This is a genomic window from Cellulomonas sp. (genome assembly GCF_036279715.1).
In the GTDB taxonomy this organism is placed as follows: Bacteria; Actinomycetota; Actinomycetes; order Actinomycetales; family Cellulomonadaceae; genus Cellulomonas_A.
In genome coordinates this window covers 1-49,051 of the sequence record NZ_DASUIR010000105.1, presented here as the reverse complement: position 1 = coordinate 49,051, position 49,051 = coordinate 1, and the positions used below count along the sequence as shown (strand labels likewise).

At 71.8% G+C, this 49,051-nt stretch carries 40 protein-coding genes and 2 tRNA genes; 11 read left to right on the top strand and 31 right to left on the bottom strand.

What is annotated here, in order from left to right; translation table 11 throughout:
- From VFW79_RS10370 to VFW79_RS10350, 5 genes are all read right to left on the bottom strand, one after another.
- Window positions 1-2,628 (bottom strand): transcription-repair coupling factor (locus VFW79_RS10370; RefSeq protein ID WP_329677228.1); only part of this gene is annotated, 2,628 nt, incomplete at its 3' end.
- A 155-nt stretch (window positions 2,629-2,783) separates the two neighbouring features.
- Complete coding sequence (locus VFW79_RS10365) at window positions 2,784-3,722, bottom strand: glycosyltransferase family 2 protein (RefSeq protein ID WP_329677227.1); 939 nt, start codon at window positions 3,720-3,722, stop codon at window positions 2,784-2,786.
- Between the two features lie 52 nt (window positions 3,723-3,774).
- A complete protein-coding gene (locus VFW79_RS10360; RefSeq protein WP_329677226.1) occupies window positions 3,775-4,638 on the bottom strand; it encodes a glycosyltransferase family A protein in 864 nt (287 codons plus the stop codon).
- Complete coding sequence (locus tag VFW79_RS10355) at window positions 4,631-6,022, bottom strand: O-antigen ligase family protein (RefSeq protein ID WP_329677225.1); 1,392 nt, start codon at window positions 6,020-6,022, stop codon at window positions 4,631-4,633. Before VFW79_RS10355 ends, VFW79_RS10360 begins: the two co-directional genes overlap by 8 nt.
- A 49-nt stretch (window positions 6,023-6,071) precedes the next feature.
- Window positions 6,072-6,923, bottom strand: coding sequence for a hypothetical protein (locus VFW79_RS10350; RefSeq protein ID WP_329677224.1), 852 nt, complete (start codon window positions 6,921-6,923; stop codon window positions 6,072-6,074).
- Between the two features lie 185 nt (window positions 6,924-7,108).
- On the opposite strand from VFW79_RS10350, the gene VFW79_RS10345 reads away from it, so the two are divergent.
- On the top strand, window positions 7,109-7,954 hold the full coding sequence (locus tag VFW79_RS10345; protein ID WP_329677223.1) for a glycosyltransferase family A protein: 846 nt from the start codon (window positions 7,109-7,111) through the stop codon (window positions 7,952-7,954).
- Window positions 7,955-8,009: 55 nt separating this feature from the next.
- Here VFW79_RS10345 and VFW79_RS10340 read toward each other — a convergent pair whose 3' ends face one another.
- Entirely contained in the window at window positions 8,010-9,857 is a 1,848-nt protein-coding gene (locus tag VFW79_RS10340; RefSeq protein ID WP_329677222.1) for an ABC transporter ATP-binding protein, read from the bottom strand.
- Window positions 9,858-10,029: 172 nt separating this feature from the next.
- Here VFW79_RS10340 and VFW79_RS10335 point away from each other — a divergent pair, with 172 nt between their 5' ends.
- Window positions 10,030-12,354 carry a hypothetical protein gene (locus VFW79_RS10335; RefSeq protein WP_329677221.1) on the top strand — a complete coding sequence of 775 codons (2,325 nt, stop codon included), beginning with the start codon at window positions 10,030-10,032 and terminating at the stop codon, window positions 12,352-12,354.
- The gene (locus VFW79_RS10330) at window positions 12,351-13,292 is read left to right on the top strand and encodes a glycosyltransferase family A protein (RefSeq protein ID WP_329677220.1); all 942 of its coding nucleotides are present in this window, start codon (window positions 12,351-12,353) and stop codon (window positions 13,290-13,292) included. Before VFW79_RS10335 ends, VFW79_RS10330 begins: the two co-directional genes overlap by 4 nt.
- Here VFW79_RS10330 and VFW79_RS10325 read toward each other — a convergent pair.
- The gene (locus VFW79_RS10325) at window positions 13,267-14,121 is read right to left on the bottom strand and encodes a glycosyltransferase family 2 protein (RefSeq protein ID WP_329677219.1); all 855 of its coding nucleotides are present in this window, start codon (window positions 14,119-14,121) and stop codon (window positions 13,267-13,269) included. The genes VFW79_RS10330 and VFW79_RS10325 overlap by 26 nt on opposite strands.
- A 568-nt stretch (window positions 14,122-14,689) precedes the next feature.
- On the opposite strand from VFW79_RS10325, the gene VFW79_RS10320 reads away from it, so the two are divergent.
- Together VFW79_RS10320 and VFW79_RS10315 are read left to right on the top strand one after the other, a co-directional pair.
- Window positions 14,690-15,427: a hypothetical protein gene (locus VFW79_RS10320; protein WP_329677218.1), complete on the top strand. Its 738-nt coding sequence runs from the start codon at window positions 14,690-14,692 to the stop codon at window positions 15,425-15,427.
- Between the two features lie 330 nt (window positions 15,428-15,757).
- Window positions 15,758-16,411 (top strand): right-handed parallel beta-helix repeat-containing protein, encoded by a 654-nt coding sequence (locus VFW79_RS10315; protein ID WP_329677217.1) that lies wholly within the window; start codon window positions 15,758-15,760, stop codon window positions 16,409-16,411.
- Window positions 16,412-16,471: 60 nt separating this feature from the next.
- On the opposite strand, the gene VFW79_RS10310 is transcribed toward VFW79_RS10315, so the two are convergent.
- The 7 genes from VFW79_RS10310 to VFW79_RS10280 all read right to left on the bottom strand — a co-directional run bounded on the left by VFW79_RS10310 (window position 16,472) and on the right by VFW79_RS10280 (window position 23,971).
- Window positions 16,472-17,617: a glycosyltransferase family 4 protein gene (locus VFW79_RS10310; RefSeq protein ID WP_329677230.1), complete on the bottom strand. Its 1,146-nt coding sequence runs from the start codon at window positions 17,615-17,617 to the stop codon at window positions 16,472-16,474.
- Window positions 17,618-17,730: 113 nt separating this feature from the next.
- Window positions 17,731-19,035, bottom strand: a complete 1,305-nt coding sequence (locus tag VFW79_RS10305) for a sugar transferase (RefSeq protein WP_329677216.1) — start codon at window positions 19,033-19,035, stop codon at window positions 17,731-17,733.
- Window positions 19,036-19,440: 405 nt separating this feature from the next.
- A complete protein-coding gene (gene pth / locus VFW79_RS10300; RefSeq protein WP_329677215.1) occupies window positions 19,441-20,058 on the bottom strand; it encodes an aminoacyl-tRNA hydrolase in 618 nt (205 codons plus the stop codon).
- A 121-nt stretch (window positions 20,059-20,179) separates the two neighbouring features.
- A complete protein-coding gene (locus VFW79_RS10295) occupies window positions 20,180-20,803 on the bottom strand; it encodes a 50S ribosomal protein L25/general stress protein Ctc (protein ID WP_329677214.1) in 624 nt (207 codons plus the stop codon).
- 283 nt (window positions 20,804-21,086) lie between these two features.
- Window positions 21,087-22,073: a ribose-phosphate diphosphokinase gene (locus tag VFW79_RS10290; protein ID WP_329677213.1), complete on the bottom strand. Its 987-nt coding sequence runs from the start codon at window positions 22,071-22,073 to the stop codon at window positions 21,087-21,089.
- A complete protein-coding gene (gene glmU, locus VFW79_RS10285; RefSeq protein ID WP_329677229.1) occupies window positions 22,070-23,725 on the bottom strand; it encodes a bifunctional UDP-N-acetylglucosamine diphosphorylase/glucosamine-1-phosphate N-acetyltransferase GlmU in 1,656 nt (551 codons plus the stop codon). The genes VFW79_RS10290 and glmU overlap by 4 nt, the downstream gene beginning before the upstream one ends.
- 171 nt (window positions 23,726-23,896) lie before the next feature.
- A tRNA-Gln gene (locus tag VFW79_RS10280) sits at window positions 23,897-23,971 on the bottom strand.
- A 117-nt stretch (window positions 23,972-24,088) separates the two neighbouring features.
- Here VFW79_RS10280 and VFW79_RS10275 point away from each other — a divergent pair.
- Window positions 24,089-24,694: a TetR/AcrR family transcriptional regulator gene (locus VFW79_RS10275; protein WP_329677212.1), complete on the top strand. Its 606-nt coding sequence runs from the start codon at window positions 24,089-24,091 to the stop codon at window positions 24,692-24,694.
- 35 nt (window positions 24,695-24,729) lie between these two features.
- Entirely contained in the window at window positions 24,730-25,275 is a 546-nt protein-coding gene (locus VFW79_RS10270) for a MarR family winged helix-turn-helix transcriptional regulator (protein WP_329677211.1), read from the top strand.
- A 52-nt stretch (window positions 25,276-25,327) separates the two neighbouring features.
- On the opposite strand, the gene VFW79_RS10265 is transcribed toward VFW79_RS10270, so the two are convergent.
- The 10 genes from VFW79_RS10265 to VFW79_RS10220 all read right to left on the bottom strand — a co-directional run bounded on the left by VFW79_RS10265 (window position 25,328) and on the right by VFW79_RS10220 (window position 38,748).
- Window positions 25,328-26,980, bottom strand: coding sequence for a hypothetical protein (locus VFW79_RS10265; protein WP_329677210.1), 1,653 nt, complete (start codon window positions 26,978-26,980; stop codon window positions 25,328-25,330).
- Complete coding sequence (locus tag VFW79_RS10260) at window positions 26,953-28,776, bottom strand: ABC-F family ATP-binding cassette domain-containing protein (RefSeq protein ID WP_329677209.1); 1,824 nt, start codon at window positions 28,774-28,776, stop codon at window positions 26,953-26,955. Before VFW79_RS10260 ends, VFW79_RS10265 begins: the two co-directional genes overlap by 28 nt.
- Before the next feature lie 53 nt (window positions 28,777-28,829).
- Window positions 28,830-29,768, bottom strand: a complete 939-nt coding sequence (locus tag VFW79_RS10255) for a 4-(cytidine 5'-diphospho)-2-C-methyl-D-erythritol kinase (protein ID WP_329677208.1) — start codon at window positions 29,766-29,768, stop codon at window positions 28,830-28,832.
- The gene (gene rsmA / locus VFW79_RS10250) at window positions 29,765-30,667 is read right to left on the bottom strand and encodes a 16S rRNA (adenine(1518)-N(6)/adenine(1519)-N(6))-dimethyltransferase RsmA (protein WP_329677207.1); all 903 of its coding nucleotides are present in this window, start codon (window positions 30,665-30,667) and stop codon (window positions 29,765-29,767) included. The genes VFW79_RS10255 and rsmA overlap by 4 nt, the downstream gene beginning before the upstream one ends.
- A gap of 36 nt (window positions 30,668-30,703) precedes the next feature.
- The gene (locus VFW79_RS10245; protein WP_329677206.1) at window positions 30,704-31,789 is read right to left on the bottom strand and encodes a transglycosylase family protein; all 1,086 of its coding nucleotides are present in this window, start codon (window positions 31,787-31,789) and stop codon (window positions 30,704-30,706) included.
- Window positions 31,790-32,295: 506 nt separating this feature from the next.
- Entirely contained in the window at window positions 32,296-33,528 is a 1,233-nt protein-coding gene (locus VFW79_RS10240; RefSeq protein WP_329677205.1) for a ubiquitin-like domain-containing protein, read from the bottom strand.
- A 152-nt stretch (window positions 33,529-33,680) separates the two neighbouring features.
- Window positions 33,681-34,646: a TatD family hydrolase gene (locus tag VFW79_RS10235; protein ID WP_329677204.1), complete on the bottom strand. Its 966-nt coding sequence runs from the start codon at window positions 34,644-34,646 to the stop codon at window positions 33,681-33,683.
- Entirely contained in the window at window positions 34,643-36,271 is a 1,629-nt protein-coding gene (gene metG / locus VFW79_RS10230) for a methionine--tRNA ligase (protein ID WP_329677203.1), read from the bottom strand. The genes VFW79_RS10235 and metG overlap by 4 nt, the downstream gene beginning before the upstream one ends.
- Before the next feature lie 48 nt (window positions 36,272-36,319).
- Window positions 36,320-37,522: a PQQ-dependent sugar dehydrogenase gene (locus VFW79_RS10225; protein ID WP_329677202.1), complete on the bottom strand. Its 1,203-nt coding sequence runs from the start codon at window positions 37,520-37,522 to the stop codon at window positions 36,320-36,322.
- A 44-nt stretch (window positions 37,523-37,566) separates the two neighbouring features.
- Window positions 37,567-38,748 carry an aminotransferase class I/II-fold pyridoxal phosphate-dependent enzyme gene (locus tag VFW79_RS10220; RefSeq protein WP_329677201.1) on the bottom strand — a complete coding sequence of 394 codons (1,182 nt, stop codon included), beginning with the start codon at window positions 38,746-38,748 and terminating at the stop codon, window positions 37,567-37,569.
- Window positions 38,749-38,837: 89 nt separating this feature from the next.
- Here VFW79_RS10220 and VFW79_RS10215 point away from each other — a divergent pair, with 89 nt between their 5' ends.
- Window positions 38,838-39,458: an isochorismatase family protein gene (locus VFW79_RS10215; RefSeq protein ID WP_329677200.1), complete on the top strand. Its 621-nt coding sequence runs from the start codon at window positions 38,838-38,840 to the stop codon at window positions 39,456-39,458.
- A gap of 99 nt (window positions 39,459-39,557) precedes the next feature.
- Here VFW79_RS10215 and rsmI read toward each other — a convergent pair whose 3' ends face one another.
- Window positions 39,558-40,430: a 16S rRNA (cytidine(1402)-2'-O)-methyltransferase gene (gene rsmI, locus VFW79_RS10210; protein WP_329677199.1), complete on the bottom strand. Its 873-nt coding sequence runs from the start codon at window positions 40,428-40,430 to the stop codon at window positions 39,558-39,560.
- A gap of 124 nt (window positions 40,431-40,554) precedes the next feature.
- Here rsmI and VFW79_RS10205 point away from each other — a divergent pair, with 124 nt between their 5' ends.
- The gene (locus VFW79_RS10205) at window positions 40,555-42,246 is read left to right on the top strand and encodes a dolichyl-phosphate-mannose--protein mannosyltransferase (protein ID WP_329677198.1); all 1,692 of its coding nucleotides are present in this window, start codon (window positions 40,555-40,557) and stop codon (window positions 42,244-42,246) included.
- Window positions 42,247-42,249: 3 nt separating this feature from the next.
- Here the strand turns inward: VFW79_RS10205 and VFW79_RS10200 are convergent, their stop codons facing one another.
- Window positions 42,250-43,737: a family 20 glycosylhydrolase gene (locus VFW79_RS10200; RefSeq protein WP_329677197.1), complete on the bottom strand. Its 1,488-nt coding sequence runs from the start codon at window positions 43,735-43,737 to the stop codon at window positions 42,250-42,252.
- 179 nt (window positions 43,738-43,916) lie between these two features.
- Between VFW79_RS10200 and VFW79_RS10195 the strand changes: the two genes are divergently transcribed.
- Complete coding sequence (locus tag VFW79_RS10195) at window positions 43,917-44,831, top strand: DUF4349 domain-containing protein (RefSeq protein WP_329677196.1); 915 nt, start codon at window positions 43,917-43,919, stop codon at window positions 44,829-44,831.
- Window positions 44,832-44,911: 80 nt separating this feature from the next.
- Here the strand turns inward: VFW79_RS10195 and VFW79_RS10190 are convergent.
- The 4 genes from VFW79_RS10190 to glp all read right to left on the bottom strand — a co-directional run bounded on the left by VFW79_RS10190 (window position 44,912) and on the right by glp (window position 48,001).
- Window positions 44,912-44,984: transfer RNA gene (locus VFW79_RS10190), tRNA-Ala, on the bottom strand.
- Window positions 44,985-45,038: 54 nt separating this feature from the next.
- A complete protein-coding gene (locus tag VFW79_RS10185; protein WP_329677195.1) occupies window positions 45,039-46,103 on the bottom strand; it encodes a hypothetical protein in 1,065 nt (354 codons plus the stop codon).
- Window positions 46,104-46,175: 72 nt separating this feature from the next.
- Window positions 46,176-46,772 carry a GNAT family protein gene (locus tag VFW79_RS10180; protein ID WP_329677194.1) on the bottom strand — a complete coding sequence of 199 codons (597 nt, stop codon included), beginning with the start codon at window positions 46,770-46,772 and terminating at the stop codon, window positions 46,176-46,178.
- Complete coding sequence (gene glp / locus VFW79_RS10175) at window positions 46,772-48,001, bottom strand: gephyrin-like molybdotransferase Glp (protein WP_329677193.1); 1,230 nt, start codon at window positions 47,999-48,001, stop codon at window positions 46,772-46,774. The genes VFW79_RS10180 and glp overlap by 1 nt, the downstream gene beginning before the upstream one ends.
- 75 nt (window positions 48,002-48,076) lie before the next feature.
- On the opposite strand from glp, the gene VFW79_RS10170 reads away from it, so the two are divergent.
- Window positions 48,077-48,730: a 5-formyltetrahydrofolate cyclo-ligase gene (locus VFW79_RS10170; protein WP_329677192.1), complete on the top strand. Its 654-nt coding sequence runs from the start codon at window positions 48,077-48,079 to the stop codon at window positions 48,728-48,730.
- Here VFW79_RS10170 and VFW79_RS10165 read toward each other — a convergent pair.
- Window positions 48,708-49,051: penicillin acylase family protein (locus VFW79_RS10165; protein WP_329677191.1), on the bottom strand; the 344-nt coding region annotated here is incomplete at its 5' end. The genes VFW79_RS10170 and VFW79_RS10165 overlap by 23 nt on opposite strands.

Sequence of the window (49,051 nt, the reverse complement as noted above, 5' to 3'; positions counted from 1 at the left end):
CATCAGGCGCGACGCGGTCCGCTCGATCGAGTCCACCTTGTTGTGCACGTAGAACACCTGGCCCTCGCGCAGCAGCTCGCGCCGGATGGCCGCGGTGATCTGCCGCTCCTCGTACGGCCCGACGAACGTCAGGACCGGGTGGCGCTCCTCGGGCGGCGTCGCGAGCGTCGACATCTCACGGATGCCCGTGACCGCCATCTCGAGCGTGCGCGGGATCGGCGTGGCGCTCATCGCGAGCACGTCGACGTTGGTCCGCAGCGCCTTGAGCGTCTCCTTGTGCTCGACGCCGAACCGCTGCTCCTCGTCGATCACCACGAGGCCGAGGTCCTTGAAGTGCACGTCACCGGTGATGAGCCGGTGCGTGCCGATGACGACGTCGATGCTGCCGTCCGCGAGGCCCGCTGCGACCTCCTTGCTCTCGGCCGTCGACTGGAACCGGGACAGCGCCTTGACCGTCACGGGGAACGCCGCGTAGCGGTCGCTGAACGTGTCGAGGTGCTGCTGCACGAGCAGCGTCGTGGGCACGAGCACCGCGACCTGCTTGCCGTCCTGGACGGCCTTGAACGCCGCGCGCACGGCGATCTCCGTCTTGCCGTAGCCGACGTCGCCGCAGATCAGGCGGTCCATCGGGACCGGCTTCTCCATGTCGGCCTTGACCTCGTCGATCGTGGCCAGCTGGTCGGGCGTCTCGACGTAGGCGAACGCGTCCTCGAGCTCGCGCTGCCATGGCGTGTCGGCCGAGAACGCGTAGCCCGGGGTCGCCATGCGCGCCGAGTACAGCCGGATGAGCTCGGCGGCGATCTCCTTGACGGCCTTCTGGGCGCGACCCTTCGTCTTCGCCCAGTCGCCGCCGCCCATGCGGTTGAGGCTCGGCGCTTCGCCGCCCACGTACTTGGTGACCTGGTCGAGCTGGTCGGTCGGCACGTAGAGCCGGTCCCCCGGCTGGCCGCGCTTGGACGACGCGTACTCGATGACGAGGTACTCGCGCGTCGCCGCGGACGCGCCCGAGCCGATGGTGCGGGACGCGAGCTCGACGAACCGGCCCACGCCGTGCTGCTCGTGCACGACGAAGTCGCCGGGCCGCAGCGCGAGGGGGTCGACGACGTTGCGCCGCCGGCTCGGCATCGTGCGCATGTCGCGCGTCGAGGAGCCGGCCCGTCCCGTGATGTCGGACTCCGAGAAGACCGCGAGGTGCAGGGGCTCGGCGACGAACCCGGGCCCGACCGTGCCGGGCACGACGAGGACGACGCCACCCTCGAGATCGCCGTGGAGCGACGTCACCAGGCGGGCCGGCACGTCGGCGGCCTTGAGCTGCTCGGTCATGCGCTGCGCGGGGCCGTGCCCCTCGGTCGCGAGCACGAGCCGCCACCCCGCCTGCTGGAGCCCTCGCACGTCGGAGATCGCCCGGGCGACCTCACCGCGGTACCGCTCGACGTCGCGCGCCGCGATCACGAGCGTCTCGACCGCACCCGACACATGCCCGACGACGTCGCCGGAGCCCGTCGCATCGCCGGCCTCGACGGCCTCCGCGTCGAGCGTGAACGGGCTCAGCGTCCACCAGCCGAGCCCCTGCACGGCCGCGAGCGCCCGCACCTCGGCGAACGGCGCGAACGACGCCGCGGACAGGTCGATGGGCGTCGACCCCCCGGCCGCGGCCGACGTCCAGGCCGCGGCGAGGAACTCCTCGGTCGTCGCGACCAGGTCGTGCGCGCGGCGCCGCACCCGTTCGGGGTCGACCAGGACGAGGACCGAGTCCGGTCGCACGAGGTCGAGCACCGGGACCATCTCGTCGACGAGCGCGGGGGCGAGCGACTCCATGCCCTCGACCGCGATGCCCACGCTCATCTTGTCGAGCATCTCGACGGCGCCCGGCAGCTGGGCGACGAGCTCGGCGGCCCGCTCGCGCACCGCGTCGGTCAGCAGCAGCTCACGGCACGGCGGCGCCCACAGCCCGTGGGTCGCGACCTCGAGGCTCCGCTGGTCCGCGACCGAGAACCACCGGATCTCCTCGACGTCCTCGCCCCAGAACTCGATCCGCAGCGGGTGGTCCTCGATGGGCGGGAACACGTCGAGGATGCCGCCGCGGACCGCGAACTCACCGCGCTTCTCGACCATGTCCACGCGCGAGTACGCAGCGGCGACCAGCCGGTCGGCGACCTCGGTCAGGTCGACGTGGTCGCCGACCGCGAGCGCGACCGGCTCGAGCTCGCCGAGCCCCCCGACGACCGGCTGCAGCAGCGCGCGCACGGGCATCACGAGGACGCGGATCTCCCCGGTCATGCCGGCGTCGGCCGTCGGGTGCGCGAGCCGGCGGAACACCGCGAGCCGTCTCGCGACCGTGTCGCTCCGCGGGGACAGCCGCTCGTGCGGGAGCGTCTCCCAGGACGGCAGCACCGCGACCGAGTCGTCGGGCACGTAGCCGCGCAGCGCGGCCGCGAGCTCGTCGGCGTCGCGCCCTGTTGCCGTGACGACCACGAGCGGGCGACGCGCCGAGAGCGCTGCGAGCAGGGGCGGCCGCACGCCGGCGGGCCCGACGACGTCGACCTCGCCGCCCGAGCGCACGAGCTCGACCGCGCGGGCCGCGGCCGGGTCGGCGAGCAGGGCGGGCAGGAGTCCAGTGAGGTCCATGGGGTCCTTCGGGGCGGCGACGGCAGCACGAGCGCCCCGAGTCCAGCACGGACCCGGGGTACGCCGAGAAGTCTACGAGCACCCGTTCGGAGGACGTCAGGCAGGGACGCCTCTAGCCTGGTGCAGCCGGTGTCCCGTCACGGTCAGAGCAGACGTCACGCCCGCGGGACGATGCTTGCGCTTCCCCAGCCGCGGGCCCAGCCTCGATCGGCCCACACCGGAAGCCAGACGGGCTCGCGCCGCCCGACGAGCCGCTCGGCGAGAGCCCGCAGGCCCACACCGGCGAGCAGCAGGAGCACTCCGGCACGTGCTCGCGCTGGGCTCCAGCGTTTGCGCGCCAACGTTGCCTTCGCTGTCATCAGCCTGCGGACCTTGTCGGAACCTTGACCGGAGGACGCACCGGCGGCGTGGATCGCCACCGCGTCCGGGGTGATCGCCGGGTGCATGCCCAGCTGAGCGGCGCGCAGCGACAGATCAGCGTCCTCGCCGTACATGAAGTAGTCCAGGTCGAACCCTCCGAGCCGGTCCCAGGTCGAACGACGCGTCATGAGCAGGCATCCCGTCACGATGTCCACGCGTCGTGGGCTGTCCCGCTCCCATCGACCCAGCGACTCGGGGTCGAAGACGCGCGAGCGACGGAACACCGAGCTGAGACCGGTGGCGAAGCAGAACCAGCTCCACAGGGTCGGCGCGCCCCAGCACGAGCTCGGGTCGACCGTCCCGTCGGGCCTCAAGGTCCTGCCGCCCACGATCCCGGCGCCCGGGTCCATCTCGAGGGCGCCGACCAACGCATCGACGCAGCCCGGGTGCACGACCGCGTCGGGGTTGAGCAGCAGCACGTCGGTTCCTGAGGTCAGCTGCACACCCCAGTTGCAGCCCGCCGCAAATCCGATGTTGTCCACCGAGAGGCGCAGGATCAGACGGTCCGCCCACCGCTGGAGCAGGTCGCGGGTGGTCTGCTCCGACCCGCTGTCAACTACGACGACCTCGAACGACGCGACCGGCCGCGCCTCGTCGAGCAGGGCTCGAAGGCATCGTTCGACCCACGCGGGGCTGTTGTGGGTCACGATGACGACGGAGACCTCGGGGTTCACGGTGTTCAACTCTCTGCTGACCCGGCGAGCGGGGAGGGGTGCGCCGCGCGCGTCACTCGATCTCCCTCGACGTCTGGTCGGTCGACCATGCGGCGTCGTGCCGCGCACGCCGGACAAGGGCCGCCACTCGGCCCAGGAACGTCATGGCCCCGAAGACCACAACGTCGGGTGCGCGCACACGTCCGAGGCGCAGCTGGCGCAGCACGACGGACCCGCGCTTCGTCGCTTCGTCGTGGCCGAGGTCATGGGCCAGCGCCCGGTTGCCATTGACGATGCGGGCACGGCGCGCGACAAGCGCCCGCGCGGTCCGGGCGGAGTACACGGTGACCTCGTCGGGGACGACGACCCGGCGCTCCGGCGGGAACGAGTGCCGCACCCACCCGTCGTCGTTGACGACGTCCGGCAGCTCCCCCAGCTGTGCGCGCGCAGGTGCGTTGAGAGCGAACACGCCTGACCCGACCATCGACTCTGTCACGTAGGGCAAGGCCGTCCACACCGCGTAGTAGCGCCGAACCACCCACGATGCCGCGGTGGTGTCGAGCCGCAGCGTGGGGTAAGCCACGATCGGGAGCGGATTCGCCAACACGTCTCTCAGGGCGCGAGCCGCGCGGGTCGGCAGCTCCACGTCGGCGTCCAGGACGATGACCGCACCGGCAGCCGCCAGGCTCATGCCCGCGCGCACGGCCGCGACCTTGGACGGTTCGGGAAGCTCGAGAACGCGCGCCGAGGCTCCCCGGCTGCCTCGGACCGACTGCGCGCGGGACACGGTGTGATCTGTCGACCCGTTGCTCACGACGAGCACCGCGAACTCGTCGGGCTCGGCCTCGGCGAGCAGGGTCGCCAGGCAACGCCCGATGACGCTTTCTTCGTTGTGCGCCGGGATGACCACGGTCACCACGCGGTCGTGCTCAGTCATGGACCGACCGTCGGCTCAGAGCATCACCGACGGCCAGCCCCGCTGGTGTCCGTCCGTCTGCCGCGCGCCGCCCCGCGCTCACGGGGACCCGCAGTCCGCGGATTCGATCGACCGCGCTCGGGATCGGCAACCCGTCGTCGACCCCTTGGCGCCACAGCGCCCCCGCGATGCCGACGAGGATGAAGGCCAGCACCGTCACCTGAGCGAAGCTGAAGAGGTCGAAGAACGCACCGGAGACGCCGATCGCCAGCAACGCCGCCATGACGGCCTGGGCACGAGAGGCGTCGATGGCTCGCGCTGCTCGCACACTCGCTCCACGGCACGCCGCCGCGGCGAACAGGAAGAACAGAATCGTCGCAACGACGAGCACGATCCCGCCCTCGACCAGGGCGAGCAGGTACTGATTGTCAAGAAAGAAGTAGTCCTCCGGGCGGAACGTGCCCAGACCTCGCCCGAGGATGGGGGTCTCGCGGAAGAACGCATCGATCTGGGCGTAGTCCTGCGTCCGGCCGCTGACGCTGTTGTCGGTCGAGGCGTTCTCGAAGAAGCTCGTCACGGTGCCCAAGAGGCCCGGGATCGCGGCGCGCATCACGAGCGCGGCGCCGGCACCGAGGATGAGCAGGGAGATCCTCTGGCGGACGGACAGCACGACTGCGTACACGCTCAGCGCTACGGCCACGACGAGGATGCCCGATCGCGAGACGCCCATCGGGATGCCGAGCAGGAGGCACGCCGTCGCCATCGTCGCCAGGACTCTCCTGCTGTGGGTCCGTCCGAACCGCACGAAATGCATTCCGAGGGGTACCAGGGCGCCACAGATCACGCCGAACTCGATGGGATGACCCGCGGCCCCCTTGACCCGGAAGAATCCACCACGCGAACCCATCCCACCGAGCTGTCGCGCTGTCATGCCAGGGAGCCGGATCACGGTGGCGAGGTCGAACGGCCTGACGAACTGCATCACCCCCACCAGCGCGCTCACCGTGGCGCCGACCAGGATCGCCGCAAGGAGAGCGTCGGTCCGGCGCCGGTCCGCCCCGGCAGAGATGCCGAGAGCGACGATCGCGAGCGGGAACATCACCAGCGCGGCGCGCGTGACCCCGGTCGACTCGGACTCGGTGAGAATACGCAGCCCGCTTGCGGCGACCGACGTGGTCAGCGCTCCGATCAGCAACCAGAGCCCGATGTCTGACGGCGATGCCCGCGGCGGCCGACCGACTCGGCCGACCCAGCCGACGATCACGGCGGCGGCGACCCAGAAGACGATCAGACGTCCGACCCATCCGTTGGACTCCAACGGTCCCGTGAACACGAGCGCAGCGGGGATCGTGAGTGCCACGAACGGCAGGATGACGATCGCGAACCACGGTCCCTGAGGCTGCATCTGGCGATGCCGAGCGAGCTGATCGCCCCCGATCGGCTGCGGTCGGCCACTAGGCATCGACGACCTCTGTGCCACGAACGGGGGCACGCCTCGCTCCGTCGGAGATCGGTTCAGGGACGGCCTTGCCCAGGGCCTGGGCCCCAGTACCCACCAGGGGCGCCTTCCGAGCGGCCCGCCCGATGCGCAGCTTCCGGCGTGCCTTGTCCTCGCGGCGCAGTACGCTGTCGACGTCGTCCGGTGCTGCCTCCATCGTCGGGTCGAGGCTGTCCACGCCCACACCCCGCAAGCGCCGCAGTCCGCTGTCCAGGGACGTTGCGAGGACGACAGCGATGGCGACGCCGAGAACAAGGATGGCGCCTGCTGACCGCCAACGACTCGGCGTCACATCTTCCACCCGGTCCGCCGGGACCGCAGGAGCGATGCGATACAGCTTGATCTCCGGCGCACCCGCAGCCGTCTGGAAGTCCGCGAGGACGACGCTCGCCTCGGTCGTCACGGCCTCGAGCGTCGACGTCACGATCTCGGGAGTGGGTCCGGTCGCATCGATCCTGATGATGGGTTGGTCGGCTGACGCCGTCGCGGTGAACGTGACGTCAGGGGCGTCCGCCAGCCCGACAAGCGCGCGGTAGTCCCTCGAGTTGATGTTCCGGGCCAAGACGGCGGCTGCGAACCGCGGCCCGCCGGACCCGGAGTACGGGTTGTCGGGAACCGGCGTGGCCGCCGGGGTGGGTTCGACCGGCTGAGGCGTGCTGTTCGGAAGCACCACGATCGACACGGCACTGCTGTAGACCGAAGGCACCGCCTGGTAGGCCTGGAAGGACATCCACGCCGCGAGCGCGAAGATGGGCACTGTGATGTACCAGCGCCGCAGGCAGGTGCCGATGATCGTGAACAGGTCCATGCCGCCACCTCGGATTTCCCCCGGATTGTCCCGAACGCAACAATATGCCACCTCCGACTGGGCACTCCATGGCCCTCGACGCCAGGCGGCGAAGTTTCACCCGACTGGCGGCAAGCCCGAGGCAGCGACCCAGGGTGCGTCGCGGCAAGGCCCGCTAACGTCAGAAGGTCCGTCAGGAGGCCCGCATGACCGGTGTAGCCGACATCTTGATGATCACCTACAACAGCCCGGAGCACGTGAGGGTGTCGCTCCCGCACCTGCTGTCCACGTGCGACGAGCACAGCCGAGTCTGGCTGTGGCACAACGGCAGCGACGAAGAGACCCTGAGCGTCGTGCGCGAGCACGCTGCCGACCCGCGGGTCCACCGCTTCCACCACAGCCCGGAGAACGTCCGCCTGACGGCGCCCACGAACTGGCTGTGGGCAGAGGCCGACGGTGACTACGTCTCCAAGGTCGACGACGACTGCCTGCCCGAGAACGGTTGGGTCGGTCGCCTGCGCAGCATGCATGAGGCGAACCCTGACTTCGGCGCGATCGGGTGCTGGCGCTTCCTGGACGAGGACTTCGTGCCCGAGCTGGCCGCCACGAAGATCGTCGAGTACCAGGGCGGATACAGCCTCCTGCGCAACCACTGGGTCCAGGGGAGCGGGTACCTGCTGCCACGCGCCATGGTCGAGCGCAGCGGACCCCTGGCTCAGGGACAGTCGTTCTCGCAGTACTGCATCGCCCTCGCGCGAGGTGGGGCGGTGAACGGGTGGGCCTACCCGTTCATCCACGAGGACAACATGGACGACCCCCGATCACCCCACACGCTCTTCCGGACAGATGCGGACCTGCTCCGTCGGATGCCCCTGACAGCGCAAGCCCTCGGCATCCGCACGGTGGAGGCGTGGGCACAGCAGGAGCACGAGTCCGCCCTCGCCGTCCAGCGCGCGACGCTCGACCTTCGCCAGTACGCCGGCTGGCGGGCCAAGGTGCACAACGGTCGGCGTCGCCTGCAGAAGCTCGCCCGTGGCCGCGGCTCGTGGTGACGACGTGACGACGTGACGATCCAGCGTCACCACCCGATCGGTCCGGCTGTTCGAGTCACGTGCCGTCGTGCGACGCGGCGCCTTGTCTCCGCGTGATCTCACTCACGTCGCGGAAGAAGTCGTTGGTCGTGAGTAGCTGGGACGGGCGGTCGATCGCCTCGAGGCGGCCATCGACCACGACCATGACGCGGTCACAGATCGAGAGGGTCGACAGCCGGTGGGCCACCAAGAAGAGGATCAGGTCGCCCTTGAGCCGGCTCAACGACTCCTGCACGAGCTCCTCCGAGCGCACGTCCAACGCGCTGGTGGGCTCGTCGAGGATCAGCACGTCCGGCTGCGCGGCCAGCGCCCTTGCCAGGCACAGCCGCTGTCGTTGACCGCCCGAGACCGCCGAGGCCCGCTGACCGACGACGGTGTCGTATCCCTGCGGCCACGACTCGATCTCGCTGTGGATGTGCGCGCGGCGGGCAGCGGTCCGGATGTCGTCATCGGTCAGGTCAGGCCGGTAGAAGCGGATGTTGTCCCAGACGGTTCCCCAGATGAGCTGAGGTGTCTGCGGGACGTACGCGACATGCCGCTGCCAGTCCGACCTTTGCAGCTCGCGCGCGTCACTGCCGTTGATCACCACGTGGCCCGAGTCCGGGTCCCGCAGCCGCAGGAGGAGCTGGACGATGGAGGACTTGCCGGCGCCCGAGGGCCCGACGATCCCGACCGCCTCGCCTCGTCGCACGTCGAAGCTGATGCCGTGCAGGACATCCTTGCCCGGGACGTACGAGAAGCGCACGTCACTCATCCCCATGCGCTCGATGGTGGGGAGCGGCAACGGTCCGTCCTGCTGCGGGTTGTCGGTGTACCGCTCGATCGCGTCGGCGAGGCGGTTCATGAACGGAGCGGCCTCGTCGATGTTCGTGACCGCAGTCTGGATCTGCTGCCCATAGCTCAGCGCTCGAACGAGCAGGAGCACGACCGACCCGAGCGCGGCGATCTTGCTCGCGTCGACCAGCGACACTGCAACGAGCGCGAGCACCATCACCAGAAGAGCGACGCTCTGGTACAGCGCCGGGACTGCGCCCGCCAGGAACCGCGTCCGGAGCATCGGCAGCCGCACGTGCTCGATGCGCGAGTAGAAGGACTCCCGGTAGTTGGTCGACGCGCCGAACACCTGGGCCTCTTCGGCCATGAGGACGACCTCCTGGACGCCCTTGGAGTACTCGATGTTCTCGGTGCTCAGTGCCTTGGCGTGACGCCGAAGACGCCGGGCCAACGGGCGCAAGGCCAGGAACAGACCCAAGGAGGCGACGCTGAGGATGACGGCGGCAACGGGGCTCAGCACGAGGGCCGAGCCGAGGAGCGTCACGAACATCAGGGCCGACGTGATCCCGGTGCCCAGCGTGATGATCGCCTGGCTCGTGGTCGTGATGTGCAGGTTCATCAGCGACTGGAACTGCCCGTCGCGCTCGGACGACTTGATCGCCCACGCGGCCCCGTGGAACGCGTCGAACAGCTGTCGCCGGAGCTGGGCCATGGCGTGAGCGCTCATCGCCGCAGGAAGGTAGGCCAACCAGACCTGCAGGCCACCGCGCAGCACGGCGAGTCCCAGCGCGACGCCGAACATCGCCGGGAGCGCGGCGGTCACGGTCGCCGGACCGACGTGTGCCGTCACGTCGGAGCGGCCCTGCGACAGCGCGGTCGCGACCGTGGCGATGAGTGCAAGGAGGGTCGCCTCGGCCAGGCCGGCGACGACTGCGACGACGGAGAGAACTGCGAGCCGGTTGCGCGAGCCTCGAAAGAAGGCAGAGATACGACGCCAGGCCTTCCATGCGCGCCGGAAGGCCGAGAGCAGGTTCGGCCGACCTGTCGGCGCCTGGGCCGACGGGTCGGAGTCCGCCACGGATGCGTTCAACGGCGTGGTCCTCGCTCTCGACTGCGGCGGCTGAGGCGCGGTCACAAGCACCGTACCCCACGGGATATTCTTCCCATTCTGGACGGCCCGGAGCTCTGCGCCCCGGCGCCAGCCGGGTGAAAGGTCGGGCAGACCGACACGTTGACCGCAAACCCACCCTAAAGTGGTCGAGGTGGACCTCCTCTCGCTCCTGCCGCCCGAGAGTCGCGTCATCGACGTGGGCGCCACTGATGCGGACCTCGCCCGGACACTCGCCGCGGCAGGTCAGACCCGGTACCTGGCACTCGTCCCACCTCAGCGGCTGGAGCGTGCCCGGGCCGGGGCGGACGGGCTCGGCGAGCGGTTCTGGCCACTGACCGACCCGGACCAACCCCTGCATGCCAGCTGCGACCTGCTGATCCTCCGGGCGTCGTTCGCCCGGCTGTTGTGGGCTGTGCGCGACTTGAGGGGCGTGAGCATCGTCGCCGTCGAGCGTCCTCCGGCTCCGCTGACGCCCCTGTCCGTGGAGACCCAGGGGGCTCGGTTTGTCAGCCGACTCGGCGGGTGGGCGACCAGGGTCGGGCAATGGGCCGCCGACGGGGTCCGATTCGACGTGCTTCAGCTGCCCCCCAGGCACGAGCAGAGGCCGCGGCCGCGGCATTACCTCTCCCCGGCCGTAGGGATCGAGGGCTTCGTCGAGCGCCTCGGGAGTGAGGGCGTGCGGTATGCGGCCCTGCGCTGGTTCGAGACGCTGCCCGAGATCGGGCCGGGAGAGGACCTTGACCTCCTCGTCGCTGACGACGATCTCGCCACGGTGCACCGCATCCTCGGGGAGGAGCCCGGGACGATCCCCGTGGACGTCTACAGCGAGACCGGCCTCGACGGCGCCGACTTCCAGAACGCCGCCTACTACCCCCCGCAGCTCGCGCGCCTGATCCTCGATCGTGCGGTCGTGCACGGCAGCGGCGCCCTGGTGCCGTCTCCGGTAGACCACCTGCACTCGATGGCGTACCACGCGGTGTATCACAAAGGTTCACGGTCGGGCCTGCCTTCGACGGACAGCGGCCGCTTGCTCCCGTTCGATGCCCAGGACGAGGCGCCGGAGCACGACTACCCCACCGTCCTCGGCGACCTGGCACGCGCAGTCGGCGTCACGCTGCCGCAGACCCTCGAGGAGATCGACGGCTACCTTGCGACAGTGGGATGGCGACCTCCGGTGGACACGCTGCGCCGGCTGGCTGCCGTCAATCCCTGGGTCCGCGCGCACGCCGCATCCGAGGCTGCAGACGCACAAGACACCGCGGAGATCTCCGTGTTCTTCGTCCGGGAACGCGCCCTGACGGTCGTCGACCTGGACGACATCTCCGCGGTCCTGGACCACTTCGGGTTCGAGGTCCTAGCCACCCGTGAGCTCGACGAGGACGCTCGGAGCCGATGTGCCCGCGAGGCGCGCGGTGGCAACTGGGGGCGTGGCCCGTTCCCGGAGAGCGGCGGGGGTCCCGCGGCCGTCATGGTCGCTCTGCACCACGCGCCGCAAGCTGTCATCGGATCCGTCAAGGTGCAGTACCCCCACCTCTCCAACGCGGAGGTCTACTTCGCCAAGCGCCGGATCCGGGAGGTCGTCGACGCCCTCGTTCCCGCCGACGCGCGCTTCAACGCGGTGCACTCCTCCGACGATGTCGTCGATGCTTGGCACTACGTCGAGCTCGCACTGCCCGCCGAGGTCGAGGCGTTGCGCGCAGAGGTCGAGCGCCGGGAGAACGCGTTCCAGACGACCGGGCCCGTGATCGCTGAGCTGAGCCGTGGCCGGCGCGCCAGGGTGCAGGTCATCCAGGGGTCGCAGGGCGCCGTCGTACGCAAGACGTACGCCGAGGGGTTCCGTCGCTTCCTGGACCGCGAGGTTGCAACACTCCGGGAGCTGGGTCCGCTCGTCGAGGCTGTGCCCGAGCTCGTCGAGGCGGGACCCAACTGGTTCAGCTGCCCGCTCTACGAGAACGCTCTGCCGCCGATGGGACCTGTGCCCGACGGGAGGCTCGTCCCCGTGCCGATCCTGCGGCAGATGGTCGCCGTGCTCCGGCGGATCCACGAGCTGGGGTACGACCTCGTCGACGCCAAGCCGCAGAACTTCGTGCTGGACCCCCGGCATGGGCTGAAGATCGTTGACTTCGAGTTCGCGTACAGGTACGCCGACGGTCAGGCGCCGCCGTTCGCGAGGAGCTACAACTTCGTTGGCCCTCCCCTGGATTTCCCCGGCGATGTTCCGGTCGGACCCACGACGTACGAACGGCGCTGGCTCGGGTTCGCGGGGCTTCCCCTCGATGTGCTCGTCGACGGTTCGCCCTGGTCGCAGCACCTGCACAGGGCGTTGTTCCGGGCAGAGCGGCTGCTCACAGGACCGCGCGCACCAGCGCGACGTGGGGTTCGTCTCGCACGCAGGACGCTCCATGGCGCGCGGGCCGGGGTGGGCCGGCAGTTCGCCGCGTGGGCGCGACGGCGGGCCCAGGTGGCGACCCCATGAGCGCCCGGACCGCTTCGGACGCACCGACGGTCTCCGTCGTCGTGCCGGTGTACAACGACGTCGACCGCCTGCGCCTGTGTCTTTCAGCCCTCGCCGCCCAGGAATACCCGCGCGACAAGTTCGAGGTCGTGGTCGTGGACAACAATTCGACCGACGATCTCCGGCCTGCCCTGCCGGACGACGAGCGGTTCCGGCTCGTCGCTGAGCAACGGCGGGGCTCGTACGCCGCACGCAACACTGGTGTCTCCACCGCCACGGGCACCGTCCTGGCATTCACGGACGCAGACTGCCGACCGCGGCCCGACTGGTTGAGCAACGCGGTCGCACGGCTCGAGGCGGCCGACCTGCCGGACGCTGTCGGTGGCGCGATTCATCTGGTGTTCCGCCACGGGTCGGCTGCCACCACCGGGCCCGAGCTCTACGAGGTCATGCACGACTTCCAGCAAGCCAGATACGTCGCCGAGCTCTCCTTTGCTGCCACGGCGAACCTCGTCGTGCGGGCAGCCAGCTTCCACCGGGTCGGCGATTTCGACGCCAACCTGAAGTCGGGTGGCGATCTCGACTGGGGCAACCGGCTGCTCGCATCCGGCGGACACCTCGTCTACAGCGATCGAGCCATCGTCGATCACCCGTCGCGCCCCGGCTGGCGGGACCTCGGGCAGAAGTCCCTGCGGGTGGCAATCGGCTTGGCCGACAAGGCTGGCCCGACGGCTCGCGCGGAACTCCTCGCCTCGGCTCGCCACGAGGCGCGCACGGCTGCCTCGGTGTGGCTCAGGGTCTGGAGCCGGGATCGCCCGGAAGGTCGGTCCGCCAAGGCGCGCTACGCCGCCGCGTTCACCTTCGTCCGTCTGGTCCGATGCAGTGTCGTGCTCCGCCGGGTCGCGACGACCGGTCGAGCACGTGCGGTGCCGGTCAGAGGTACCGCACCCGGAACCTGACGCTTCCGACGATACGACCGGCCGCGGCAGCCGACTCGTTCACCCACCACCACCGCCGACCCACGGAGAACGGCACCAGCGGTGCGGTGAGCACGATGCGAACCCAGCGCCAGGCAACCCCTGTCAGGCGGGGTCGAGGCATGCCGTGCGGTGCGAAGTCTCGGAAGAGCCGGGCCCGCGATCGCCCGCTCTTGTACGCCTTGACCGCGACTGCTCGCAACGAGCTGCGGTACCTGTAGGCGACAACGGCCTGCTCCGCGTACCCGATCCGATACCCGGCCACCTGAAGCCTCCAGCAGAACTCCGTGTCCTCGGAGCCGTACCCGTAGTCCTCGGCGAACCCACCGACCGCACTCCACGCCGATCTGCGTACACCGAGGTTCGCAGTGATCGCTCGTGGCAGAAATCCTGCGGTGACGGGAACCCCGGCGGGGTGCCTCTCCATGGCTCCGTCGTTGAAGGTGTCGTTGTCGAAGGCTCCGCCGACGACGTCCGCCTGTTGCAGGGCGCGCGCCATCGCATCCACCCATCCCGGCGCGACCCGGTCGTCCGCGTCGCAGTACAGCAACAGGTCTCCGGAACCCACGCGAGCGCCGAGATTCCGAGCGGCGCTCGGACCCGGCCGACTGCAGGTCGTGACAACCAGGTCGCGCAGCCCAGCACGGAACGACTCGGCGATGGCGATGGTCTCGTCACTCGATCCGTTGTCGACGACGACGAGCTGCCACGGCAGGTTCGTGTCTTGCGCCGCGAGAGCCGCGAGCTGTTCGCCGATCGTCCCTGCCGCGTTGAGCGCGGGCATCACGACCGTGATGAGGGGGCCATTCACATTGTCAATATACCGCTATATGTCCGCTTTTGTCCAGGGCGTTTGCCATACCATAGTCATTTCACCTAACTTGGACGTCATGTTAAGCCGAACGGGTGAACGGCCCGGACATCGTCCCGCACGGTCCCGTCGCGACCGGCACCGCCCCTCGACCGGGAAGGGGGCAAAGGCAGGCCTCTTGGCTGCCCTGCTTGTGGGCGCCGTCGTCGTCGTGGGTGGCACTGCCGCCCACTCGGAGCCACACGCCGTCGCCCAGCTCGACACGTCGACGCAGCGTGCGGTCGACGTCGACCAGGACAACGGGCGAAGCACTGATGTCTGGCACTCATCACGCAGCTGGGCGCGCAGCCCCTTGGACGTGCGTACCCATCGGGTGAAGCCGACTGCGACACCGACACCGACACCCACGCCGACCGCTGCAGCGACACCCCAGCCGACGGCGACAGCCACGGCGACAGCGACAGCCACGCCGACTGCGACAGCCACAGCGACTCCGGTGGCTCCGACGCCTACCTCGTCGCCGTCGACCTCAACAGCACCAGCGCCCGTCATCGCTCCGGTGGTCGCTGTGTCGTCCGCAGGATTCCCGGACGCTTCGACCACCGGGGTCCCGGCCGGCACGTCCCTCACACCGTCCGGCTCGATCACGATCAGTCAGGACGGCGCTGTCATCGACAGCCTCCAGATCACCGGAACAGTGACCGTCAACGCCAACAACGTCACCATCAGAAGGACGCTGATCAAGAACACCGGCAGCATCCCGGTCAGGGTCAACGGCTCCGGCCTCGTCATGGAGGACAGCGAGATCGACGGCCAGGGCGGGGGCAACCCGGCGGTCGCCTACAGCAACTACACGCTGCGACGGGTGAACATCCACGATGTCGCCGAGGGCCCCAGGATCTCCGGGGGAAACGTCACGATCGAGGCGTCCTACATTCATAACGTTCTGCAGGTGGGCACCAACCACACCGACGCTGTCCAGTCCACAGGCGGCTCCAACATCGTCCTGCGCGGTAACACCATCCAGGCGAACAACCCGCAGACCGGGACCTACGGCAATGCCGCATTCCAGTACGGCGAAGAAAACAGCCCGATCCGTGCGTGCACGGTCGAGGGAAACCTCTTCGACGGCGGGAATGTGACCATCAACGGCGGCGGCGGCGGGACCACTGGAGCGGCATGCTCGTTCTCGGGCAACAAGTTCCAGAGGGACTTCAGGTATGGACCTGTCGGCAACCTGGGCCCCAACACCGTCTGGGACAAGGCGACGAACGTCTGGTTCGACACCGGCTTGCCCATCAGGTGAACCGGCGTGCGCTCGACGGTTCGCCGATCGATGCCCGCCGGGTACCGATAGCCATACCGTAGGCGCATGACCCCGTCCGACGGCGTACGTCCCCGCCGAGCTCGGGGCACCGCGGTGGCGTCCACCCGGCCAACGGGCCGGTGGATGCCACCGCGGGCTGCGGTCGGCGCGGGGATAGGAATCACGCTCCTCGCGGTCGCGTTGCTCGTGACCCTTGTGCAGCCGATCCAACCCCGTGGGGCCGGCCAGCCGCCTCGCCCGGCCGTTCCCGACGAGAGCACCACGGGCGTACCTCGCGGTGCAGTCCTCAGCCCGTCCCCGTCGATCACTGTGACCACGGACGGCAGCATCATCGACGGGCTGGACATCACCGGAACGGTGACGGTCACTGCCGATGACGTCGTCATCCGCAACACGCGCATTCGTAACACCGGCCAATACCCTGTGCGCATCGTCGGCGCCTCGAACCTCCTGATCGAGGACTCCGAGATCGACGGCCAGGCCAAGGGGGGCGCGGCCGTCGCCTTCAACCACTACACCCTTCGGCGCGTCAACATCCACGACGTGGTGGAGGGGCCGAGGATCGCCGGCGACGACGTGACCATCGAGAACTCGTTCATCCACTCCCTAGTCAGGGTCGGGGACAACCACACTGACGCCGTACAGATCGTCGGTGGGCGAAGGATCGTGCTGCGCGGCAACAACCTCCAGGCGTTCGACGCCCGGACCGGACAGGCCAACGCCGCGGTGATGCTCGGCGAGGAAGACTCGCCTGTCCGCGACTGCCTGGTCGAGCAGAACCTGCTCAACGGCGGAAACTACACAGTCAATGCGGGAGGCGGCGGTACGCGCGGCGCCCAGTGCGTCTTCCGCGACAACCGATTCGGGCGGGACGCCCGGTACGGTGCGCACGCAAATCTCGGACCGGGCATCGTCTGGAACGGCTCGAACACGTGGATGGACACCGGGCAGACGATCGGCTGACCGATCTCACCCCCGACCGAAGCGGGAAGCCTGGCGTTCCTGCGACTCGTCGGTGTGTGCTCAATGCGGCGCCAGCCGCCGAAACACCTCAAGATAGGCGGGCTCCTGCTTGCTCCAGCGCAGAGAGCTCTCCACACGTTTGCGGCCGAGGGCACCCATCCGTGCGCGCCGTTCCGGGTCGTCAAGGAGCTCGGCGATCGCGTCGGCCAGAGCAGCATCGTCGTCCTTCGTCACGTACAGCCCCGCGTCGCCCGCCGAGCGACGATTCTCCACGAGGTCGAAGCCCACGACCGGGAGCTCGAAGGCCATGTACTCGAGGGTCTTGTTCATCGTCGACTTGTCGTTGAACTCGTTCTTCGGGTCGGGCGTCACGCCCAGGGAAGCCGATGAGAGCCACCGAGTGATCTGCTCCGGACCAACCTTCCCTGTGAACGTCACGTAGTCATCCAGGTCGCGCGCCGTGCTGTCTCGACGCAGCGCGTCGAGACAGTCCCCGAACCCCAGCAGACCGAAGTGCGCGTCTGTCCGACCCAGGACATGCACGTAGTGGTCGATGGCCCCGAGGAGGCGATCGACGCCGTCCTGGGGACCCATGATCCCCAGGTAGCAGACGAGATGATCCCGTCCGCTCCGGAGGGCGGGCTCGGGCTCGGCCCGACGCATGGAGTCGGGGTCGGGAGCGCTGAGGACGATGCTGGTGCGCTCCACCGGGACACGTCCCCGACGCAGAGCCATCTCCTGGTACGAGGGATTCGTCGAGACGACCTGGTCGGCCGTCGCGTATGTGGCGCGCTCGAGCAGGAGAAGGCCCCGGTGGAGCAGTCCGGTACGACCGAACCGGGCGGAGTACACCTCCGGGCACAGGTCGTGCTGGTCGTACACGAAGCGCTTCCCGGCGAGGACCTTGTACAGCAACCCGAGCAGCCAGTAGGTATCGGGCGGGTTGCATGCCTGCAGGACGTCAAAGCCCTCGCGACGCGCGACGCCGAGCGACAGCACGGCAGTGCGGAGCCAGCAGTAGAGGAATTCGACCACGTACCCACCCACGCCTGAGCGCGGGCGTGGCGGCCTGTAGGTGTGGATCCGGACCCCATCGAGCGTTCGGTGCGCGGGCTGTCCCTCGTCGCGCGGGCAGATGACCGAGACCTGATGCCCGGCCGAGACGAGCGTCCGGCACTCGAGCCATACCCGTCGGTCCAGCGGCACGGAGAGGTTCTGCACGACGATCAGGACGCGCGCCAACGGAGGGTCCACAGGGACCTGGCCCGGGATGCTGACAGTTGGCGCATGCGGCCAGCCGCCACGGTCGAACACGCCCATCAATACGCTCCGGATCCTCGCAGCACGACGCGAGCCGTCTTCCACAGGATGAAGAGGTCCATCGCCACCGACCAGTTGTCGACGTAACGCAGGTCGAGCCGGACCGACTCATCCCAGGTGAGGTCCGCCCGACCACTGACCTGCCAGAGGCCCGTCAGCCCAGGGCGCACCCGCAGGCGGCGGTTGACCGCGTCACGGTACGCGTCCACCTCCTCGGGCAGCGGCGGTCGCGGACCGACGAGGGACATGTCGCCCCGCAGCACGTTCCACAGCTGAGGGAGCTCGTCCAGCGAGTACCGACGCAGCACACGGCCCACGCGCGTCACACGCGGATCGTCGTGCATCTTGAACATGAGGCCGTCGCGGTCGCTCTGCCCGAGCAGGGTGGCCCTGCGTGCGTCGGCATCCTGGTACATGCTGCGAAGCTTCCACATCGTGAACTCTCGCCCGTCGATGCCGATACGCCGCTGTCGGTAGAACGGCGCGCCGGAGCTCGTCAACACCACGGCAAGGGCCGAGCCGGCGATCGCGGGAAGCGCAGCCGCGAGCAGGACCGCCCCGAGCGCGCGGTCGAGTGCAGCCTTGGCGAGCCTGCGCGACCGTGGCGAGGTCGTCTCGACCTCGAGCAGGGTGAGCCCGGCGGTGGGCCGCAGCTGGACGCGCGGGCCGAGGATCTCCACGAGTCCGGGTGCCACGACGAGCTCGACCCCGGAGCGGCCCAGCGCCCACGACAGACGACGGAGCGCCTCACCAGCGAGCTTGCTCCCAGTGACGATGACGACATCGATGTGGTGGTCGAAGGCGACCTGGGGTATGTCGGCGAGCGCACCCAGGATCGGGATCGCATCCTGGGACGTCTTCTCCTTGAGCGCCGGCAGGCACACGCCCACGATGCAGTACCCGTGGTAGGGCGCCGCGCGCAGGTCGGTGACGACCCCGTGGACCGAACGGGCGTCGCCGACGACAAGCGTGCGCGACATCGCCTCCCCGCGAGCGCGTCGCCGGTGCAGGGATCGACGCAAGGAGTACCGGCCGACCGCGACCGTTGGCACGATGGCGAGAATCGTCCCCCCCACCAGCTCTCGCGGCATCTCCCAGGCGGCCGCCACGCTCATGAGCCCCACAGCTGCCACGGAGCCGACTCCCGCCCGCATGACGGCCCGGAACTCCTCCGGCCCATCGCCGATCGACCGACGGTCGTACGCTCCGAACGCGAGGAGGAGACCGACGAAGACCAGCGCGACAGCTATCGGCCACAGACCCCGGCGACCTCTCGCTCCGTGCGCCAGGACGAGAACGGTCATGACGACGATCGTCGACCCCAGGACGTCGACGCACACGACCCGGGCGATGTATCTCCCGGCTGCGACGCGCCAGCCGTCACCGTAGTACTCGGCGTCCCCATGGTCGGCGAGATCGCTTCGGGGAAGGAACGGTTGAGTGGACGCCCAAGAGGATCTCGGACCGGCAGCGACGCGGCGGCGATCCGCCATGAGCTCCTTCGGCACGGAGGTGACGCCCTCAGCGAGGTCTCTCTTGTCGTCCAAGATCGTCATGTGTCCCCCAGTTGGACGAGAGTGTCGTCAACTAGGAGGCTATGGCGCCCGTTGTGATACGGATAGACCCTTATGTCCGATTTCACCCATGTGGAGTCGTGCTTCACCCGGTCGACCGGGCCGCCCGCACGGGATCCGAACCGCTCGCGCGCGTCAGGGCTTGGTGTGGTACCTCAGCTGCGCCTTCTCGAGCCCCTCGGTCACGACGAGCTCGACGGCGTCCGCCGCAGCATCGAGGAGCCACGCCAGGTCCTTGCGCTCGGCCGCCGTGAAGTCCCGGAGCACGTAGTCGGCCGCCTCCATGCGACCGGGCGGCCGGCCGACCCCGACCCGGACGCGCACGTAGTCCTTCGTGCCGAGCGCCTTGGTGGTGTCCCGCAGGCCGTTGTGGCCGCCCTCGCCGCCACCGATCTTGAGCTTGATGTCGCCGAAGGGGATGTCCAGGTCGTCGTGCACCATGACGACGCGGTCCGCTGGCACGTCGTGGTACTGCGCGAGCGCGGCCACCGGCCCGCCCGAGACGTTCATGAAGGTGCTCGGCTTGGCGAGCACGACCCGCGGACCCGGTGCCCCGCCGGGCAGCACGCCGATCCTGGCCTCGGCGACAGCGGCTTTCGGACGACGCGACAGCGCTCCGCCACGGGAGCCGAGGACGACGCCGGTCCGGCGCGCGAGCTCGTCGACGACCATCGCGCCCACGTTGTGCCGGTTGCCGGCGTACTCCGCTCCGGGGTTGCCGAGCCCGACGACGAGCCAGGGGCCCTCGGTCATGTCGATCCTTCCGTTCGCCCTGCGACGGCGGTGAACGCGATCGCGCCCGGCACCGTCGAACGGTACCGGGCGCGATCGCGTGCGCAGGTCAGCGGCCGGAGGCCGTGACCCGTGGGGCTGCTCAGACCTCGGCGGCTGCGGCGGACTTCGCGGACTGCGAGGCAGCCAGGTCGGCGACGGCGGCGTCGGCCGCGATGTCGGCGGCAGACGTCTGCGGGGCCGAGATCGTCAGGACGACGGCCTCGGGGTCCGTGATGAGCGTCGCGCCCGCGGGCAGCGTGATCGCGCCGGCCGTGATGAGGTCGCCGGCGACGAGGCCCTCGATCGACACCTCGACGTGCCGCGGCAGGTTGGTCGCCTCGGCCTCGAGCTCGAGCGTCTGCAGCTCGACGATGTGGATCGTGCCGGGGTACGACTCGCCGACGACGACGACGGGGATCTCGACGTCGACCTTCTCGCCCTTCGTGACGATCAGGAGGTCGACGTGCTCGATGACGTTCTTGACCGGCTCGCGCTGGACGTCCTTCGTGATGGCCAGCGTCGTCTTGCCGTCGATCTCGATCGCGAACAGCGCGTTGGCCTGCTTGAGCGCGAGGAACGTCTCGTGGCCCGGGAGCGACACGTGCAGCGGGTCCGAGCCGTGCCCGTAGAGGACGGCGGGGATGCGACCGGCGCGGCGCGTGCGGCGGGCCGCACCCTTGCCGAAGTCGGTGCGGGTGGTGGCGACGAGCTTGACCTCGGACACGGGGACTCCAGATGTGGACGACGACAGATGGGGGCCTGCAGTGGTGGTGGCCTCGACGCGGGACGCAGGACGGGCACGCGGAGGCGTCCTGCCCAGTCGATCACGGAGTTGGTGGTCCGGTCCGATCTGCGGATCTCCCGCAGTCCTGACCGTCCGACGTCCCTCGCCGAGGCAACCTGACGATCTTACCCGCCGCGGCGCCCATCCCCAACCTGGGTCGCGCGCCGTCGGCAGGGGTTGGCTGCAGAGCTACGCCGGGCCGGGTGCCAGGAGCGCCGGTCGCTCAGGCCTGGCCGTCGAACAGCGACGTCACCGAGCCGTCGTCGAACACCTCGCGGATCGCGCGGGCCAGCAGGGGCGCGATCGAGAGCACCGTGAGCTGCGGGAACCGGCGGTCCTCCGCGATGGGCAGCGTGTCGGTCACGACGACCTCGCGCGCCCCGCACTGCATGAGGCGGTCGACAGCCGGGTCGGACAGCACACCGTGCGTGGCGGCGACGATCACGTCCTTGGCGCCGGCCTCCAGGAGGACCCGCACCGCTCCCGTGATGGTCCCGGCGGTGTCGATGAGGTCGTCGACCAGCACACAGCTGCGGCCCTCGACGTCGCCGACGACGCGGTTCGCGACGGTGCGGTTCGGGCGGCTGATGTCGCGCGTCTTGTGGATGAAGGCGAGGGGTCCGCCGCCGAGCTTGGCGGCCCACTGCTCAGCCACCCGGATGCGGCCCGCGTCGGGCGAGACGACCGTCACGTTCGACGTGTCGACGCGGGTGCGGACGTACTCGACGAGGATCGGCATCGCCCAGAGGTGGTCGACGGGGCCGTCGAAGAAGCCCTGGATCTGCGCCGCGTGGAGGTCGACGCTCATCAGCCTGTCCGCGCCCGCGGTCTTGAACAGGTCGGACATGAGCCGCGCCGAGATCGGCTCGCGCCCGCGGTGCTTCTTGTCCTGACGCGCGTAGCCGTAGAACGGCGCGACGACCGTGATCGTCTTCGCGGACGCCCGCTTGAGGGCGTCGACCATGAGCAGCTGCTCCATGATCCACTGGTTGATGGGTGCCGCGTGGCTCTGCAGGACGAACGCGTCGGCACCGCGGATCGACTCCCCGAAGCGGACGTAGATCTCGCCGTTGGCGAAGTCGTAGGCCGTGGTCGGGACGAGGGTGCTGCCGAGCGACTCCGAGACGTCGACCGCCAGGTCGGGGTGCGCCCGCCCCGAGATCAGCACCAGCCGTCGTTCTCCGTCGTTCGAGATGATGCCGGTGTTCACACGTCGTCCTTCGTGGTCGGCTGGGCATCGCGCAACGGTGCCGGGGGCGCTGGGAGGTCCGGTGGCGGGGTGGGTGCCGTGCCGCCGGCTGCGAGCTGGGCCCGGTCGCGCTCCGCCCGGGCCTGCGGCGAGAGGTCCTCCGCGGCGATGGCAGCCAGGGCACGTGCCGCCGCGTCGGCGGCCGGCGTCCCGGCGCGGGCCCGCAGGACCCAGCCGTCGATGTTGCGCTGCGTGCCGCTGCTCACGGCGAGCGCGCCCGGCGGCACGTCCTGCTTGATGACGCTGCCCGCACCGGTGTACGCGCCGTCGCCGACCGTGACCGGCGCGATGAACTTGGTGTCGGAGCCGGTCCGCGCGTACGAGCCAATCGTCGTGTGGTGCTTGTGGACGCCGTCGTAGTTGACGAACACCGAGGACGCCCCGATGTTCGTCTGCTCGCCGATCGTCGCGTCCCCCACGTAGCTCAGGTGCGGGACCTTCGAGCCTGCGCCGATCTGCGCGTTCTTCGTCTCGACGAACGTGCCGATCTTGCCGTCCTCGCCGAGCACCGTGCCGGGGCGCAGGTACGCGAACGGGCCCACGGTCGCGCGGGCACCGATCACGGCGAGCGAGCCGTGCGTGCGGACCACCGTCGCGCCGGGGCCGACCTCGACGTCGGTGAGCGTCGTGTCGGGTCCGACCGTGGCGCCCTCGGCGACGACCGTCGCGCCGTGCAGCTGCGTGCCCGGCAGGAGCGTGACGTCGCGGGCCAGCTCGACGTCGACGTCGACCCACGTGGTCGCGGGGTCCACGACCGTGACGCCGGCGACCATCCAGTCCTCGAGGATGCGCCGGTTGAGCTCGGCACGCAGCGCAGCGAGCTGGACGCGGTCGTTGACGCCCTGGACGAGCAGCGGGTCGTCGGTGCGCAGCGCGCGGACGCGACCGCCGGCGGTCCGGGCGATCGCCAGCACGTCGGTCAGGTAGACCTCGCCCTGCGCGTTGTCGCGGCCCAGGCGGCCGAGCGCGTCGCGCAGGACGCCCGCGTCGAACACGTAGACCGAGGAGTTGACCTCCTGGACCGCGCGCTGGTCGGCGTCGGCGTCGCGCTCCTCGACGATCCCGAGCACGTCGCCCGAGCCCGCGTCGCGCAGGACCCGTCCGTAGCCGGTGGGGTCGTCGAGCTCGGTCGTCAGCACCGTCACCGCGTTGCCGTCGGCCGTGTGCGCCGCGAGCAGCTCCGCGAGCGTGCCGCCGTCGAGCAGCGGGATGTCGCCCGCGAGGACCACGACCGCACCCTCGAGGCGCGCGTGCGTCGCGACGCCGGGGACGCCGGGACCGTCGCCCGCGCTCGCACCGGCGACGGCGGCCTGGGTGGCCGCGTCGAGCACGGACAGGCCGATCTGGACGGCACGGCCAGTGCCCGGAACGTCGTCCTGGTCGGCGAGCAGGACCTCGGGGTCAAGCTCACGGGCGTGCGCCGCGACGGCGTCCCGGCCGTGCCGCACGACGACGGCGAGGCGGCCTGGCTCGAGTGAACGGGCGGCGGCGAGGGCGTGGCCGAGCATGCTGCGACCCGCGAGCGTGTGCAGAACTTTCGGTGTCGCCGAGCGCATCCGTGTGCCTTCACCTGCGGCGAGGACGATGACGGCGGCTGGGCGGGGGGTGGTCACCTGCGTGTGCTCCCGTCGGAACTGCCCGATGCCCGGGCGAAGGATCTGGCGCACGTGCACTCTACCGCCGCTCACGGACCGTCCCGTCCCGTCGGGGGTCCGAACCGGGTCCGCACGGGCGGCTGAGGTGCCCTGACCCGGGGCTGCGCGGGCCCGGGCGCGCCGGACCGGTGGCTCCGCCCCCAGGATTCGAACCCGGACCGCAAGGCACCAAAGGCCTGCGTGCTGCCATTACACCAGGGCGGACCGGCGGTCGGACCGGGTCGCCCCGGCACCGCACGCCGTCGGCGGACCAGTCTGCCAGCCTCCGCACGGCATGATGGGCGCGTGACCTCCGACACCAGGCGACCTCCCAGGTCGCGCATGACCGGTTCACAGCGCCGGGAGCAGCTCCTCACCGTCAGCCGCCGCCTCTTCGCGGAGAAGGGCTTCGACGGGACGAGCGTCGAGGAGATCGCCGCGCGGGCCCAGGTCTCCAAGCCCGTGGTCTACGAGCACTTCGGGGGCAAGGAGGGCGTCTACGCCGTCGTCGTCGACCGAGAGACCCGTGCGCTGACCGACGCGCTCACCGCCGCGCTCGAGGAGGGTGGGCACCCGAAGCTGCTCGTCGAGCGGACCGCGCTCGCGCTCCTGACGTACATCGAGACGTCGACGGACGGCTTCCAGATCCTCGTCCGGGACTCACCCGTCGCCCAGGCCACCGGCACGTTCTCGAGCCTGATCGGCGACGTCGCGACCCAGGTCGAGCACCTGCTCGCCGACCAGTTCACACGTCAGGGCCTCGACCCGAAGACGGCGCCGATCTACGCCCAGATGCTCGTGGGCATGGTCGCGCTGACGGGCCAGTACTGGCTCGACGCGCGCAGCCCGGACAAGCACGAGGTCGCGGCACACCTCGTCAACCTCGCCTGGAACGGCCTGGCCGGGCTCGAGCGTCATCCGACCCTGATCACTCCGCTCGAGGCCTGACGCAGAAGTATCTCGACGTCAAGTAACCTCAGGTCATGACGGCTGACAGCACCGGAGATCCAGACGCGGCCGACGCCGTCGTCGAGCGTCCGCGTGACGAGGTCGACCGCATCGTCGCGGCGTGGGCCCGTGAGCGCCCCGACCTCGATGTGACCCCGCTGACCGTCTTGTCCAGGGTGACCCGGCTCGCGCGGTACCTCGACCTCGCCCGGCGCGGATCGTTCGCGCGGCACGGGCTCGACACGTGGGAGTTCGACGTCCTCTCCGCGCTGCGGCGCGCCGGTGCGCCGTACCGCCTGTCCCCCGGCGCGCTGCTCACGCAGACCCTCGTGACGAGCGGCACGATGACGAACCGCATCGACCGGCTGACGGAGCGCGGCCTCGTCGAGCGCGGGCCGTCCCCCGATGACCGGCGCGGGGTGCTCGTGGAGCTGACGCCGCTCGGCCTCGCCCGGGTCGACGACGCGATGGCCGACCTGCTGATGATCGAGCGCGGACTGCTCGGAGACCTGGCGGAGGCGGACCGCGTGCGGCTCGCCGACCTGCTGCGCGACCTCGTCGCGCCGTTCGACGCCCCCTGAACCGGCGCGCACCCGACCACGCAGCCGCACGGGCCGTGCACCACCAGACGGCTCAGCCCAGCGCGATGCCCAGCGCGCTGCCCAGCAGGCTGCCCACCGGGTCGATCCGGCGCCAGACCTGCACGCTGCCCGTGGTCGGACCGGCGACGAAGTGGCGGGCGAGGTACCGGCGCGCGACCGGCCCGAGGTCCCTGCGGGGGTCTTCGGCCAGCAGGAACGCCACGTCGCTCTGCGCGAGCTGGTGCGCGACCTCGCGGTCCAGAGCCGCGAGCGCCACGGCCGGTTCCGGTTCTGAATAGGTCGCCATCGTCAGGCCGAAGAGGTCGGGCTGCCCCGGGCAGCCGCGCTCGATCTGCTGCCGGGACAGGTTCGCGACGATGAGGAACTGGACCTCGCGGACCCACACGCAGCCGTGCGCCTCGCGGGCGAGGACCGTCGCCGACACCGCCGCACCCGGGCTCAGCGCCGGAAGCGTCGAGGCGAGCGTCACGAGGACCGCGGCGAGCACGGCGCCGAGCCGGACCGCCGACGCCCGCCCCACCACGCGCCGAGCACCCCAGCCGGCGCCCGCCCCGAGGACCAGCGCGAGCGGCACGGTGAGGAACGCGTCGTAGTGCAGGTAGTGCGACGGTGCCACCACGAGCGCCGCGAGGTGCGCAGCTCCGATGACGAGCCACCAGACCGGGTCGGACCACCGGTTCGCCGAGGTCCGGAACCTCAGCCCGAGGCGCACGAGTGCGACCAGCAGCCCGCCGACGACGAGTGCCATCACCCCGACGACGAGCGTGTCCGGCCATCGCCCACCGAGACCGGCGATCGGCTCGAGCGCGGCGACCCGGGTCACGAGCGCGTCGAGCGACTCGCCCTGCGGACGCGGGCGATGCAGCTGCGCGCCGACGACGTCGTGCCACATCGACCCGGGGGCGAGCAGTGCGAACGGACCGACGACGACGAGGATCGCCGCTACGCACCCCGCGGCCCAGCGCCAGACCGCCGACCGGCCGTGCCGGATCGCCACCATCGCGACGAGCAGCACGACGTCGACCAGAGCCCAGATCTTGACCGCCGCGGCGAGCCCGATCGCGGCACCGCCGACGACGAGGGCGCGCCGCGAGCGGTCCGACAGGGCGGACGTCCGGGCCGGGGTCGCCGCGACCGCCTCGAGTGCCGGCACCTGCCCCGTGGACACCGTCCGGCTCGGCCGCCCGACTGCGGCCAGGGCGCTCAGCGCGACGACGAGCCCGAGGGAGAGCGCTCCCTCGAGCAGCGCGACCCGGTCGGCCGCCACCGCAGGGCCGAACAGCGCCGCGACCGCGCCGCCGGTGCCCGCGGCAAGCAGCCCGCGCGGCAGCAGGAGCCGCGCGACCAGGACCGCCGTGAGGGCAGCGATGCCCGCGGCGAGGCAGCGGCTCACCGCGAGGGCGCTCGGTTCGCCGACGAGCTGACCGAGCCATGCGATCGGCACCTGGGCGAGCACCACGCCGGGCGGGTGCACGAACAGGACGTCGCGGTAGGTCAGCTGCCCGGCGAGCAGCCGCTGTGCGACCTGCAGGTGCACACCCTCGTCGTAGGACATCGCGCCGCGGAGCAGGCCGGCGGCGACGACGGGTCCGATCCGGACGGCGAACGCAAGCAGACCCGTCACGACCAGCAGCACGCGGGCTGCGGACGACCGGGTCAGTCGTCCTCCGCGACCTCGAGCCATCTCTCCTCCAGGGTCGACCGCTCGTCGTGGACCGCGCGCAGCTCGACCTCGAGCGCACCGAGCTTCACGTAGTCGTCGGCGACCCCGACCATGCGCTCGTGGAGGTCGGTCTCCTTGCGGGCGAGCAGCTGGAGGCGGCGCTCGATCCGCTGGAGCTCCTTGCGGCTCGCGCGGGCGTCGGCGGCGCTCGTCGGACCCGCGTCGCCCGACCCGTCGTCGACCGCCGCCGGGCGGGTCGAGGTGCCCGACGTTGCGGCGACCTTGGCCGCGCCCGACTCGTCGGCCGTCGCGGTGCGGCGCAGCTCGAGGTACTGCTCCACGCCGCCGGGGAGGTCCCGGATCGTGCCGTCCCCGAGCAGGGCGACCTGGCGGTCGCACACCCTCTCGAGGAGGTACCGGTCGTGCGAGACGACGATCAGCGTCCCGGGCCACCCGTCGAGCAGGTCCTCGAGCGCGGCGAGCGTGTCGGTGTCGAGGTCGTTGGTCGGTTCGTCGAGGAGCAGCACGTTGGGCTCGCCGACGAGCAGCCGCAGGAGCTGCAGGCGCCGTCGCTCACCGCCCGACAGGTCGCGCACCGGCGTGCGTGCGCGGTCCTTGGTGAAGCCGAGCCGTTCGACGAGCTGCGCCGCCGTGAGCTCCTTGCCGCCCGCGACGACCGTCCGCTTCTCCCGCTCGACGACCTCGACGACGCGCAGGTCGGCGAGCTCGTCGAGGTCCTCGACGTCCTGCGTGAGCTCCGCGGTCTGGACCGTCTTGCCCCGCTTGACGCGGCCCGACGTCGGGTCCTGCGTCCCCGACAGCAGGCGCAGGAGGGTCGTCTTGCCCGCGCCGTTCACGCCCACGACGCCGTACCGGTCGCCCGGGCCGAGCCGCCACGTGACGTGGTCGAGGAGCGGCGGTGCGTCCCCGAACCGCATCGTGACGTCCTCGAGGTCGAGCACGTCCTTGCCGAGCCGGCTCGTGGCCATCCGGGTCAGCTCGAGACGGTCGCGCGGCTCGGGCTCGTCGGCGATGAGCGCGGTGGCCGCGTCGATCCGGAACTTCGGCTTGGACGTGCGTGCGGGCGCCCCGCGGCGCAACCACGCGAGCTCCTTGCGCAGCAGGTTCTGGCGTTTGTCCTCGGTGACCGACGCCGACCGTGCGCGCTCGGCCCGGGCGAGCACGTACGCGGCGTAGCCGCCCTCGTACGCCTCGACACCACCGTCGTTGACCTCCCACATCCGCGTGCAGACCGCGTCGAGGAACCAGCGGTCGTGCGTGACGACCACGAGGGCGCCGTTGCTGCGCGCGTACCGGGCGGTGAGGTGCTCGGCGAGCCACGCGACCCCCTCGACGTCGAGGTGGTTGGTCGGCTCGTCCAGGAGCAGGATCTCGTCGTCGCGCACGAGCAACGCCGCGAGCGCGACCCGACGGCGCTGGCCACCCGAGAGCGTCGCGACGTCGTCGGTCAGCTCGAGGTCGCGCAGGAGACCCGCGTGCACCTCGCGGATCCGCGGGTCCGTCGCCCACGTGTGCTCCTCGGCGTCGCCGTGCACGAGGTCGCCGACCGTGGATCCCGCCGGCAGCTCGTCGCGCTGGTCGAGCAGCGCGACGCGGACCCCGCCGGCCCGGGTGACGCGGCCGGAGTCGGGCTCGCGCAGCCCCGCCAGGACGCGCAGCAGGGTCGACTTCCCGGCACCGTTCGGGCCCACGACGCCGGTCCGGATGCCGTCGTCGATGCCGAGGCTCACGTCGTCGAGCAGTGTGCGGGTACCGAGCGTCAGGGAGACGCTGTCCGCGCCGAGCAGGTGGGCCATCGAGCTCTTTCCATACGAAGGGTCACAGGGGCGTGCGGTGCCGCACAGGGACGCTACTCGTGCCCGCTCGGGACGATGCGCGCTCCCGCAACCGGGCCGACGGCTGTGAGCACCGAGTCGGCGACGCCCGCGGCGGTGAACGCCGCGGCGAGGAGCAGCGCATGCTGACGGCTGCGCGCCAACGCGGCGACGGTGGGGCCCGATCCGGAGACGATCACGCCGAGCGCACCCGCGTCGTGCGCGACGGCGATCACCTCCGCGAGCCCGGGCTCGAGGTCGAGCGCGGCCTCCTGCAGGTCGTTGTGCAGCGCGAGGCCGACCGCGTGCGGGTCACCCGCACGCAGGGCCTGCAGCAGCGCGACGTCCGAACCCGGCACCGCACGCACCGTGGGGTGCAGCTCGTCGAACCGCGCGTACACCCGCGGCGTGGACAGCCCGTCGGCCTGGAGCGCGAACGCCCAGTGGTACTCGCCGCGACTCAGCGCAGGGGCCAGCTGGTCGCCGCGTCCGGTGCCGATGGCCGTGTGCCCGAGCAGGCCGAACGGCACGTCCGATCCGAGCCGCGCCGCGAGCTCGTGGAGGACCTCGCGCGGCAGCCCGGTGCGCCAGAGCGTGTCGCACGCGAGGAGGGTCGCTGCCGCGTCGGCCGACCCGCCCGCCATGCCGCCGGCGACCGGGACCTCCTTGTGGAGGTGCAGGTGCACGTCGGCGTCGAGACCGACGTGGTCGGCCAGCGCACGGGCGGCGCGCACTGCGAGGTTCGTCTCGTCCGTCGGGACCCGGTCGGCCTGCGTGCCGCTGATGGTCACGGTCAGCCCGGTCGCGGCGCTCGCGACGACGTCCTCATAGACCGAGACGGCCTGGAACACGGTCGAGAGCGGGTGGTACCCGTCGGGCTCGCGGCGGCCGACGCGCAACGAGAGGTTGACCTTGCCGGGCGCGCGCACGCGGACCTCGCGCTCGGAGCGGGCCTCGGGCCTGATCAGGCTCACCGGTCCACCGTCCCCGGCGCGGCCGCGGCCTCGGCCGGACGCTGGGCGGCCAGCGCGGTCGCGATGCGCGCGAAGCCGTCGATGTCGACGCGCTCCCCGCGCGACTGCGGGTCGACGCCGGCCGCCTCGAGCGCGCGCACGGCGGCCTCGGGCGATCCCGCGAGCTGCGCGAGCGCCGAGCGGAGCATCTTGCGCCGCTGAGCGAACGCCGAGTCGACGACCGCGAACACCTGCTCCCGCGTCGCGGCGGTCACGGGCGGCTCGCGCCGGTCGAGCCGGACGAGGGCCGAGTCGACGTTCGGGACGGGCCAGAACACCGAGCGACCGATCGTCGAGGTGCGGCGGGCCGACGCGTACCAGGCGACCTTGGCCGACGGCACGCCGTACACGCGGCCGCCGGGTGGTGCGGCGAGACGGTCGGCGACCTCCGCCTGGACCATGACCAGGACACGTTCGAGCGTCCCGAACCGCTCCAGGAACGTCAGGAGGACCGGCACCGACACGTTGTAGGGCAGGTTCGCGACGAGCGCCGTCGGCGGCTGGCCCGGCAGCTCGCGGACGTCGAGCGCGTCGGCGCCCACGACCGTGAGCCGCGCGGCCGCGTCGGGCTGATGGGCGGCGATGGTCGACGGCAGCAGCCGGGCGAGCACCGGGTCGATCTCGACCGCGACGACGCTCGCGCCGGCCTCGAGCAGGCCCAGCGTGAGCGACCCGAGGCCGGGTCCGACCTCGACCACGCGCTCGCCCGGCTCGATCTGCGCCTGCCGGACGATCTTGCGCACGGTGCCGCCGTCGAGCACGAAGTTCTGCCCGAGCGTCTTGGTGGGCCGCAGGCCCGCGCGCTCGGCGAGCTGCCGGATCTCCGCGGGCCCGAGCAGGGGTCCGGGGTTCTCGGTCATGCGCCCGAGCCTACGGCCCCCCGGACCCACCTCGCCTCAGCTGAAGAGGTTCTTCCCGCAGACCGGCCACTGGCCCGCGCCCGAGCGGTTGTAGAGCATCTTCGCGCGAGAGGTCTGCTCGTCGGCCGAGGCCTGCGACGGGAGACCTGCCCCGCCGACGGCCTGCCAGGTCCCCACCGAGAACTGGTACAGGCCGTAGTACAGCCCGTTGCTCGAGACGATCGTCGGGTTGCCGCCGGACTCGCACCGCGCGAGCGCGGCCCAGTTCAGCGAGTCGGCGCTCCCGCCGGCAGCGACCGGTGTCCCGGCAGCGGCTGCCACCTTGGGCGCAGCCGTGACGACGGGCTTGGGCTTGGTGCCGACGTGCACGACCTCGTCGACCGCGGCCTGGGTGACCTGGTCGGAGACGGGCACGCGCGCGGTCTCGACGCCGTCCACGGTGGTCACGGTCTCGACGACCGTGCGTACCCCGGCGACACCCTTCGTCGTGACGACCTTCTTGCCGACGACGAGCGCCGGGTCGTCCTGCGTCACGGTCGCCGCGGGGATCTCCGTGGTGGTCGTCACGTCCTGCACGACGACGCGGCTGACGACGACAAGCACGCCGTCGGGCGCGGGCTTGACGGCCACGGTGTCGAGGTCGCCGAGCGTGATCCCGAGCTGGTCGAGCACCTGGGCGACGGTCGTCGACCCGTCGGCCGCGGTCAGCGTCGTCCCGTCGACCTGCACGTGCGCGGGACCGTCGATCGTGAGCTCGAGCGCGAGGAACGGGCTGCGACGCTCGGTCGACCGCGAGGCCACGAGCTGGACGTCCGCGCCGCGGGCGCTGAGCGTGTCGAGCGCCTCGGCCGCCGTCAGCGCGGTGGTCCAGACGGTCTGCTGGACGCCGTCGGTCATGACGGTCACCTGATGCGCGTGGCGCACGACGATGTCGGCACCTTCCCGGAGCGCTCCGGCGGGGGCGACCGTGTCGCGCTCGCCGAGCGTGATGCCGTTCTGGGCGAGGAGGCCGTCGACGGAACCCGAGTAGGACGTGACGGTGGAGGCGACGCCGTCGACGTCGAGCGTGACGGTCTTGTTCACCTGGGCGTAGACGGCGGTGCCGGTCGCGAGGACGGTCATCGCGGCGAGGCCGGCGATCAGTCGGACGCGGCCCCTGCGGGTCTCGCGGGAGGTTTCGCCGGAGGTGCCGGCGGAGAGTCGTGTGCGGAGGGCGGACAGCGGGGCGGTGGCACGCGCGGCGAGGCCGGCGGGACGAGTCGTACGGTTCACGTGGTTCCAGACGTCGCGGGGTCCGGGCACGAGGTGCGGGATGCGCCGCTGGCGGCACCCGACGGCGCGACGCCACGACGTGGCGCGATGCGGAGCGGGTCCTGGAGGGAGGACGCGCCCGTCGGTCCCGGATCCTCGATCCGGCCGTCACGACCCGGTCGGCGAGAGCCTCTGGGCCGGTCGCACGGCGATCGTCGGGGCCGCGGACGGCGTCGGACTCTCAACTATGCGACACGGAACCGTAACTGATTGGCGACGCGTCTCCAAGACATGTGACCAGGTTCACCCGCTCCGGCGGCGTGTCGCTCCCCGATTCCGGGTACGCCTCGTGGGCGCCGGCGGAGGCGCCGCAGGGGTCAGTACCAGCCCTTGGCCTGGAACGACGACCAGGCGCCGCACGGCGTGCCGTAGCGTCCGCCGATGTAGTTCAGGCCCCACGTGATCTGGGTCGCGGGGTTCGTCCGCCAGTCGTCGGCGACGCTCGCCATCTTCGATCCGGGGAGCGCCTGGGGGATGCCGTACGCGCCCGACGACGCGTTCGCGGCATCGACCCGCCAGCCGCTCTCGTGGCTCCACAGCGGCAGCAGGCACGCGAACTGGTCGTCGCCCCAGCCGCGGGCGGCCGCCAGCTCCTTGCCGATCTCCTGCGCGCTGCCAGGGGCGACCGCGACGGCCGCCGGGTCGGGCAGTGCCTTGGTGCCGACCCGGACGACCTGGGTCACCGGCACGACGGTCAGCGTCGAGGCCACCACGCTCCGGTCGACCACCGCGCCGCCGACGATCGACGTCGAGTACGTCGTCGTGCGGACGCCGGCCTTGCCACGCGTCTTGATGACCTTGTTCCCGGTGACGAGCGTCGGGTCGTCGACCTCGGTGGTGTCGAACGGCACGGCCTCGGTGACGGTCTGCCCGCCCTGGTGCGCGCGCGTGACCAGCACGACGAGCCCGTCGACCGCGGTCGCGTCGAGCGGGACCGAGACCTCGTCGCCCTCGTCGAGCACGAGACCGATCTCGCGGAGCGCCTCGCGGACGGTCGCCGCGCTGCTCACGCCGTCGATGACCTGCCCGTCGACCACGAGGTGGATCGTCTTCTGGGTCGAGACCCGCAGGACCTCACGTCCGAGCGACGCCGAGCGCGATGCCGAGAGGAGCGTCTGACCGCCGCGCAGGTCGAGGCCCTCGACCGCCTCACCGACGGTCAGCGCCGTGGTCCACACCGTCTGGGGCTTGCCGTCGACCTCGACCGCGATCTCGTGGGCGTGGCGGACGACGACCTGGGAACCCGAGCTGATCGACTCACCGAGGCCCGGCGCGACCAGGTCGCGGTCGCCGACGCGGATCTTGCCGTCCGCGAGGACGTCTCCGACCGTCCGACCGAACGCGCTGAGCTGCACGGTCGCCCCGTCGACGTCGACGGTCACGGACTTGTGCAGGACGGTGAAGGCGCTCGTGGCGCCGACGACGAGGGCCAGCACGACGGCCTGGGCACCCAGCCGGGCCGTGCGGCCCAGCGGTGCGGAGCGCGAGGCCAGGGCCTGCTCTGCGCGTGCTCGTTCGCGTCGCGTCTGCGGCGGATCGAGCGGTGGCACAGAGGACTCCTCGTGATCGTGCAGGCGTTCTGACTCGTCATCGGGTCGGACCCGACCCGTCCGGCGCTACCGGCGGCCGACCCGACCGTAACCGATCCGTGACCCGGACCGGAAGTCGCCCCTGGACATCTGCCCGACTTCTCACCCTTGTCTCACCCGGTTCGCCCGGTTTGCCACTTTCCGTAGACCGACTCGGACGTCGCGGTGAGCGTCCGGCACAGGTGGTCGACGTCGAGGTCGAGCTCCGCCGCGATCCGCCGGACCGTATGGGGCAGCAGGTAGGGCGCGTTCGGCCGCCCGCGGTACGGGTGGGGCGTCAGGTAGGGCGCATCGGTCTCGACGAGCACCTGGCTGAGCGGGACGGCCCGCAGGGCCTCGCGCAGGTCGTCGTTCGCGCCGAACGTCACCGGGCCCGCGAAGGACAGGTACCACCCGCGCGCCGCGCAGTACCGCGCCAGAGCGGCGTCCCCCGAGAAGCAGTGGAACACCGTGCGGTCCGGGGCGCCGTCCCGCTCGAGCACCTCGATGACCTGCCCGTGCGCGTCGCGGTCGTGGATCTGCAGCGCGAGGCCGAGCTCCTTGGCGAGCGCGATGTGAGCGCGGAACGCCTCGACCTGGACCGCCCGCCCCTGCGGACCGGCACGGAAGTGGTCGAGCCCGGTCTCGCCGATCGCGCGCACCCGGTCGTTGCCGCGCGCGATCTCCGCGATCGCCGCGATGGCGTCGTCCAGCCCGACCTCATGGCGCTCGGCGGACGACGGTTCGAGGCCGTCGGGCGCGACCTCGCGGACGCCCGCGTGCAGGACGGCCTCGTTGGGGTGGATCGCGACGGCTCCCAGCAGGCCGACCCGCGGGCCGGCCTGGTCGCCGGCGGCCGACGAGCGGAGCAGACGGTCCGTCCACGCCGCGGCGTCGAGGTCGCAGCCGACCTGGACGATCCGAGTCACGCCCCCGGTCGCGGCACGCTCCAGGTGGTCGTCGAGCGTGCGCGGGCCGTCGGGGTCGTCGACCGGGAAGTCGAGCAGGGACTCGAGGTGCGTGTGGTTGTCGACGACCGACGACCCGAGCGGCTCCGGGTCCGGCGGCCAGCCGCGCTCGCGCGTGCGCGACCGGCTCACGACGCGGCCGGCTCCTCGATCCGCGGGAACAGCGACGCGCCCTTGGTCACGACGGTCCCGGCGGGCAGCTGCCCGAACCGACCCGCGTCGGCGACCTGCTGCGCCGCGAGCGGACCGAGCACCGGCTCGGCCCCGAGGGACTCCCACAGCGCCTCGGCGGCCTTCGGGGTCACGGGCGCCAGCAGCACCGCGAGTGCACGGAGCGCCTCGGCGGCCGTGACCAGGATCGTGGCGAGCCGGCCACCCGGCACGCTCGCCCCGGCGGCGTCCACCTCGGCGGGGTCCTTCGCGACCTTCCAGGGCTCCTGCTCGGTGAGGTAGCCGTTCGTGGTCTCGACGAGGGTCCAGATCGCCGCGATGGCCTCGTTCAGCGCGAGCCGGTCGATGGCCGCCTCGGCGTCGACGACAGCGCGCGCGGCGACGGCCGCCACGTGCGCCTCGGCCGGCGTGAGCGGACCGGCGTCGGGCAGCGTCCCGCCGAAGTACTTGCCGATCATCGCGGCGACGCGCGAGGCCAGGTTGCCGAAGCCGTTCGCGAGCTCGGCGGTGTAGCGCGCGTGCAGGTCCTCCCACGAGAACGAGCCGTCCTGGCCGAAGACGATCGCGCGCAGGAAGTAGAACCGGAACGCGTCCGAGCCGAACGTGTCGATGATCGAGCTCGGTGCGATGCCCGTGAGCTTCGACTTGCTCATCTTCTCGCCGCCGACGAGCAGCCAGCCGTGTGCGAACACCTGGCCGGGCAGCGGCAGGCCCGCGGCCATGAGCATCGCAGGCCAGATCACCGCATGGAACCGCAGGATGTCCTTGCCGACGAGGTGCACGCTCGGGGGCCACGTCCGCGCGAACTGCTCCTTGTCTGCCGGGTCGTCGGAGTCGAGGCCGACCGCCGTCGCGTAGTTGAGCAGCGCGTCGAACCACACGTACAGGACGTGGCTGGTGTCCCACGGGATCGGGATTCCCCAGTCGAACGTGTTCCGGGAGATCGAGAGGTCCTGGAGGCCCTGCTTGACGAACGAGATCACCTCGTTGCGTGCGCTCGGGGGCTGCACGAACGTCGGGTTCGCCTCGTAGAAGTCGAGCAGGCGCTGCGTGTAGGCACTCATCCGGAAGAAGTAGTTCTCCTCCGAGAGCATCTCGACGGGGATCCCGTGGATGGCGCAGACCTTGTGCCCCTCATACTCCCCGGTGCCGTCGACGAGATCCCCGGGCAGCTTGTACTCCTCGCAGCCCACGCAGTAGGGACCCTCGTAGGAGCCCGCGTAGATCTCGCCCTTGTCGTACAAGTCCTGGATGAAGGCCTGTACGCGCGTCTCATGGCGCTCCTGCGTGGTCCGGATGAAGTCGTCGTTGCGCACGTCGAGCGTCTTCAGGACGGGCTTCCAGGCGGTCTCGACCAGACGGTCCGCCCACTCCTGCGGGGTCGCCCCGTTCGCCTCGGCCGTGCGCATGACCTTCTGGCCGTGCTCGTCTGTCCCGGTGAGGAACCACACCGGCTCCTGGCGCTGGCGGTGCCAGCGCGTGATGACGTCGGCCGCGACCGTCGTGTACGCGTGCCCGATGTGGGGGGCGTCGTTCACGTAGTAGATCGGCGTCGTCAGGTAGAACATGGGGGTGGCCTCAGGCATGGCGACATCGTAGGCGTGAGCAGGCGGTGCGGTCGTCGGAGTCCCGTGTCACACGATGGCGACGCGCAGCAGCCGGTCGTCACCCGCGCGCACGTTGCCACGGCCGTCGGTGTTCCCCGTGAGCACCCACAACGACCCGTCGGGCGCGACCGCGACGTTCCGCAGCCGTCCGTAGGTGCCGACCAGCAACGCCCCCGGCGTGCCGACCGCGCCCGGCAGGAGAGGGACGCGCCACAGCCGCTCACCGCGCAGAGCCGCGAGGTACACGCCCTCGGTCGTGACCGCCAGCCCGCTCGGCGACGCGTCGTCGGTCGCCCACGTGGCGACGGGGCGGATGAAGCCGTCCCCCGCCGTGCCCGCGTCGCCCTCGACCAGCGGCCAGCCGTAGTTGCCGCCGGGCACGATGACGTTGAGCTCGTCCCACGTGTCCTGCCCGAACTCGGACGCGAACATCCGGCCGTCCGCCGCCCACCCGATCCCCTGCACGTTGCGGTGACCGAGGCTCCACACGGGTGAGCCGGCCGTCGGGTTGCCGGGTGCGGGTGCACCGTCGGCCGTGACCCGGAGGATCTTGCCACCGAGGCTCGCCGGGGCCTGCGCGAGCGCACGGTCGCCGGTGTCGCCCGTCGTGACGTAGAGGTAGCCGTCCGGGCCGAACGCGAGGCGGCCGCCGTCGTGGTTCGACCCCTTCGGGATCCCCGCGAGCACGACGGTGGTCTCCCCGAGCATCGCGCCGTCGAGGCGCGCGCTGAGCACCTCGTTGTCCCGGTCGGTCGTGACGTAGACGAACACCCGCTCGGTGCCGTCCGCGTCGGGCCGCACCGCGATCCCGAGCAGCCCGCCCTCGCCGCGCGCCGCCGTCGCTGTGCGGATCGTCGCGGCACCCGGGCCACTGATCTCGCTCACGGTCGCCGGACCTGCGCCTCGGGCCTCGACCGCGACGATGCTGCCCTTGCCGCGCTGCGTCACGAGCGCGCGGCCGTCGGGGAGGAACGCCAGGCCCCACGGGACGTCGAGCCCCGTCGCCAGCTCGCGGACGTCGCCGATCTCGCCGCGCACGGCCACCGGGGAGGATGACGACGTCGCAGGGACCGGGACCACGGTCGGGCCGGCCGCGGTGGCGACTGGGGTCGAGGCCGCGACCGACGATGCGCCGTCCGACGGGCTGCCCGCGGTGCACGCCGTGACGCCTGCGAGCGCGACGAGACCCGCAGCGGCACGGACGGTCAGGCGACGACTCGGCGCACGCATCGGTCCTCCCCCGCCGGACAGGTCGGCCCTGTCCCTGTGAGACGTCAGAGCCGGGTGAGCCCCCGACGCAGCCCACGGATCGCCTGGGCGATGCGCTGCTCGTTCTCGATGAGCGCGAACCGCACGTGCCCGTCGCCGCCGGGTCCGAACCCGATCCCGGGCGAGACGGCGACGTCGCAGTCGCGCACGAGCAGCTCGGCGAACTCGATCGAGCCCAGGTCCGCGTAGGGCTCGGGGATCTTGGCCCAGGCGAACATCGTGCCCCGCGGCTTGATGATGTCCCAGCCGATGCGACCGAGCCCGTCGACGAGCGCGTTGCGCCGCGACTCGTACACGGCGCTGAGCTCGGTCGGGTAGTCGACGGCCTCGTTGAGGGTCACTGTCGCCGCGATCTGGATCGGCTGGAACGTGCCGTAGTCGAGGTAGCTCTTGAGCTTCGCGAGCGCGCCGACGACGTCGGGCCGGCCGACGAGGAACGCGACGCGCCAGCCGGCCATCGAGAACGACTTCGTCATCGAGTAGAGCTCGACCGCGACCTCCTTGCCGCCCACGCACTGCAGGATCGACGGCGGCGTCCACCCGTCGAAGCACATGTCCGCGTACGCCAGGTCGTGGACGAGGACGACGTCGCGCTCGCGCGCCCAGTCGACGAGCCGCTGGAGGTCCGGCAGGTCGACGGTCGTCGTCGTGGGGTTGTGCGGGAACGACAGCACCACGACGCGCGGCTTCGGCCAGCCGAGCTCCCACGCCTCCATGACCCGGTCGATGTACCCGGACCCGTCGTCGCCGTCGCCGATCGGCACCTGCCGCGCGTCGGCCCCCGCGAAGTACGGACCCCAGATGTGGATCGGGTAGCTGGGGGTCGGCACGATCGCCGCGTCGCCGGGCTGCAGCAGCACCCACATGAGGTGGCTGAACCCCTCCTTGGCACCGATCGTCGAGATGATCTCCGTCTCGGGGTCGAGCGTGACCCCGAACCGCCGCAGGTAGAGGTCCGCGACCGCCTGGCGCAGCTTGGGGATGCCGCGCGAGGACGAGTACCGGTGGTTCTTCGCGAGCTGGGCTGCCTCGACGAGCTTGTCGACGGCGATCGGCGGGCTCGGCAGGTCGGGGTTGCCGAAGCCGAGGTCGATCACGTCGCGCCCCGCTCGCCGGGCGTCCAGCTTGAGGGCCTCGATGATGGTGAAGACGTAGGGCGGCAGACCGGGGATGCGACGGAACTCCATAGAGGCACGCTAGCGCCCGATGGCGACGCCGCGCGGATCTGAGAAGGTGGGAACGCCCAGCCGCACGACGACCCGCGGGAGCACCGGCCATGACCACGACCCACCCCACCCCAGCCGACGACGGCACGACCGACGCCGTCCGCCGCGCACTGCTCGTCGTCGACGTCCAGCCCACGTTCTGCGAGGGCGGGGCGCTCGCGGTCGCCGGCGGCAACGCGGTCGCCGGCGCCATCGCGGCCTATGCCGCGGCGCACCGGGACCGCTACGACGCCGTCGTGACGACCCAGGACTGGCACGTCGACCCGGGCGCCCACTTCAGCGACACACCCGACTACGTCGACACCTGGCCGCCGCACGGTGTCGCCGGGACCGCCGAGGCCGAGCTGCACCCGGCCCTCGCCGACCTTCACCCCGACGCGAGCGTCCGGAAGGGTGCGTATGCCGCCGCCTACTCGGGCTTCGAGGGGACGGACCCGCGGGGCCGCACACTCGAGACGGTGCTGCGAGACGCCGGGATCGAGGCGGTCGACGTCGTCGGCATCGCCGAGTCGCACTGCGTCAAGGCCACGGCCCTCGACGCCCACACGCTCGGCCTGGCCACGCGGGTGCTCACCGACCTGACGGTCCCGGTCACCCCCGAGCAGGGCGCCGCCGCGCGCACCGAGCTCGCCGCCGCCGGGGTCGAGCTGGTCGCGTCGTCCGCGGTGTGAGCCGGACGGCTCAGCGCGCCTGCGCGCTGGGTGCCTGCAGGGCCGAGCGGGGGCCGTCGGCGTGTTCCTCGAGCAGCTCCCCGGTGGCTGCGACGCCCGTCACGACTCGGTCGACCGGGTGCGCGCGCCCAGGGCCGCCGCGTACAGCTCGCGCTTCGGAACCCGGGCGGTCTCCGCGACGTCGGCCACGGCGTCCTTGAGCCGCTCCCCGGCATCCGCGCGCGCCAGCACCTCCGCGACGAGGTCGGCCGTGGTCGCCGCCGGGTGCCCGACGTCGCCGCCGACCACGATCGCGATCTCGCCGCGCACCTCGCCCGCGACCGCCCAGGCCGCGAGGTCGGCGAGCGGACCGCGCACGACCTCCTCGTACGTCTTGGTCAGCTCGCGGCACACCGCGGCGGGCCGCTGCGCACCGAACGCGTCGGCCATCGCCGCCAGGGTCTGGCCCAGGCGGTGGGGTGCTTCGAAGAACACCAGCGTGCGGCGCTCGGTCGCGAGCTCGGCAAGAGCTCGTGCGCGCTCGCCCGGCTTGCGCGGCGGGAAGCCCTCGAAGCAGAACCGGTCGGTCGGGAGGCCGGACAGCGCGAGCGCCGTGAGCACCGCGCTCGGACCCGGCGCCGCGGTCACCGGCACGCCCGCCTCGACGGCCGCCGCGACGACCCGGAACCCGGGGTCGGAGACCGACGGCATGCCGGCATCCGTCACGACCACGACGGTGCCCCCGCCCCGGACGACGTCGAGCAGCTCGCCCGCGCGCTCGCCCTCGTTGTGCTCGTGATAGCTGACGACCCGGCCGCCGATCGTCACACCCATCCGGGCGGCCAGCGCACGCAGCCGGCGCGTGTCCTCGGCGGCGACCACCTCGGACTCCGCGAGGAGCCTGCGCAGGCGGGGCGACGCGTCCTCGACGTTGCCGATGGGCGTCGCCGCGAGGACGAGCCGGCCGGTCGGCGCTGCGTCGGGGAGGGTCACGTCTGCAAGCCTGCCACCTCGCGGACGGCCCGCCCCGCACCCCGGCACTGCGGCGCCTGAACCACGAGCGAGCGGTCGCCGCGTTCCCTGCCCTCGGCTCAGCACAGCCCCCTACGATGACCGGGTGCCGCGCACCCCCGACGACGACGACGCAGCCGTGCTCCCCGACCTCGTCCCCGCCTCGCCGTACGGACCGGTCGAGGAGGGGCCCGCCGAGCCCATCGTGCCCACCGAGACCCGGCTCCTGCGCCGCCTGCTCGGGGAGCACACGCTCGCGCTCGACAGCACACCGCGCGCGCGCCTCCTGGGCTGGCTGTGGCCGCTCGCCGTGACCGCCCTCGCCGCGATCGTGCGGCTGTGGGACCTCGGCCGACCGCACGTCCTGGTCTTCGACGAGACGTACTACGTCAAGGAGGCCTACTCGCTGCTCGTGCGGGGTTACGAGGCCGGGTGGGGCGACGACCCGAACCCCCGGTTCGAGGCAGGCGACGTCAGCATGCTCGGGTTCGACCCCGAGTACGTGGTCCACCCGCCCGTCGGCAAGTGGATGATCGCGCTCGGCATCCAGCTCGGCGGCGGTGTCACGAGCTCGGCGGCGTGGCGGCTCGGCCCCGCGATCGCCGGGATCGTCGCCGTCCTCCTGGTCGCCCGGATCGCGCGCCGGATGTTCGCCTCGACGGCGTTGGGCACGACCGCGGGCCTCCTGCTCGCGATCGACGGCGAGGCGATCGTGCACTCGCGCATCGGACTCCTCGACGGCTTTGTCATGTTCTTCGCGCTCGCCGCGTTCGGCGCACTGATCCTCGACCGAGAACAGGCCCGGCGCCGCCTCGCGCACCGCGCCGCCGCGATCCTCGACTCGGGGGCGGACCTCGGCTGGGGCCCACGCCTGGGGTGGCGGTGGTGGCGGCTCGCTGCGGGGGTCCTGCTGGGGCTGTGCATCGGGACGAAGTGGTCGGGGCTCTACTTCCTGGCCGTGTTCGGCCTGCTGAGCGTCCTCTGGGACGCGACCGCCCGTCGCGCGGTCGGCGTGCGACCGTGGCACGTCTCGGCGCTGGTGCGCGACGCGATCCCCGCGGGGATCACGATGGTCGTCCTTGCGACCGCCACGTACCTCGCCTCATGGTTCGGCTGGTTCCGCTCCTCGGGCGGCTACATGCGCCACTGGGCCGAGCAGAACCCCGGCCAGGGCGTCACCTGGCTGCCGACCGCGCTGCGCTCCCTGTGGAAGTACCACACCGACATGTGGTACTTCCACAACCACCTGGTCACCCCGCACTCGTACGCGGCGGCGCCCCTCGGCTGGATCGTCCAGTGGCGCCCGACGTCCTACTTCTACCCGTCGTCGGTCTCGGGTCTCACGGGAGAAGCGGCGCAGCGAGCGTGCGGGGCGAGCTCGTGCTCGCAGGCCATCACGTCGCTGGGCAACCCGCTGCTGTGGTGGAGCGCCGCTGCGGCCGTCCTCGTGGCGCTCGGCTACCTCGTGCTGAACCGCGACTGGCGCGCGGGCGCGGTGCTCTCGGGGATCGCGGCGGGGTGGCTGCCCTGGTTCGCGTACTCCCACCGGACGATCTTCACGTTCTACTCGATCGCGTTCACGCCCTGGGTCGTCCTGACCCTGACGTACGTGCTCGGGCTCGTCGTCGGGCCGCGCGAGGGGCAGGACCCCGTCCGACGCCGTCACGCGATCGTGTGGGTCAGCGCGTTCGTGGCGCTGATCGCGGTGGTCAGCGCGTTCTTCTACCCGATCTGGACGGCCTGGGTCGTGCCGTACTCGTTCTGGCACATGCACATGTGGCTGCCCAGCTGGATCTGACCGTCAAGCCGGGCCCGGGACCCAGTCGACCTGCGGGCTCGCGTACCAGGCGAAGCCCGCCCGGTCCCACATCGCTCCGTGCTGGGCGACGCGCGCCCGGAAGTCCGCCCAGTCGCGGCGCTCGGGCGGGGACCAGGCGACCTCCGCAAGCGCTGCGAGCCGCGGCAGCAGCATCGTCGTGAGCTCGTCGAGGCTGCGGATCGTCTCGGTCCACACAGCGGCCTCGACACCCTCGATCGCCTCGGCCGCGACGCCTGCGAGGAACGTCGACGGCTCCCACTCGTACGCGTCGCGCAGCTCGATGTGCCCGGCCCACTCCAGGCCGAGCGCGGTCGACGCGTCGTACTTCATGTCGAGGTAGGCGTGCGGACCCGGAGACAGCAGGACGCGGGCACCGGCCCGTACCGCCGCGATGACGTCGGTCGGGTCCAGCCGGTGGTCCCAGACCTGCACGACGCTCCCGGGCGACAGCGGCACGGACGCGATCTCCTGCCAGCCGACCACGCGCTTGCCCGCGGCGTGCACCGCGTCCGCGGCGATCCCGACGAGCCGCGCGTACTCCTCCGCCGACATCTCGGTCACCTCGTCGCCGCCGATGTGGACGTACCCGCCCGGCGTCAGCGCGGCGACGTCGGCGAACACGTCCCGGAGGAACGCCTCGGTCGCGGGCAGCCCGGCACTCAGGCGACTGAAACCGACCTCGATGCCCGTGTAGACGTCCGTGGGCCGCCCCGACGGCGAGAGCTCGCCGTATGCGTGCAGGGCCGCGTTGACGTGCCCCGGGATGTCGATCTCCGGCACGACGGTGACGCCACGGGCCGCCGCATGCTCGACGAGCTCCGCGTACTCGGCGGTGCGCAGGAACCCGCCCGGGTCGCCGCCGACGGCGCTGCCCCCCGAGAGCTCCGTGAGCAGCGGACGCGACGGCACCTCGAGACGCCAGCCCTGGTCGTCCGTGAGATGCAGGTGCAGGACGTTCAGCTTGTATCGGGTCAGCAGCGACACGAGGACCTTGAGCTCGGCCAGGCCGAAGAAGTGCCGGGCGACGTCCACCGACAGCCCGCGCCACCGGTAGCGCGGCTCGTCCTCGATGTGGACCGCGGGCGCGACGAGCCGTCGACCCGCGCCGGTCCCGACGGGGCGCAGGAGCTGGCGCAGGGTCGCCAGGCCGCGCACGAGCCCCGTCCGGCGGGGCGCGTCGATCACGATGCGGGCTGACGTCACGGTCAGCGTGTAGCGCTCGTCGTCGGCGGGGCCGCCGTCCGGCGTGAGGCGCAGCGCGATGACTCCGGCGTGGCCGTCGTCGACGTACCGGATCTCGACGGGCGAGCCGGCACCCGTGCTCAGCAGATCGGCGACGACGACCGCGAGCGTGATCTCCTCGGGGGTCGGCCGGACCACGATCGCCGTGCTCGCCGTGACCTCGAACGGCGGCCCGTCGAGCGGCTCGCACACACGCGGACGCGGGATCACGCCGATCACCTCGGGCACTGCGGTCCTCCTGGTCTGGTGGCGCGCGTCTCTCGCGACGCGCGTCGTCGATGACGTGCGTGGTGCGCCGAGCCTGGCGAGCACACTACGTCAGGGTGGACGGCGTCGATCGGGTGTCGGAGCCGTCACGATCGGGTCACGTCGGCCCGGGGCGCACGGCCGAGCCCTACGGTCGAAGCATGAGGACTTTCGCGAGACTCCGCGGTACCGCCGTCGTGACCCTCGTCCTGGTCGCCCTGCTCGCCGGGTGCTCCGCCGCCCGGAGCGGGAGCTCGACCTCGCAAGCCGACAGCAGCGCCGGCAAGGACGGCAGCGCGCTGTCGGGAGCCGCGCCTCAGGCCGACTCGGGGACCGGGCAGGTCGCCGCCGACGCCGCCGGGCGCCAGGTCATCACGACGGGAACCGCCCAGCTCACCGTCGACGACCCGCGCAAGGCTGCGAGCGCTGTCGTGGCGCTCGTCGAGGGCCTGGGTGGCCGCGTCGACGCGCGCAAGGAGCAGACCGCTGCCGAGGGCCGGGACGCCTTCGCGCAGCTCACGGTCCGCATCCCGTCCGACGACCTGACGTCGGCGCTCGCGAAGCTCGAGGACATCGGCCGGGTCGACCAGGTCGACCTGTCCGCCCAGGACGTGACCGGCACCGCAGAGGACCTCGACGCCCGGATCCGGGCCCTGAAGCTCTCGGTCGCCCGCATGGAGGACCTCCTCTCCCGCGCGACGACCAACGCCGACCTCATCGCGGCCGAGAACGCCCTGACCGAGCGTCAGGCGAACCTCGAGAGCCTGCAGTCGCAGCGTGCGCGCCTCGCGGAGCAGGTCGCGCTGTCAACCCTCGACATCACCCTGTCCACACCGGGCAACGCCCCGGAGCCGGCCACCCACGGGTTCCTGGGCGGGCTCGCTGCGGGGTGGGACGCGCTCGTGGCGATGCTCGGCACGCTCGTGCTCGTCGTGGGGGTGCTGCTGCCGTGGCTCGTCTTCGCCGGCGTGATCACCCTGGCGGTCGCGGCCTCGGTGCGGTGGGTGCGACGCCGTCGGGCACCCGCGGATGTCGTGGCCGGGCCAGCGGCGGGGGCCGCGCCGCCTGCGCTGTGACGCGCCGCGCCTCGACCGGGGGATGACATGCCACAGGGCGGCCGTCCCGCGTCTCCGCGGGGCGACCGCCCTGGTGAGGGTGGAGCTGAGGGGACTCGAACCCCTGACCTCCTCGATGCGAACGAGGCGCGCTACCAGCTGCGCCACAGCCCCTCAAGCGGGCAACACCCTAACACCCGGAGTCGGTCCGTCACGAAATCGTGGCGGTCACTCCCCCGCGGCCCGGCGGCGTGCCAGCACCTCGTCGAGATTGATCGAGCCGGTCGTGCCCGCGGGCGGCTCGACGATCGCGGCAGGCGCCTCGACGATCGCGGGCGCCTCGACGGGAGCGCGCATCTCGGTGGATCCTTCGACCTCGCCGAGCGGCGCGGGCTCGCGGCGCGGCGCGGGCGACTTGAGCGTGTAGGTGGGACGGGGCACCGGGACGGGCGACCACTCGTCCTCGGCGCTCTCGCCGTCGGCCTGTGCGCCCGGGCGTGCGCTGCGGCGGACCACGGTGCTCGCGTCGGCTGACGTGTCATGGGTCGCAGCCGCGGGGCCGCCGTCCACCTGGTCGAGGATCCGGGCGAAGACCTCGGTGTGCGAGTCCGACGGGCGCACCGCCCGACCGGTCACTGCGGGCGCGTGCGCGCTGGCTCGGGCCGGCGCGAGCGCGTGCTCCCGGCGGCGACGTTCCCACTCGACGTCCGCGGCCTGGCCGGCGACCACCGCGCGGCGGCCGAGCACGAGCACCCCGACGAACAGCACGCTGGGCACGATCCCGGCGGCGACGGTCACCGCGGTCAGGCCGGTGACCGACCACCCGACGATGCTCGCGACGAGCAGCGTGACGGCGAGGACCGCACGGCGGCGGGCAGCCGCACCGCGGCGCGCGACAGCAGCCACCTGAGCAGCGCGTTGCTGCGCCGCGCGTCTGGCCGCGTCGGCGCTGAGCCTGTCCTGCGTTCCGTGCGGTCGATCCACGGCACTGCCTCCGTTCGCCCCACCGATCGCCACGAGCGGGACTCCCCGGCCCGGGGTGAGCAGCCCGACGCGCTTGTCCGCTGTCGCTGCGCAGTCCGGTGTCGCACCTGACCGGGCCCGGGAGTCGCTCACCCGTGCGGTCCGACTGGTGTGGTCGGTCACGGCGAGCACACGCAGGGCCCCGGAGAAGCGATCATCGGTCCGCGACTCGAGCAGCTGTTGACGGTGCCGCAGCTTCTGCGGCACCAGGTATGCGACCCACAGGCCCGCCACCGCGAGGGTGACGACACCGGCGGGACTGTTGGTCACGTCATGACGGTAGGTGCAGGGTACCCACGCCCCGGGGACCGGCGGCGGCGTGTCGCCCGCAACCCGCCCGATCTAGGTCGCGGACGCGCGCCAGCGGTGGAGGAGTCCGCCCGGGACGTCCTCGGTCGTGAGGGCGAACGACCGGTGGTCGCACCACTCGTCCCCGATGTGCAGGTACCGCTCGCGCAGGCCCTCGTCGCGGAAGCCGAGCTTCGTCACGACCCGCAACGACGGCGCGTTCTCGGGACGGATGTTGACCTCGACCCGGTGCAGGCCGAGCACCTCGAAGCAGTGGTCCGTCGCGAGCGCGACGGCGGTCGGGATGATGCCGCGACCCGCGACGTGCTGGGAGACCCAGTAGCCGATCGAGCCCGACCGCAACGACCCGTAGATGATGCCCGTGACGGTCAGCTGGCCGACGAGCAGCCCCTCGTAGTCGACCGCGAAGGGCAGCGACGAGCCCGATCGCGCCTGGGAGCTCAGGGACCGCACGAACTCCCCGAACGACGGCCGCGGGCCGCGCACGGGGACCGGCGAGGTCGCGTCCCACGGCTCGAGCCACGCGGCGTTCTGCGCCCGCAGCGCCATCCACGTCCGCTGGTCCGACCGTCGCAACGGTCGCAGGCGGACGTCACCGGACGTCAGCGAGGCGGGCCATCCGACCGCCATCAGCCCTCCAGCACGAGGCAGTGCACGCGCTGGCCGGGGTGGACCGTCACGTCCTGCTCCCCGACGACCGCGAGCGCGTTGGCGCGTGACAGTGCCGTGACCGACAGGACGCCCGGGTCCCCGACCGGCGTCACCTGGTACCCCTCGGCCGGTGAACCGACGACGAGCGCGGGCACGAACTGGCGGAGCCCGGGCGGCGACGACCAGCCGATCGTCGCGTCCGCGGTCACGGACGGGCGGAACAGGTCCGCATGACCCGCCATGGCCCGCAGCGCGGGACGGACGAACACCTCGAACGACACCTGGGCCGCGACCGGGTGACCCTGCAGCGCGAAGATCGGCACAGCGCCGTCCCGCAGCCCGCCACCGATCGTCCCGAAGCCCTGCCGGTGCCCGGGCGACATCGCGACGTGGTCGAACCGCACCGTGCCGAGCGGCGCCAGGACGTCCTTGATCGTGTCCCGCGCCAGCTCGCTGAGACCCCCGGTCGTCAGCACGAGGTCCGCGCGCACGAGCTGGTCCTCGAGAGCCTCCCGCAGGATCGCGCGATCGTCGGACACGATGCCGACCCGGACCGCCGCCGCCCCCGCATCCCGCACGGCGGTCTCGAGCGCGTGGCCGTCCGCCTCGTACACGGCACCGTCGCGCCGGGGCGAGCCCGGTTCGACGAGCTCGTCGCCGATCGACATGATGACGACCCGCGCCTTGGGGAAGACCCGCAGCCGCCCGCGACCGAGAGCCGCGGCGAGCGCGAGCTGACGGGCGCCGAGCCGGGTGCCCGCCTCGAGCACCACGTCGCCGGCGCGCGCGTCGGACCCCGCGGTGCGCACGTGCTGGCCGGGCACGGCGGGCCGTTGCAGCGACACCCGCGCCGAGCCCCGGTCGGTCTCCTCGATGGGGACGACGGCGTCGGCACCGAGCGGCATCGGTGCCCCCGAGGCGATGCGGACGGCCTGTCCCGGCGCGAGCCGCAGCGGGGCGACGGCACCCGCGAGCACGTCGTGGGCCACGGGCAGGGACCGCCCGCCCGCGAACCCCGCGTCCGCGGTCTCGTGGGCAGCCACGGCGTAGCCGTCACGTTCGGCCACCGGAAGACCCGGGACGTCGGACTCGACGGTGACGTCGGCCGCGAGGATGCAGCCGACGGCATCGGCGAGCACCACGTCGAGCGGCGGGACGGGGCCGACGGAGGCGAGCACGCCCGCCAGGTGGTCCTGGACGGATCTCATGCCCGCATTGTGCCCCGGGTCGGGTCCTGACCGGTGCTGGTGCTGGGCGGGTCAAGCATTTGAGAGACTGGAGGCATGCGCACCGATGCCCAGCCATATCCGCACGTCAGCGACGGATCGGACATCGAGGACTTCAAGGAGTCGCTGCGCACCGCGATTCGCGAGGCCCGTGCGCAGCGTTCCCCCCGTCGACGCACCGAGGCCGGGCAGGCCCTCGCCCACGTCCTCGAGACGATTCCCGACGTGGCGAACGCGCGCTGCGTGTCGCTCTACGCGTCCCGCCCGGGCGAGCCCGACATGAGCTGGTTGCTCGACCGGCTCGCGGCGCGCGGCGTCCGTGTGCTGCTGCCCGTCCTCGGCGCCGGGCTCCAGCGCGACTGGGCCGAGTACGCGGGTGCCGACGACCTGCGCCAGCGTGCGCCCGGTCGCCCGCCCGAGCCCAGCTCACCGACGCTCGGCCCGGAGGCCCTCGCACAGGCCGACGTCGTGATCGCCCCGGCTCTCGCGATCGACACGCACGGGACGCGGCTCGGGCAGGGCGGCGGCTGGTACGACCGCGCGCTCGAGAACCTGCGGCCCGGCGTGCGCGTCATCGGTGTCGTCTTCCCCGAGGAGCTGTACGACGCCGAGGTTCGCCCCCTGCCCCGCCAGCTGCACGACCGCCCTGTCGATGCCGTCGCGACGCCGCAGGAGTGGCACGAGCTGCTCAGCCGCCCGACGACGGCCTGAGCGTCAGCCGGTCCCGCGCTTCCGTCGCGACCGCGGCCTGCGTGAACGGCCACGAGAACGTGCGCCCGTTGGCCCACGCGTCGAACTGATCGGTGTAGTGGACGCTCGCCGGATGTCCCGACGTCCCGGTGAGGGTGACCCAGGTCGAGCCGTCGAGGTTGCCGAGGTCGACGACCATGCGCATCGACGGCGCGCTCGTCACCGTGAACGAGCCCGCTGACGCGTCCCAGCTCGTCGCGTCGACGAGTGCCGAGCTGCCCGCGACGCCGAGCGGGCTCGGGTTGACGAGGCGTCGGACGAACGCCGGCAGCGAGGGACCTC

What these genes read in the sequence shown, in the direction of transcription:
- VFW79_RS10195 (WP_329677196.1), top strand. Translation starts at nt 43,917, where the DNA reads ATGAGGACTTTCGCGAGACTCCGCGGTACCGCCGTCGTGACCCTCGTC.
- glp (WP_329677193.1), bottom strand. Translation starts at nt 48,001, where the DNA reads ATGAGATCCGTCCAGGACCACCTGGCGGGCGTGCTCGCCTCCGTCGGC.
- rsmA (WP_329677207.1), bottom strand. Translation starts at nt 30,667, where the DNA reads ATGACCGAGAACCCCGGACCCCTGCTCGGGCCCGCGGAGATCCGGCAG.
- VFW79_RS10225 (WP_329677202.1), bottom strand. Translation starts at nt 37,522, where the DNA reads ATGCGTGCGCCGAGTCGTCGCCTGACCGTCCGTGCCGCTGCGGGTCTC.
- VFW79_RS10180 (WP_329677194.1), bottom strand. Translation starts at nt 46,772, where the DNA reads ATGGCGGTCGGATGGCCCGCCTCGCTGACGTCCGGTGACGTCCGCCTG.
- VFW79_RS10220 (WP_329677201.1), bottom strand. Translation starts at nt 38,748, where the DNA reads ATGGAGTTCCGTCGCATCCCCGGTCTGCCGCCCTACGTCTTCACCATC.
- VFW79_RS10360 (WP_329677226.1), bottom strand. Translation starts at nt 4,638, where the DNA reads ATGACTGAGCACGACCGCGTGGTGACCGTGGTCATCCCGGCGCACAAC.
- VFW79_RS10275 (WP_329677212.1), top strand. Translation starts at nt 24,089, where the DNA reads ATGACCGGTTCACAGCGCCGGGAGCAGCTCCTCACCGTCAGCCGCCGC.
- VFW79_RS10330 (WP_329677220.1), top strand. Translation starts at nt 12,351, where the DNA reads ATGAGCGCCCGGACCGCTTCGGACGCACCGACGGTCTCCGTCGTCGTG.
- VFW79_RS10170 (WP_329677192.1), top strand. Translation starts at nt 48,077, where the DNA reads ATGCGCACCGATGCCCAGCCATATCCGCACGTCAGCGACGGATCGGAC.
- VFW79_RS10265 (WP_329677210.1), bottom strand. Translation starts at nt 26,980, where the DNA reads ATGGCTCGAGGTCGCGGAGGACGACTGACCCGGTCGTCCGCAGCCCGC.
- metG (WP_329677203.1), bottom strand. Translation starts at nt 36,271, where the DNA reads ATGCCTGAGGCCACCCCCATGTTCTACCTGACGACGCCGATCTACTAC.
- VFW79_RS10305 (WP_329677216.1), bottom strand. Translation starts at nt 19,035, where the DNA reads ATGACCGTTCTCGTCCTGGCGCACGGAGCGAGAGGTCGCCGGGGTCTG.
- VFW79_RS10270 (WP_329677211.1), top strand. Translation starts at nt 24,730, where the DNA reads ATGACGGCTGACAGCACCGGAGATCCAGACGCGGCCGACGCCGTCGTC.
- VFW79_RS10355 (WP_329677225.1), bottom strand. Translation starts at nt 6,022, where the DNA reads ATGCAGCCTCAGGGACCGTGGTTCGCGATCGTCATCCTGCCGTTCGTG.
- VFW79_RS10245 (WP_329677206.1), bottom strand. Translation starts at nt 31,789, where the DNA reads ATGACCGTCCTCGCGACCGGCACCGCCGTCTACGCCCAGGTGAACAAG.
- VFW79_RS10215 (WP_329677200.1), top strand. Translation starts at nt 38,838, where the DNA reads ATGACCACGACCCACCCCACCCCAGCCGACGACGGCACGACCGACGCC.
- VFW79_RS10345 (WP_329677223.1), top strand. Translation starts at nt 7,109, where the DNA reads ATGACCGGTGTAGCCGACATCTTGATGATCACCTACAACAGCCCGGAG.
- VFW79_RS10260 (WP_329677209.1), bottom strand. Translation starts at nt 28,776, where the DNA reads ATGGCCCACCTGCTCGGCGCGGACAGCGTCTCCCTGACGCTCGGTACC.
- pth (WP_329677215.1), bottom strand. Translation starts at nt 20,058, where the DNA reads ATGACCGAGGGCCCCTGGCTCGTCGTCGGGCTCGGCAACCCCGGAGCG.
- VFW79_RS10350 (WP_329677224.1), bottom strand. Translation starts at nt 6,923, where the DNA reads ATGGACCTGTTCACGATCATCGGCACCTGCCTGCGGCGCTGGTACATC.